This is a genomic window from Veronia nyctiphanis (assembly GCF_004116385.1).
Classification (GTDB): domain Bacteria; phylum Pseudomonadota; class Gammaproteobacteria; order Enterobacterales; family Vibrionaceae; genus Veronia; species Veronia nyctiphanis.
In genome coordinates, this window is the sequence record NZ_PEIB01000005.1 from 115,343 (window position 1) to 173,013 (window position 57,671).

Below are 57,671 nucleotides of genomic sequence, written 5' to 3' on the forward strand. Positions count from 1 at the left end.
CTGCTCTGCTTATTCAACCTGAAGCCTCACCGCATGACTACTCACTCAGGCCCTCTGAGGCCCGTGCATTGGCAAATGCTGATGTGGTGTTTTGGATGAGCGAAGGGTTGACCCCGTGGCTTGAAAAATCGCTTGATACGCTGGCCGAGAAAGCTGAAAAAGTTGAAATGCTTGAGGTTAAAGGCACGACCACTTATGCCTTCCGTGAGGGGGCAACATTTGAAGCGCATGATCATCATGGAGATGAAGAGCATCACGGAGAAGAAGCGCATCATGGGAAGGGACATCATGATGACCATGGCGATGATCACCATAGCGAAAAGAATCATCATGACGATCATGACAAACATGCTTATCATGATGAACACAAAGACGGTCATCATGATAAGCATGACGATGATCACCATGACAAGCACGCTAAACACCACGACGACCATCATGATGAACACAATCACGAGGGCGAAGACCCACATGCGTGGTTGGACCCAGTGAATGCCAAAGTGTGGGTGGAGAAAATCAGAGATGTACTGAGTGCTAACGACCCGCAAAACGCTGCAACCTACAAACAAAATGCAGACAATGCTCTGAAGCGTCTGGACAACCTCATTGCAAAAATTGATAAGGAAACAGACGCACTTAACAAACTGAACTTCATCGTATTCCACGACGCGTATCAATACTTTGAGCGCAGATTTGACGTTGTTGCGTCTGGGGCTATCTCTCTTGGCGATGCGCAAGACCCAAGTGCAGCCCGTGTTGCTAAAATCCGTGACCTCGTGAAAGACCTCAGTATCACCTGTGTATTCTCTGAGCCACAATACAACCCAGGGCTGGTCAACAGTGTCTTTGAAGGAACCACGGTAAAAAATGTTGGCGTGATGGATCCTCTTGGCGCAAACATTGAAGCAGGCTCAGAGCAATACGAGCAGCTTCTCGGCAATATGCTGCGCAGCCTGACCGAATGTCAGTCGTAACCACTCGTTTTGTTGGTAGAAGAGTTGAGGTATCTAGGTGCCTCAACTCCCTTCTGATGCTGAATGTTCCGGGAAAAGTCGAAACGCACTTTATCGATATTCCAACGCAACACTTTTTCTTTCCAACAACGAGCTTTCACCTTTAAATTGGAGGCCAGTTCATGAGTAATGCATTAGTTCTTGAAAATAACGCTATCGATAATACTTCTCTCGTAAATAGTGAACTCGCAAACCCAGACCTTAAAAGCGTAAACCACGCTACACCTCCGCATAATGGTGTAATTGGCGATGATCCGGTTGTGCTCGCTAATATTTATGAGCAGGCGTTAAATATTGCTGTTTGGCAACGGCAACTGACCCCTGAAACACAACAAGCTGTCGCAGACTTGGTTGCTGGCCACCCTATTTTTCGTTCATCGATGACATTACGCGTCGATGATGCGCTCACTGGGCTTATTGATGAACTGCAATACAAAGAACCGACAAATCATCTTGCTAGAGATATTGCGCAGCTTGTAGATATGTTCGGTTGTTTATTTGAGCTCACGCGCGTCGGTATTAGAATTACAGTCCTGAGCAAGGCAATGTGTCCGAAATTTCATGTTGATAATGTACCGTGTCGGTTAGTGACAACCTATGTTGGCGACGCAACAGAGTGGTTGCCTAATAAGGGGATCGACCGAACAAAACTTGGTCATGGCAGTGAGGGACGGGCCGACCATGAATCTGGACTCTACAACCATCAGCGTGATATTCAACAGCTTAATGCAGGTGATATTGCGCTATTGAAAGGCGAGCGATGGGAAGGTAATGAGGATACAGGTTTAATTCATCGTTCCCCCGTTTTAAAAGAAGGTGACGCTAGGCTTTTGGTGACGCTTGATTTTAGTGGCTAGGCTCTCACCCCTTTAGGTAAAGCTGATTTATTATGATGGGAAAATGATGTTTGATGGATAAATTCATGAACGTTAAATCGTTAGCTCACAGTATATTCGCCCTATTTTTATTGGCATTCAGCAGTACCAGCGTTCAGGCGCATCCCCATAACTGGATAGACCTGAAATCCAGATTCATCTTGGATGATGAAGGACGCCTGACGCAGGTTAAACAGCGTTGGGAGTTTGATGATTATTTCTCGATGATGACCTTAGCCGACATTGTCACTGAGCATGGCAGCGAGGAAGAGGGGCTACCTAAAATGGCAGATCAGATGATCGAAAACCTCTCCAAGTATGGCTACTTTTCGGTGTTGGCTTTTGAAGGTCAGAAGTTAACTCTGAACAAGCCGCAAGAATATCAGCTTATCGCTCACAAGAAAGATGGGCAGCCCATTCTTGAATTACAAATGCTGTTCGACGTCGAGGACTCGTTTCCCATCCGTAACAAGACGATTTCCTGGCAGGTTTATGACCCTACCTACTTCATTGCGATGAATCATACCAAAGACGACAGTATTGAGTTTATTGGCGGTAAGGCGACTAAGTGTGCATCTGACATAAAACAGCCTGAACCTTCTGATGATCTCACTGCCTACGCGCTTAGTCTTGACCGAACCCAGAAAGAGACTGACGGGTTAGGCGAGAAATTTGCTGAAACTGTCTTTATACATTGTTCTTAATCCAGTGGTTATTATCTTACGTTCTGACGAGTGGTCATTATGAAATCCTCAAGTGCTTCGGTTCAACACCTCAATGCTGGCATGGTCTCAAAGCTCATTTTCGCCGTTCTTGTACTTTGTGGTGCCGTGTTCACATATAGTCAGTGGGGAGCCGTTATCACCACGATTATTGAGTGGCAAAAAACACTCCACATCATGCTGGCGAACCACATCAGTGCGGTGTCTGAAAACCCTTGGAAGTTCGGTGGTGCACTCATTGGACTCAGCTTCGCCTATGGGGTGTTTCACGCTGTCGGTCCTGGGCACGGTAAGGCCGTAATTGTAACGTATTTGGGGACCAATAAAGAGAGCCTTTGGAAGGGCATAAGCATTTCTCTTGCAGCAGCTATTATGCAGTCTTTCGTCGCTATTGCGCTGGTGAGCGGGTTGGCGAGAGTCCTCAAATTTAGAATGGCAGAAGTGCACAATTACGGTAACGATGTTGCTCTTGCCAGCTACATATTGGTGATTTTACTGGGCGTGATGTTGGTCATCACTGCAATATCACGACTGGTCAAACTTTGGCGTGGAGAGCGTCAACAGCATTCTGTTCGTGCAGGAGAACATTCTCATGACCACTCCCATGGTCACGATTCTACTCACCACCATCAACACCACCATGATCATAAACATGATGACCATGCCCACAACCATGCTCATGATGCGGGCTGCGGTTGTTCTCATACGCATGTGCCGGAGGAAAACCAATCGATTTGGCAAACCTTGGTGGTTATTTTTTCTATGGGATTTCGACCATGTTCAGGCGCGATTGTCGTATTAATTTACGCTCACCTCGTTGGTGTTTACTTTTACGGCGTCGGGGCGACTTTAATGATGGGTCTGGGAACAGGCCTGTCGGTCAGTTTGCTTGCAGTCGCGACCTTATATGCCCGTTCATGGATAGAACGATTTGTAACGCGTTCCGGTGAGATGAGTGAGCATAAACATCTATCGCTCAGTAACTATGTTCGCTTTGCGGGCGGTATTGTTCTGATGTTGCTGGGCTGGAGTTTGTATCGCGCTGCTTCAGCTGTTGCGTCTGGCCACCCTCTATTTTGAGTAAAAAGGGTACGAGCGTACCCTTTTGTTTTTCCGATTTCGCGCGCTATTTTTCTTGAATCAATTCACCCTGAAAATGGATTGATGACTCTCCTTCCAGCACGGTCAGAAACTCATTAAAAGAGACAATATCTTCTGCGGCTACCCATTGAGCAGCGATATCTAATGTTGTTGTCACCTTGAGCTTTCCCTCACCTTTTTGTTCTGTTTCTCTGATGAGTGAACCAAAATGATGATTCAGTGAGAGTGTTGGAGGCAGTATTTTTAAACGCCAAAGGTCATTCAGGTCATATTCGTATTCAGACTCTAGCTTTATTCCACTGAAATACTCATCAAAGTCTTTATTTTGCAAACGCATATCTTTCAGCTCTTTCTTTATCCATGCGTCGTTCTCTGTGTAGACAAGAGGCTGATCAATATCTAAAAACGCTGGCAACGTATTTTCTGAAATAATTTTCAGCTTAAAGTCCATGTCGTCAACACCCGACCACAGAAACTCTGGCTCAGACAAGCTTGTCACTGCGTCTGTATATTCATCGACAAGGTACTCGTGCTTCTCCTTATCGTTTCTTGTCATCAAGTAGCTGCGATAATAGGCAGCGTATTCCCCAGAATACTCTCTGGTTTGTCGTTCATATTGCCCTCCCTTTTCATCAAACAAGCTTGCCGCTTTGTTTTTCATTTGCCATCTGTGAGCACTGATTGGCATTCGGTGAGGAATGTATTCTGGATCAACGGGCAAACTCACTTTCCCCTGAATCCAGTTTGGCGTCACTTGCCAGTTCGTCGTGTTATCTGTCGGGTCGAGACAGTATTCTTGTCTGCCGAGCGTGAAGCAGGCAACGATATGGTCAAAGGCGGTCATGGAAGGTAGCAGCAGAGTGGATGGGTAAGCCCGTTTTGTGGCGACCAAGCGTAGCTTCCCTTCAATGCCTATTTTGTTCAGCATTGCCAGAAGTAGGGTGGACTTGTCCTTACAATCCCCATAACGATTTTTGATTGTGTGGCCTATGGTGTGAGGGGTGACGGCATGCCCGGTTTCAGACATTGAGATATAGCGAATATCCCGGGCGACAAAATCCAATATCGCATTAATTTTGTCGCTCTGATCGCTGAGCTCTGCGGTGAGGTCTGAGACCAAACCATCCAACCCTTCGATATTATCTTTGGCTTTTTGCATGTATACCGCAGTGCGCTCGGAGACTTCCTGCCAGTTATCGAGGCCACCCAGTGCTACTTTACCGATATGATCACGCCACATGATGTTGTCATCACCCTCGAAAGCCGGAATTGATTGTCCCTTACACGTCAACGAGCGTGCGTCTTCGCTACATTCAACTTGTGTGCCTTGTTGTTTCCAGCGTTTCTGGGTGTCACCGAGCCAATTAACCTGTAACGAGAAATCGTTTATAACGTAGTTGTTCTCCGTCCAGATACTGGTCGCCCAGTCCATCTCTTGGGCATTACGGTCCGTAATAACATTGAACTTAACAATAGAGAGCCCGCCTTGCTCCAAAGCTGGGAGAGGCATAACAAGCTCTTGCCCGTCAGTAAAGGTGTTGTATGAATCTGTGTCTCGTAACCGGGCACTATCAGGCTAAACGTTGTCAACGTGCCTCTAGGGCTGACTGAAGAGGCAGAGAGGACAGTCACACGTTCCGTGTTTCGATTAAAGTAAATGCTTTGGCTGCCATAGTCTTCGATATCGGTGAACTTTGGATAGTAGTTAATTATTGTGATTGTCTTTGAGACTTCTTCATCCTTGATATCAAACTCATAGCGCCGCAAAACTTGATGCATTACATCGGGCTTTTTGGCTTCCGCCAAGTATTTCTCTGCGATTGCTTTGTCGTCGATACCGACATTAAGTTGCCAGTCAATGAGATCGGTTTGTTGAGCGGATAACGCTGTACTGACCAGAAGCAGCCCAAACAGGGAGACAGTGATATTTTTCATTTTGCTTGAAACTCCCAGATCATGTTCGACATCATCTGCTCGATGTCTCTTCTCGTGTGTTTTTCGAAGTCTGCATTTATCACTAACTCGGCAATACCTTGCTGACTTTCTGCGATAGCGTGGTAAGACAGATTCTTTTCTAAAAAGGCTTCAGAGTGGCAAATAATTACGGCTTTGATTAGAAACGTGCGAGTAATGAAGCGTCTTTTCTCGTGACACTTCGCATCTGAGAATTCATCCAGAAACGTGTTTTGACGGAAGCGAGTTTGCTCGTTGAGTGATGTGCCTTTCTCGTGCCAAAAGGTAATTGCATGCGCGCCGTATGACGAATGAACAAATTCTACATCACTGCTGCCGTCTGACACCGTACCTTTCTTAACACGATGCCAGTCATCACTGTCCAACTGGAGGGTATAGTGCCCTTGCGCTTGTCGATATATGTCACCACTTTGATACGACTCCAATGAACCCCATATATGTGACTGTTGATATATCGCTACTGTCCAGCCAACGGCTAACAGCCCACCGACAACAACAAGCCATATCCATTTTATCGTTGTGATGATCCCGTTATTGGCCTTGAACTCGACGTTGGGTAAACATCGTTTTACCCGGTCCAGTTGGTTCACGATAAGTGAAAAGGAGAATATCCAGATAGGGTAGACAGCCAAGTTTAACCAATCATAACCGATTGAAACTGCGCTAAGTATGCTGGCGAGGCTTGCGACAAAACCAACGAATGATGCTAGGTAACAGACTCCGTAACTTATCGATTTCAACTGATGCTTTTGTTCTGCTGAACGAAAGCCACGAAACAGAAAATACTGAGCAATAGGTTGGAAGATATAAAGCAAAGGCATAAAGAGCCAAAGTGCCGGAGTGAATCGTTTTTTATCTATCGTATTAAGCTCTTTGGTAACTTTGTAAAACCGATACGCGGAATAGAGACCGAGGCCGGAAAACTGCAGCAAGAACTCCCAAAACAGATTTCTTGGTCGTGAGAGCTTGATGGGGTCTGGTTTTATTTCTGTTTGAGTTTCAATATTTTCTTTTTTTAATTCGGGTGGCTTTTCTATTGTATCGAGCATTCAGTTACCTTCATTCTGTCATCACAGCAGTAATCTCTTTTCGAGTGTGCGCTGTGAAACTCGATGTTATCAAAGCACGTTTGGTCGCTATGCGGTTTCGTCTGTGCCTTTAGAGACTTATCACATGAGGAGTAATGAAATGATTAGGCCTTTGAACTTCTGCACATTGATAACTTTATAATAATTGCTCTTAGTTCTATCAATTGGAATGGAAGCTTATGATGCAGGAACTTCAGAATGTAGCGTGTCGGGTCTTCGAAAAGTCAGAGCGCCCAACTGAGCTGCCATTTTCCATTTATACATCTGAAAGCCTGCAAGATATTAAAAATGTTCCGGTACTCAAGCCATTATTGATTTTGGTTTTGAGTGGAATAAAAGAGTTGGGGACACAAAGAGAAATAGTATGCTCGGCAGGCGAGTTTATTTTCCTCTCAAACAGCTTGGATATTGATATGAAAAATATTCCAGCAGGCCAAGGTTACCGGGCCATTTTAATTGAGTTTGAGACGAGTGATTTTACGCAGTTTACAGTCCAGCCAGAGCGTCCTGTTAACGGGCTACATTATTCAAAAGGGAAACTGAACCAAGTTCTTTTCCAATCTATTTATCAGTTTGTCGAAATAGCAAGTTCACTTCCGCCTGAAGTGCAACATTTTCGCCGTCAAGAATTACTTCAACTCATGGTCCTGAGTGGCTTCGATTGGGTACCCCAAATGGCTGCCCAGTTTATCTTGAGTCATAAAGTCAGTGAGATTATCCAAAGAGATATAGCCGCCGAAATCAATGCAGAACAAATGGCTGATGAACTTATGATGAGTGAGTCGACCTTGCGGCGAAAACTCAAAGAGGAGGGGACGTCGGTTTCTACTCTTCGCAGCCGGATAAGGTTGGGTAAGGGGCTGCATTTACTGCAAACCACATCGATACAAATTGGTCGAATTGCTGAGTGCTGTGGGTACCAGTCGCAATCCAGATTTACGGACCAGTTCAAACGCCTTTTCGGTATGACACCAAGAGAGTTGCTTAAAACAAGAATGCCCGATTAGGGCGAAAAGTTGACTGTTTTTTGACTATTTAGTGCGTCTTGTCTCCTCTAACCTGTTCCACAGTATTAGAGAAAGTGAAGGAGCTTAAAGATGAAAAAAGTTGCTGTTATTTTGTCAGGCTGTGGGTATCTAGATGGCGCGGAAATTCGCGAAGCCGTGCTGGCTTTGTTGGCATTGGATAATAACACTGCGGAGGTACGCATATTTGCACCAAATAAGGTGCAGCATCATGTGCTCAATCATCTCTCTGGCGAAGAGACAGCCGAACGCCGGAATATTTTGGTAGAGGCTGCGCGTATCGCACGCGGGAAAATTGAAGACATTAATGAATTGAATGCTGAGGAATTCGATGGTCTAGTCATACCCGGTGGGTTCGGCGTGGCAAAAAATTTCAGTAGTTTTGCTTTTGAGGGAAGTGCGGGTGAGGTTGATCAACAAGTCGCACAAAAAGTTATCGCGTTTAAAGACGCGAACAAGCCCATAGGTGCCACATGTATAAGCCCAGCATTTCTCGCAATGACGCTAGGTCACACAGCTCCCACTCTGACACTGGGTAACGACTCTGAATTTGCAAAGGAAATAGAGAAATTAGGTGCAAAACATCAGCTCTGCGACACTCACGATTGTGTTATTGATGCCGAAAATAAAATTGTCAGTACACCTGCGTATATGGATGACAATGCCAGCCTGAAAGATGTTTTTTCCGGCATTGATAAATTGGTCAAAGCGACGTTGGATTTGATGCAATAACCAAGAAGCCCACATGATTTTTCATGTGGGCTTTTCTTTATCAATAATTTGCTTTTTCAGCTTATCTCATGATCTGACAATGAATCGTTTTGGTGTAGTGAGCACTCCAGCCTTTTTTCTGGAAGGCCCAGAATGCGAAAAGATATCGTTTTGAGGTGTCTAATAAATTGGAACAAGTTAACTGCATCCAATAAACCATATTTTGTAAGAAACTACGTATTTTTTCTTCTCACCTTCATGAAACTTTAACGATCTAAATCCACACTCGCTCCCCGAAGAGACATCTATCACTAATAATAAATCTCTATTGAGGAAGCAATCGTGAGTAAACATGAAGATCAGCGTCTTCTGGACGCGGAACCAGAGTTCAATCGTTTTATCGATGCGGCGATGAATCGTCGTAATTTCTTACGTGGTGCAGGTGCTGCGGGTACTGTTGCTTTTTTTGCCGCTAGCCCTTTAGCAAAAGCAGTCGCAGGTTCAATGGATAACAGTAAGTTGATGGGCTTTAAAGCTATCCCAGCATCTGTTGCTGACACTGTTGTCGTGCCAGAAGGCTATGTCGCTGAGCCGCTGATTTCTTGGGGTGATGCCCTGTTTGCCAACTCACCGAAGTTCAGCCAGTCGAACGACTCAAAAGCGCAAGAAATGCAATACGGTGATAACACCGACGGCATGACGTTCTTCCCGCTGTCAAACGACAGAGCTGTGCTGGTTGCTAACAATGAGTACACCAACAACGAATACCTTTACCCGCATCAGGGTAAGAACATTTCAGCGGATGATGTTCGCAAAGGACAAGCGGCGCACGGTGTTTCTATCGTTGAGCTGATGAAAAAAGACGGCAGCTGGGTAGTTAACGTCAACGGTCGCCTTAACCGTAAAATCACTGCATACACACCAATGGAAATGACCGGCCCAGCTCGCGGCCACGATCTGTTAAAAACCAAAGCTGATCCAACTGGTACTGAGATTCTGGGTACCTACAATAACTGTGCGAATGGTCAAACCCCATGGGGCACGTATTTAGCGTGTGAAGAAAACTTCAACGGCTATTTTGCGGCGTCTAAAGACGTTGATCTTGGCGGTACGTATAAGCGTTACGGTGTAAGAGCAAAAGACTGGAGCTACGACTGGTGGAAACACGATGAGCGTTTCGACGTAGCGAAAACACCGAACGAACCTCACCGCTTCGGTTGGGTTGTTGAAATTGATCCAATGAACCCTAACTCAAAGCCTAAAAAGCGTTCTGCGCTGGGTCGTTTCAAGCATGAAAATGCAGCGTTGACCATTAACACTGACGGACATGTTGTTGTTTACCTCGGCGACGATGAGCGTGGCGAGCACCTGTATAAGTTTGTTTCTAAGAACAAATATAAGCCTGGTACACATGCCTCAAACCTTGATCTGCTCGAAGAGGGTACCCTGTTCGTTGCTAAGTTTGATGGTAAAGAAGGTGAGATGGGTGGCAAAGGCCAGTGGGTTGAACTGACCTTTGGTAAGAACGGACTGACACCTGAAAACGGCTTCAAGAGTCAGGCTGAAATAATGATTTTTGCCCGTGAAGCAGCGACCCAAGTCGGTGCGACTACGATGGACCGTCCTGAGTGGGTAGCCGTTCATCCGAACAATAAGCATATTTTCTGTACCCTGACAAACAACAAATATCGCGGTGTGCGTGAGAACCAACCGTTAAACGTTGCTAACCCACGCGAAAAGAACCCGTATGGCCACATTGTTCGCTGGGCGCCGAAGGGTGGCGATCACTCATCAAGCGAATTTGAGTGGGACATCTTTGTGATGGCAGGTAACCCAGAAGTGCACGAGGGTTTGATGGCTGGTTCTGCAAACATCAATAAAGACAACATGTTCAACAGCCCTGACGGCATCGGCTTTGATGCGGCTGGCCGCCTGTGGATTCAGACTGACGGTAAATACTCCAACAAAGATAACTTCGCAGGCATGGGTAATAACCAAATGCTGTGTGCCGACCCTAAAACCGGCGAAATTCGTCGTTTCATGACAGGGCCGATCGCCTGTGAAATCACTGGATTGACTTTCTCTCCTGACCACAAAACGATGTTCGTGGGTATTCAGCATCCGGGTGAAGACCTTGCGCCTTCTCATTTCCCTGATGGCGGCAATGCAATTCCGCGCTCAACTGTTATGCGAGTTACCCGCAAAGATGGCGGCGTAATCGGCGCGTAGTGACAGGCTAAACCACTTAAATAATGAAGCGGCTCTCTCTTAGGGGCCGCTTTTTATTCATTTCCTGCCCATCTTTCGCTCTATTGCGCGACCATATCTTATTCAGACCCTCAGTTTTTTTCGCTCTAATTTACCTTCACAATTAGTAATGTTATAACATAACAATATTAAATTTGGGGTGTGACAATCTCCGCGCTGTTTAGATGCATGTGGATGCAATATGCGGAAGATTATTTGTTTTGGTGGATAAGATGTCTGAAATTCAGAATGCGATAGAGCAGGCTGAAAAATACTGCAAGATGCGCGGTGTTCGTCTGACGGAGAAAAGAAAACAAGTGCTGACAGGGCTGCTGCAATCTAAGCGGCCCCTTTCTACTTACGAGCTGATTGATTATTGCAAAGAGCATTTAGGCGAAGAGATTTCTGCAATGTCGACATACCGTATTCTTGATTTTCTCGATGAAGAAAACCTTGTGCATAAAATTAGCCGGCTAAATAAGTACGTGGCCTGTTCACACATTAACTGCGATCACAATCATGGAGTGTCCGAATTTCTGATTTGCCGTGTGTGCAGCAAAGTGAAGGAAGTCACCGTGAATCCTTCGACGATGAGCATGTTACAAGTGAGTGCTGAAAAAGCCGGTTTTACACTGACCAGTCGTCAATTGGAGATGGACTGCGTCTGCAATGAGTGTATTGAAAGCGAAGTCATTGAGAAAGTGACCTAATTTTTCACCGCCACTTAAGGTCTTACCTCCCGTAACTGAGTCACCCCCGACCTGAGAGGAGAAAGGAAAACAACTCATGAGCGCTCAAAAAAATCAGATAATTGCTGTTCCCACCAATATCATTACCGGCTTCCTCGGAGTAGGGAAAACATCTGCGATTTTACATTTAATGAAGCATAAACCCGATAGTGAGCGTTGGGCCGTTTTGGTCAATGAGTTCGGGGAAATCGGTGTTGATGGAAGTCTTTTCGAAGGTCAACACGGCAAAGAAAAGGGTGTCTTTATCAGAGAAGTGCCCGGTGGATGCATGTGCTGTGCTGCGGGCCTGCCTATGCAAATTGCGCTTAATCAGTTATTGAGTGAAGCAAGGCCAGATAGGCTGTTGGTTGAGCCGACAGGTCTGGGCCACCCTAAAGAAGTATTACAGGTACTGTCATCAGAAAATTATCGCAAAGCATTGACGTTAAACAAAACGGTGACACTGGTTGATGCCCGTAAGTTGTCAGACTCTCGGTATACGGAGCATGAAACCTTCAATCAGCAAATAGCCATCGCTGACGTTGTCGTGGGTAACAAGCTGGACCTCTATCAGGAAGAGGACAAATCTAAGCTGCTCGATTACGTGGGTAAACATGGGAAGATAGGAACAGAAGTCCACTTTACCCAACATGGTGAAATGTCGCTGTCGCACCTTTTCGGAGAAATGACCGCGGAGGTGTATGCGTCACACCATCACCATCATCACGGCGAGCAAAAGCCGCTGGCTTCTGAGCAGGCGCTTCCTGAATGTGGCTTTTTGGCTGCGACGAATGAAGGTGAAGGGTTTGAAAGTGTCGGGTGGCGTTTTGCACCAGACATGATTTTCGACAGGCAGAAACTTTGTCGCCTACTGACCAATATCAGTGCAGAGCGGATAAAAGCGGTCTTCATTACCAGTGATGGTGTCTTTGGCTACAACCAGACTGAAGACGGTTTGATGGAGATGGAGCTCAATGACACAGCTGAAAGTCGAATTGAAATGATTGCGACGAGTGTCGACACGGGCTTGGAATCCGAGATACTGGCTTGTCTTGACGCATAAACACTGACAGTCAAAGGTGCGCTCACCCTTTGACTTATTCCAACAATATTCTCTCTTCAATCACTTTCTTCGGGGGCGCGAACCCAGTATTTGAACGCCGGGTCATGGGCTGAGTGGTATCCAGTTCAGTGATGGTGACGAGGTGCATGCCCGGCTCATAACGGTATCTCAGTGTATATGCGGCGAGATCTGCTTCGTATTCACCGTGCGTTGAATTGGGAATGTTAATGTCCAGTACTCCTCTCATCACGGTAGGATCAGGGATTTTGTCCCAGACGATTGAGTTGCCGTCAATGTCCGTGATGTTAATGATGATGTACTTTCCCTGGTCCAGTCCGTGCTCAAAGGGCGGAAAATTCTGCTCAATCACCCACATCCGTTCCACAGTGTGGATCCTATCCTTCACTTCGACGCTAATCATTAAGGTAGCGGCAAACAAGTTAGCCGATGTCAGGCTGAACATTAGTGTCAACGTGGTCAATGCCTTTTCCATAACTCGCATTATTTTGCCTCCAAATGCCAGCTTCGGCTGTCTTGGCTATAGCCTTTGGGATCATTCAGGATCAGTCCGGAACTGTCTTTGACTTTGACTTCTACATGGTAAGCCCCAGTGCTATTTATCACAGGTGTAAATGACAGCTGTTCGTCGTTATCAGCTTTCGTCCCGTTGATGAACCACTCAACTTGTAGATTGTTAATGTCATAGACACTCTCTATGGACAGAGTGACGGGCTCTGATAGCATGTGTTCAATGGGGGCGTTTACTAATGATTCTGCTGGGGTCTGCGAAAGAATAGGAGCACCGTGTTGATAGACTTTCAATGCCCACGCTTCAGCGTTCACTGCATGAAATGGCTTACCCAAGCTGCGCATAATCGAGTTACCCGTCGGACGCCAGACACCTTCTTTTACGTACCGGCCTCCCTCAAAGTGCCCGACACGGTGGGACTCTGCGGGGATTACATTGTTATTTTGGTAATCAATCCAGTGTTTCCACTTCAGTGACTGCGCGTTACTGTTGATGGTGATGTTAGGCTGGTTAGGTTCTTTCCAAGGCGGGCTGGTTTTGCCATAGCTGTATTCATCAGCAAGACCCGCAAAAGAATGACCGAGCTCGTGGATGGCGATTTGTATTGCCGATCCAGCAAGGCTGAAGGTGCCGAGTTTGGAGTAGCCAGCGCCACCGTATTGTTTGCTGTTGCCTGCCAAAAGAAGGATATCCCATTGCGGGAAGTGTTTGTTGGTTTCGCTTTTTACGCGAGAGACATTAACGCAGTAAAGTCGGGCGATGTTGTGGCAACCAAAATAACTGTCGAAGAAGGTATCGACGTGATCAGCAGTCGGTGACGATTTGATTCCGGACTCATTGGACTCCGTGCCAACCACATGAATATTCCAGCCGCGAATATGTTGTTTGATTGACGCTTCGTTGTAGAGCTGCTGAATGACGCCATTAACGGTGTTCTTGAAAGCCTGTTTATCATCAGCGGTGAACCCGTCACCCAAAATCACCAGGTCGACGCCGATGCCATCACTTCGCCCCTGCAAGGTGGCAGGCCCTAAACCGTCCCATTCTATTTCTAGCCCTGAACTGTCCTGACAAGGCTTAAAGCATTGCGAATTCCAACGCTCAGGGAGACCATCTCCGTTTTGATCAATGCTGGCGGCGGCATTGTCTGGGAATGCATCTGTATTGTCGCCAACATAGTCACCATCGGAATCTGCCCATTCATTGGGATCGGTAGGAAATACGTCGGTATTATCGCCAACGCCATCGTTATCTGAATCTTTGGTTTCAAATGTATCGAGTGGAAAGGCATCGTCAGAGTCGGTTACGCCATCATTATCGTCATCGCTGTCGCGGTTGTTCCCGATACCGTCGCTATCGGTGTCGGTTGTCTCAGACGCATCAAATGGGAATGCGTCATCACTATCAGAGACGCTGTCATTATCGTCATCGGTGTCTCGGTTGTTTCCGATACCGTCCCCGTCGGTATCCACTGACTCTGCATCATCGAGTGGGAAGGCGTCATTGATGTCAGCAACGTTGTCATTGTCGTCATCGATATCTGTGTTGTTGCCAATGCCGTCATTATCTGTGTCGACGGATTCAGCGGCGTTAAGGGGGAAGGCATCATTAACGTCGGCGACGTTGTCGTTATCATCGTCGGTATCACGATTGTTGCCGATACCGTCGCCGTCTGAGTCAATCGTTTCAGAGGCATCAAGCGGGAACAAGTCATTGCTATCTTCTACACCGTCATTGTCATCATCGGTGTCAGTTATATTACCGATACCATCACTGTCGGTGTCGAGCCAGTCGGTGGGATCGAGAGGAAGCTGATCGTTATCGTCATTGACGCCATCGTTGTCATCGTCGGGGTCAGCATTATTACCAATACCATCATTATCGGTATCTACACTTTCTGTTTTATCAAGGGGGAATGCATCATCAGCATCTTTCACCCCATCGCCGTCATCATCCTCATCTTTAATATTGCCAATCTGATCGCCATCGGTATCAATGACGCAAGACACGGCTTCTGAGGTAAAACCCGTCGGGCAATTTCCGTTTTGATCTTTGACAGTAAAGAGGGGCGCAATGTCCGACATGTCATTGATAGTGATGGGGTCAAGGTTTTCAATTTGGCTGGTGACTTCCTGCCCTAAGACTTTTGCGACAGTGAGCATATCGTTGATCGTGCTGTCATCCGCAACAGTTTGTTGCCAGGCATCAGAATCCAAAGGGAGAATACCAGACAGCACGAGTGTCGATGCCGCATAGTGAGAGATAGGATCTCCCTCTTCTATAAAGTCACTCAACACACTCTCTGTTTTCACGCCCAGAGATTCTGCCACCCATTCAACCGCTAATTGGCTGTGACCTTCTGAGTTCTTTGGGAAAGCGATATTTGGGAGGTTCTGTTTCATACGAACCGCGACAAGGGTTGTCAGCGGAGAAATAACACGTTGGCCTGGCGGTGTACTGAGAACGAAGGCGTGAGGGACGGGGTTACCTGTGTCAGCATCAATAGTGTTTTCGGGTGTGGCCAGTGCCATCACCGAGTAGTTTTCTATGGTAATTTGTTTCGGTACGCTGAGGCGAGCAACCCCCTGAGCCCCAGATCGGCCCTGTGGTTCGTCGCTGTCTGCTGTTCCATTCCCATTGGTGTCCAGCCAGACCAACGCCCCCTGTAAGTAACCGTCAATAACCGTGACGGAGAGCGTCGTTGTATTGTCGGATTCTTTGCTCGTTGAGGAATTATCACAGCCTGACAGGCCAAATGCTGACACAAGCAAAAAGCCAGCGATTCTCGTTTTTTTCACCATCCAGTCCCTCCAAGCGTGCCTCTAAAAGATAGTTAATAAACTTGTCAGGTGACTATGCGGTAAATTTGGCCTGTCAGTGAGTTCATTGAAGTGCATCTTTGCACTGAAAAAACGTGTCAAACCGATGAACAAATATCTCCTCAGGCCAGCGAACACGACCTAAAGGTAATAAATTTTCATGCCATCACATCAAGGAGTGAAATATATGCAACTCTATTTGCGATAAGAAACAAATACCTAATACAAAGCCGTGTAGACCGATATACATCGGCGTACGATGATCACTGCCTTCAAGGTGCTAAGGCAATGTTTTGAAGGGGAAAATACAGATTCGTCAGTGGCATAAATAAATGGTAAATACAAAGAATGATATCAATTAAAGATTTATGTTTTTCTTATTCAGGTGCAGAGTCCGATACACTGAAATCGCTCAATTTTGATGTCGAGGAAGGTGAGGTCTTTGGTTTTTTAGGCCCATCAGGTTCAGGTAAAAGTACCACGCAAAAAATACTGTGTGGTCTGTTAAAAGGATACAGAGGCGAGGCAAAAATATTAGACCGGGAGGTCTCAGCATGGGGCAGGGATTTATACCAACATATCGGTGTTGGTTTTGAATTGCCGAACCACTATGAAGCCTTATCCGCGCTTGAAAACCTCAAACTGTTCGCGGCCATGTACCGCAATCCTCACTCACCGGAATATCTGCTTGAGCGAGTCGGGTTGCTCGAACACAAAGACAAGCGAGTAACTAGCTTCTCAAAAGGCATGAAGATGCGTCTTAATTTTGCCCGGGCGCTGCTCGGCAACCCGCGTCTTGTTTTCCTTGATGAGCCGACATCAGGCTTGGACCCGACGAACAGCGTCAAAGTTCGTGAGTACATCAAAGAGCTTCAGCAGCAGGGAGTGACGATATTTTTAACGACGCATAACATGCATGATGCTGAGGAGTTGTGTGATCGGGTCGGGTTTATTGCATCGGGGAATATCATCAACATTGATGCGCCAGAAAGTATGAAACTTCAATACGGTAAAAGCCAACTTGAAGTCACGTTTAGCGCTGACAACCAGCTACAAAAACAAACCTTTAGCCTCGAAGATATTGGTAATAACGGGGTGTTTTTGGACCTGTTGAAGGAAAAAGAGATAAAGAATATCCACAGTCAGGAGGCCAGCTTAGAACAGGTCTTTATCAAGCTGACAGGAGTAAGCCTTACATGAATCAGCTGATTGCGTTATCAAAGACAGAGACATTGTTTCAGGCGCGATCAGGGTTTTTGGTGGTGGGCGCTATCGTTACCGTACTTTGGCTCAGTGTGCTGGTTTTCGTGCCTGAGGGCCAGCAGCCGCTGATTTTAGGGCTGGTATTATCGTTAGATGTTGCATCTGTAGCCATGCTGTTCTGCATGGGACTTCATCTCATCGAAAATAGACAACAGGTGCTTTTGGCTCTGGGCGTGACGCCGTTAAACCCTGATGTCAAAGTATGGAGTCGGGTGTTATTGATCAGCGTGACAACGCTTCTAATCAGTAGCCTGATCATCATTGTGCACGTCCCAGCAGAGAGGGTGTTACCGCTGTTGGCAATCTGTGCAATGAATGCCGTCTTCTTTTCGGTGGCGGGATACCTCTTGGTTATTCATACGCCCAACGTCAGTCAGCTGATCGTCAGGCTTGGCGCTGTGTCTCCCATATGGTTAATCCCCTATTTAGCCTACTTCGGGTTCTTCAATCATCCGTTACTGGCAGTGATGCCGACCTATGGCCTGATCATGATGTTTGCCGATAACCCGGAATACGGTGGGGTGACACTGATTAATTTCGCAAATTTTCTGTGTTGGTTTGTGGTGTTGTCTGTATGGCTGCATCGTGCGTACCCCAAAGTACTTTCAAGGAGCTGAAGATGGCATTGACACAGATATTCAAAACGGATTCTAAGCGTATCCTGAGTGATTCCTTTATGGTGTTTATGTACATTGCACCATGGGCAACGGCAGTGATCACTAAAGCGGGCTGGGTGTATCTTGGCATGCATTATCCTGACGTATCGCTGGACCCTGTTATCACAACGCTGGCTGTGGCACTGCTTACACCGCTCAATATGGGGATCGTTCTCGGTTTTCAGCTGCTGGAGGAAAAAGAGCAGGGTGTCTTTCGGGCTATTGCTGTTACGCCGCTGAATAATGACCTGTATTTGTTGTACCGGTTTGCCATAACCGCCGTTGTGGCCACCGTGATGACGATTTTCGTTCATGAGCTATTGGGCTTGGTTGATATCAACCTTTGGTATTTGGTGTTGATCGTGGTAGTGGCCGCTTGTCAGATTCCACTTCAGGCGCTGACGATCGCAGGGTTTGCCAAGAATACACTGGAAGGGTTTGCAGTGATGAAAGGAACAGGCTTTTTGCTTCTGGTTCCTTTGCTGGTTGCGCATTTCTTTGCCGGCGAGTCACTCAGCTGGCTGGCGGGGATCTTTCCGTTTTTCTGGCTGATCCGGGCTTATCAGTTCGCTGTTGAAAACCAGCTGACCCAATTTATTATCTGTATTGGCGTAGGCATTACCTACACCATGATGATTTGTGGTTTGTTGATGAAATATTATCGAATCAGTGCATTGAAATAGAAGAAACATTGCAGTCGCAAAGCGCGGCAATAGAAAAGGGAGTCAATGTGACTCCCTTTTTTCTGACTGTTGCCTTGAATGCTTGAGTGATAGTTACTTGGTAATCAACTCCACATCAGCCAGTTTCATAGTGCCTTCACCGTGGAAGATAAGACCAAGCCAAGTCAGGTCAGAGAAATCAGCAAGTGGCGCTTCGACAGATAGCCAGCCATTCTCAAGGGCTGTGCCCGTTGAAAGCGCAATTTTAGGCTTCTGTTCCGGCTGAGTGGCACTTTGCATCGACACCTCTACGTCGGTAAACGCGTTGGTTAAGACTTTAAAGCGCAGGTGCGAGTAAGACGATACATCAATCGCTGTTTCTGCGGTAAAGCCGCCCCAAGCCATAACGCCAAAGTTCGCGCCCCAGTTTCCGCCACTGGTGATCTCGAAGGTCTTGGCATACTGATCATCCGTTAACTCAGTCCAGCTTGAGCCGCTGTCCCATGTTGCACCTCGCTCAGGAAAGTTGAACGAATCCTCCTTACCACTGTAAGCGATGTAAGCTGCAGACGATGTTGAGCCGCCACTTTCCACAGTGCGGGTGATGAACTCAATATCCGCAATTTTCGCCTGACCATAGCCTTCAAAAACCAATCCAAACCACACCATATCGGTAAAGTCAGGGAGCGGTACTTCCATTTGCACCCAACCGTTCTCCAGTGAACTGCCGGTTGTCAAATCATAGAAGACCTCACTGGCTGGCTGGGTGGCACTTTGCGTTGAGACACGTACCTGTTTGTACTCCGCAGACTTCACTTTGAAGCGGGCATGGGTATGGGCACTGATGTCGAGAGCGTCATCAGCTGAATTGCCCCATGCAATTGCAGAGGCTGAAATGCCCCAGCCAGCGCCATTGGTTAACAACCAAGTTTTTGCATACTGGTCATCAGTCAATGCGTCGACAGTGGTATCGCTGCCCCATACATCACCCCAGAACGCCATCGAGAAGGTATCATCCTGACCGCTGTATGCGATGTAGGCCTGATCCGTGACAGTGCCTTGTGCCGCTGCACCACTTTCGCCGCCCGTTGGTCCGCCAATGGTATTGCAACACTCGCCAGCGTCATCGGTGTCTTTGGTGGTGAAATACACATCCGCCAGTTTGGCCGTGCCTGCACCGCCTTCAAAGACCAAGCCAAAGGCTTTCATATCCGGGAAGTTAGGAAGAGGCACTTCCATTTCTACCCATCCGTTACCCAGTGACGTGCCTGTAGACAACGGATACGTTACGTTATTCGCAGGCCATCTTGCACTGACGATCGATACCCGAACACTTTCATAATCCGAAGAACTGACTTTAAAGCGAGCATGGGTATAGGGCGCGATGTCAACAGCATCGGCTTTATCGTTGCCCCATGCCATCGCCGCTGCGTCAACGGTCCATGCATTGCCACTCGTCAGCAGGAAGGCTTTGGCATAGGCTTCATCCTCTAAGTCACTGATCGTCGTACCGCTACCCCAGGTATCGCCCCAGTATTTGATCGAGAAGGTATCCTCTTTTCCACTGAAAGCAATGTAGGCATCGCCTGATGTGTTGGTAGTTCCGGCGCTGCGCGTAATGAACTCGATATCAGCAATATTCACAGTGCCTGCACCGTCAAACACAAGTCCAAACCACGTCATATCGGTAAAGGCAGGCAATGGCACTTCCATTTCTATCCAGCCGTTATCGAGTGAGGTACCGTCAGACAATGAATAAACGATTTCGCTGTTATCTTGTGAGTGACTCTGAACTGACACTTTCACTTTTGTGTAATCAGATGTCATGACTTTGAAGCGAGCATGGGTATAGCTGGAAATATCGATGGCATTTTCCGGCTCATTACCCCATGCGGCTGCAGACGCATCAACACCCCAGTTGTTGCCACTCGTGAGTTTGAAGGTTTTCGCGTAGTCTCCGCCAGTCACTGCTTCAAAGGTGGTGCCGCTTCCCCAGGTGTCACCCCAGTATTGCATCGAGAAACTGTCATCCTGACCACTATAGCAATGTAGGCCTGAGCGACGACTTCTCCATTAGAACCGCCAGAACCGGTTCCACCAGAGCCACTGCCTGTGTTTCCACCACCAGTATTTCCGCCACCAGAGCCTGTACCGCCATTACCGCCTGTATTGTTGTTCGGCGGCACGGTTTCATCACCGGTTTTGCTGTAGCGAACATTTCTGAAGCGAATTTCGCCTGAGCTTGCGGCTGGTGAACCCTGCACGTAGAACACAGATGTTACGTCATCAAAACTCGGGGCAGGTGCCTGAGAAGAGGCAATCAGGTCGGTGACTGCCAGTTTGTAGAATGTCCAGTCATCAGTGATAGCGCGGCTGCTTGAGCCTGCAAACTCGAGACCATTGACGGTTTGTGGACGCAGTGAGTTACCATAGAGACCTGTTTGGAATCCGATAGTGACGGCACCGCTGATGTCACCTTTAACCTCAAACATCAGGAAACCGTTCTCAAACCCGGTCAGGTTCTGCCCGCCATTTTCAGGGACTGCGACGCTCGTACCCCAGCCCCAGTCTTTCGGCTCTGCAGGCGCAACGACCAGCGCTTTGTCATCGGTGTTCACACCGATAAAACCTGTGCCGTTATCCCAGCCGTAAGAGGTAAGCCCTGATTGTAACTCATCGATAAATAACGAGAATTTATCGCCTGTGACCTGACCACCCGAGTTAAACGCATACGGAATGGCGAGAATGGCACTTTCTACTGTCGCCTGATCGCCGTTATTTGATTTGGTGATCGTGTTACCGCCACGGGTAAGGGAAGAAAACGCGCCAGCATCGACTTTATCCCAGATCAGGTATTTCGCTTTACCATTGATATCGATAAGGCCGAAATGTTTCTCAGAATGGCCGGTATCTGCGCTGCCTTTCCAGGGTTCATCGAAGGCTTCAAAGAAGAACAGAGATGCACCAAACGTGTTCGCCCATGTGTTCATGGCGTCATAGTAGGCTTTCTGTTTGTATTCGTCAGCAGCACCCGTGCCACCGTTGCCGAAGTCTTCAGTTGATAATGTTGACCAACCTGTTTCACCAATATGGATCTGCTTAGTGTCGTCGATACTGTTGACCATCGTCTGTGCGCCTTTGATTTGGCGAATCGCCTCTTCATAAGCGCGGACCATGGCTTTATCTGCCTGCTCTTTGCGGCTCAGGCTTTGCTCCTCTGCCGGAACAACCCAAAACCCGGAGTTGTGCTTGGTATCGTGGAACGGGTAGGTGTGTATAGACACATAATCGACGGCACGGATAAGTGCTTCGATATCTGCCTTGTGGCTTTCGTAGTAGCCGTTATTGATGGCCCAAACAGCATGGTTATCTGAACTGGTTATCCAGATATCGTTGTTGATCTCGCCAGAATTTTTAAGTGCCTGCAGTTCGTTAACACGCTTGAGGATAATCGCGGGGTCAACGCGGTAACTGGTTGCCCATTCCACCATCGCTTCATTACCAACGGCAATGACTTTGATGAACTCCGGATACTTTTTGGCAAACTCGATGGCTTTTGCCATTTCATTGTCATTATCAGGGTTTTCCTGACTGTGATTGACGGGCTGATCTGTGAATGAATTCAGTGCGTCAATCCAGACACCCATCATCACGTACATCTCAAAGTTATCGTCTTCCTGAGACATTTCGACCAGCGCATCAAGCAGGTTCTGGGTGTCAGAGAACTTTTGAGTGTGGTAAGTGCGCAGAACGCGTATGCCCGCTGCGTGTAGTATACGCAGGTCTTCTTTTAACTCGTTGACAGAAGGGACTGTCTCTTCACTGCGGCTGGTGGCACGGAATGTACCGTAAGACATTGCTTGCAACGCACTGTTACCGAGAATCGGCGCACCTGAAGGTGTTTTGGGATAGTTTTCGCTTGCTGCAGGTTGCCCGGCCAGACCTGAGCCTCCGGGTTCGCTTTGCTGATTAGTCTTTGTCTTACTGAAGTGAATATTTTTCAACTGCAATACGCCGCCGTCATCACTGTCTCCCTGAAACGAAATCAGCGAGGTCACATCAGTAAAGTTAACAGGTTTGCCGTTGAGCAGCTCTTTGACTGAAATGTTGAAAGACTGCCATTCGCTGGTGACAACGTAGCCGCCAGCGCGGGTTGTTCCCGGATTGAAAGTGACGGTGCTGGTGGTTTGTGGCCTGCTGGTATTATTGAACTCGCCAGTTTGAAAGCCAATTTTCACAGGCTTCGTCGTGGTACCTTTAAGCTCAAAGTTTAGGTAACCATTTTCGAATCCGCTGAGATTCCAAGGGTCACCGGTTGAGACAACGCCTGCTCCCCAGCCCCATGATTTTTTAGTGCCAGCCGTTGGCGGTGTAGTCAGAACTAAAGCTTCGCTTTCTGCTGCCAGCCATGATGAATTTTCCCAGGCGACAGCTGCATGCCTGAGCCTAATGCACCATTTTGGTAAATGGACACCGTGGCGTTGGGGTTTTCAGCCCCGCTGATTGAAGGGCCGGTGACGGGGTCTTCTCCGCCTCCACCACATCCGCTTAATGCGACAGACGCCAAAAGTAGTACTTTTGCTGCTAAGTTTTTCATCGAACCGTCCGTACTTCTTACCGTTAGCTTGTTTCGCAGTGCTAGCCCTGCAGCTTGTCATCCTGCGAAACGGAGCACTCCAACGTGGGAGATACTCATGCTGTGATTGGGGTGTCATCACAAAAGAAAGCGCTTTCTGTTTTGGTGCAAAAAAATGGCCGATAAAGAGCCATCGCACCAAGAGGTGGCAAATCCACCTTTCTGTTACGATATTGTTAACAAATATTCGAATACAACAAGAAATTCATTTGTCGTTCATGGAAAATGATTTCAATCACTCACTATCATGCAATAGAGCTAAATATTCTCGTTTTTGTATCATTTGAGCGGTTTTTCATTTTATTGAGATTTACGTTCATAAAATGGAGCGGTTAAACAGGTTGTAAAGGTCAAATGTAAATAAAATGTGATCAATTTAATGTTTTTGAAGGTCTGAGTTTGCGGATGATGATTGGCGGGAATACTTTTCAACAAACCAGTTTTTTCTTTGCTGGACGAAGATCGTGTTTGCTGTCTAACGGTTTTCTCAATGAGCGGTAGAGCGAGAATTCTGGAACCATCGGTATTTCGTTGTGTTTTCTCAATGGGTGTCGGGAAAACAAAATACGGGATGACCGATTTTTTTGAAGTTAATAAGAAAGCGCTTTCTTTTGGAGAAATTAACCTCTGATGGAGTGAGAATGAAAAATTCCAGAATATCAATGGCGGCACTGGCCGTGTCTGCTGCGCTGACGGGAATACCGACCGCAAGTGCTGCCATCATTGATGATGTTGAATTCCACGGTTACTTCCGTGCAGGCTTTTTTGCCAGCAAGGAGAATGACTTCAAGAAAGCAGATATCGGTGGCCAGAAAGAATTACTCGGCAGACTGGGGTTGGAATCGGATAACGATGGCAACCTCAACTTCACCACAATTACTGACATTAGCGAGGAAAAGCAGTTACGCATTAATGTCGGCTTGGGCGATACGTCGTTTGATGATCTTATTGGCTTTGTCGAAATGGACGGTGTCACCCCTTCAGGCACCCTGTGGGGAGGCAAGCGCAAACTGGGTGAAGAAAACTACATTTTCATGACCGATTTCTTTTATACCGACCTCGAGGGTATTGGCTTCGGTATACAGGATTATGAAATCGAGGACGGTTTCCTTGATGTGGCTTATCTGAGCAGTGATAGAGGTATCAGCCTCGATCAAGATTACGATGACTTTGTCACCTCTGCGTTCAATAACACAGATATTCGCAACGAACTGAACCGACGCTTTATTGGTATTGGCCCCGGCGCGGAAGAAAGAATTGCGAAGATCAGAGACAACCAAAATAACCCGATGCACACCTTGCACCTGTCCTACACCTTGGGAGCATTGACTCTGCAAGGTAATTACAAATATATGCCGGATAACTGGGACTTTACGGGTAAGGAATGGGCAGAGCAGGGTGTCGATGCGACAGCTATTTATCACATGCTCGACTTCTTTGGGATGAAGGGCAACGCCTTCTCTTACGCTATCTTGCAGGCCGGTCAGGGGCTGGGTTCCGGTAACCTTCTTGGCAGCACCATTACTGACTACTCCTCTCTGCGACCCGGTGCGCTGTCTCAGGGCTACCACACCGGAGAATGGGGAACCTTCTCGGGCGACCCTTACTACTTGTCGACACACCGAGAAGATGATGCAACTTCAGTCCGAACCTTGGTCTGGGGCGGGTACACCATGCCCAATGGCATTGGTTTCTTCCCTGCAATAGAAGCGCAATATAACGATGAAGCAGTAACGATGATCTCTTCATCAATGACGGCGACGATGCGGGCTACAACTACTGGGTGGCCACCATGATGCGCAACATCTTCCCGGTTGAAGGCAACCTGATTGTACAGACTGAAGTGGGCTTTTATGAAAATGTGCAGAATGGCGGGCATTGGCATCAGTCTAAAGTGACTGTCGCGCCAACCTATGTACTTTCAAATGGCGAGACCACAGCAGAAATCCGCTTCACCGCGACATACCTGCCGACATCGTGGACAACGGGTGATGCCACCAACCCGAATGTGAAGCTAAAAGACGACATCGTGATTGGCATTCAGGCGGATGCTTACTGGTAAACCGAATTCACTGGTAACCCACAGATTATCTGGGGTGCTCAAGGAAGCATCCACAAGGTTTGAATGTAGTGTGCAATTGACATCAATTGCCGATGTGTAAGGACACAATAATGACTAATTTCCCTTATCGACGCGCATTCCTTGCATCAGCGGTTATTGCTGGTGCGGCGGGCTGTGAGTCGAAAGTCTACCAGCCTGTCAGCGCAGGCCCTGATACAAGTGCTCCTATCGTACGTCCAACTGATGATTGGACCTTGGTATGGAATGACGAATTCAGTGGCGAGGCCATTGATAAGTCAAAATGGAGCCATGAAGAGAACTGTTACGGCGGCGGTAACAATGAGCGCCAGTGTTATACCGACCGCGCAGTAAACTCGTTTGTGAAAGATGGAAAACTCCATATTGTTGCCCGTGATTATCAGTTCACGGGGCCTTCCGATCCGGAAGGAAAAAGCCGACGCAAAGCGACGCTGCCTTTCACCTCTGCGCGTTTAAGAACGCTGAACAAAGGTGACTGGAAGTATGGTCGTTTTGAAGTCAGAGCCAAGCTACCGTTTGGTCAGGGTACCTGGCCTGCAATCTGGATGTTGCCGACAGATTATGTCTACGGCGGTTGGGCGGCATCGGGTGAGATTGATATTGTTGAAGCAGTTAACCTCAAAACACCGACTGACCAGCTCGGTGCCGCGCCGGGCACGAAAGAAGCACGTATTCACGGAACCCTGCACTATGGCCGCGAATGGCCGGACAATGTCAGTACCGCTGCAGAGTATCACCTGCCAAACCACACCAATCCGGCAGACGGGTTTCACACCTATACACTGGAATGGGAGCAAAATGAAATGCGCTGGTATGTGGACGACATCCACTACGCCACGCAGCGTTCAGATGGTTGGTATAGCCAGTATAAAGAAGGTGGACGCTGGGTTACCGGAAAAGACGATGCGCCCTTTAATCAGCGCTTTCATATGATCTTAAACCTCGCGTTGGGTGGCTCTTGGTCATCGAATGCCAACGAGGGTGGGATTGATCCTTCTATCTTCCCCCAGACCATGGAAGTGGATTTTGTCAGGGTGTACCAATGCTCGAAAGACCCCGAAACGGGCAAAGGGTGTGCAACTGTGCAGGACAGTGCGCAGTTTGTAGCGGGTACGCCTGCACCTGAAATCATCATTCCGGGACCTGACTACGCGACAGGGCCGGTATTTGTGTTGTTCGGTGACAAGCCTGATAAGCACCTTCGTTCGAAGGAATATGATCCTCAATTCAAGGTATACACGGAGATCAAGCCGGTTGCTGGCCGGGGTAATGTACTCGCGATCAAGAAAACGGGCAACATCGGAAACTTTTACTTTGAATCCCCTGACGTGAACATGGGTGAGTGGATGCAAGGTGGTGAGCTGGTGTTTGACCTGCTGGTTGAAGAGACATCACCGGACGCGAAAATCATGATTAAGGTGGACAGTGGATGGCCTGCCGCAAGCGATATTGATGTTGCAGTGCCGCCACTGGGTCAATGGAAAGAAGTGCGGATCGACTTTGCCGAGTTGATTAACAATGGCAACCGTTTTGCGCCCGGCGCGAAAGCGAATGTTGAAGCACTTCGGAATATCTTTGTTATTGAACCGACAGGCCCAATGGTGCTCAAGGTCGATAATCTCCGTTACGAGAAGAAATAACGGTAGCGTGCAGGCGAAAAGGAGGCTCTGCCTCCTTTTCCTTTATTTGTGTTGGTTTGCTTTAAACACTTCCTGACATCAAGGCAGTGAGGCTGGAGCGCCAAAGTGTGACTTTTCCCGACTTATCCTCGGGATAATTTTTGAATAATTTAGAAAGCGCTTTCTTTCAGGAGCCGGGAAATATGGAACATAGTTGTAAGTCGTCAGGCAGTGCCGTTCAGGGGAAATATGTCACTGAAAATGGCCAACGGCTTTATCTCATCGAGAACATTGATCAATTACCGCCATTTTTTATCAGTGTCGTTTCAGCGAATGATCATTGGCTTTTCGTTTCGACAACCGGGTGTTTGAGTGCGGGAAGAGGAAAGCCGGAGAATGCGCTCTTCCCATATCGTTCGGTGGATTTGATTCATGAGAATGCAGAAAACACAGGCCCTAAAACCGTCATACGGCTGGAGGGACGGGTGGATGCCTGGGAACCTTTCAACCCTCAGCATGACGGCAAGTATCAGACAGTGAGGAACCTGTACAAAAGCGTCACGGGTGACACCTTATTGTTTGAAGAAATCAACCATACACTGGCTCTCAGGTTCCGGTATCAGTGGCAAAGTGGTAATAACTATGGCTTCGTGAGACGCGCAGAGCTCAGTGATTTATCCGGTCAAACCCGCCGTCTGGAGCTTCTTGACGGTTTGCAGAATGTTCTGCCAAGCGGTGTGCCGATGAAAGCCATGCAAACGTGCAGCGCCTTGGTAGATGCCTATAAGTGGAATGAGCAGGACAAAGATACGTCGCTGGCATTGTTTACCATGTACGCTAAACTGAGTGATCGCGCTGACCCTGCTGAGTCACTCACCGCCAACACCGTCTTTTCGCTCGATGCTGATTCTCCCAGTATCCTACTCAGTAGCCAGCAATTATCGGCGTTCAGACGAGGTTTGCGCATCGAGGAAGAAAGGCTGACCCGCGGTGTACGTGGCGCCTATTTTATCCATAAGTCGATCACACTCGATGGCGGAAAATCCAATACTTGGTCGTTGGTGATTGATGCAAACAAAGATCATGCTGATATTGCTCAACTGCGTCGTGATCTGGCTGATACCGACGCGCTTGCCGCCAAGGTGTCAGAAGACATTGAAAGTAACCAGCGCGAACTTGTTTCCTTGATGGGGGCGGTAGATGGCTGGCAATTCTCCCAAGATGAATCAACGAGTCATCACCACTACGCCAATGTGCTTTTCAATAGCATGCGCGGTGGAGTGTTTGAGCAAGGGTACACCCTGAGAAAAGATGATCTTGTTCGAGCCGCGCAGCAGACGAACGAGGCTGTCGTCATACGAAACCAGCACTTTTACGACGCGCTGCCGGATACCATCCGCCTCACCGATCTCCTTGAGCGAGCCGGAAAGGAAGGAGATAGCCAACTTCTGCGCCTTTGTCATGAGTATTTGCCACTGACATTTGGCCGACGCCATGGCGATCCGAGTCGCCCTTGGAACCATTTTGATATCAAGGTCAAAGACAAAGAAGGGAATCCACTGCTGGGCTATCAGGCAACTGGCGGGATATATTCCAGAACTGGGAAGCACTGGCGCTGAGTTATCCCGATTATCTGCCTTCGTTTGTCGCGAAGTTTATCAATGCGTCGACGATTGATGGCTACAACCCTTACCGGATCACCAAAGATGGCATCGACTGGGAAGTGCTTGAGCCAGAAGACCCGTGGAGCAATATCGGTTACTGGGGTGATCACCAGATTATCTACTTATTGAAGTTGCTCGAATGGTCGGAGCGTTTTCATCCTGAGCACTCAGTCAGCAACTGACGGCGGAAATCTACAGCTATGCCAATGTGCCGTACCGCATTGGCGATACCAAGACCTTGTTCAGCAGCCCGAAAGATACAGTGACGTTTGATGAAAGCTTGCAGCAACGAACGGACGCTATGAATAACAAAATCGGCAGTGACGGTCGTTTGCTGCTGGACGCTGATAACGAGGTGTATCTGGTCAACTTATCAGAGAAGCTTCTGGTGCCTTTGTTGTCGAAACTCAGTAACTGGGTTATTGATGGCGGGATATGGCTCAATACCCAACGTCCTGAGTGGAACGATGCGAACAATGCCATTGTCGGCAATGGTCTTTCCATGGTGACCCTGTTTTACATGCGTCGTTATATTGCCTTTTTGGAAGAACTGTTTGTACAAGGGCCTGATGAGATATGCCTGTCATCAGAAGTGGCTGACTGGCTCACGGCAACATGTAAGATTTTGGTGCAAGTGCTGCGTGATGTGAAAGAAGGGGATGTGAACGCGAATAAACGCCTTGAGCACCTCACTGCTTTAGTGTCTGTGGCGAGTGATTACAGGCAAAAAGTCTATCAGCAGGGTGGTTTCAGCAACAAGGTAACGATCAGGAAACAAGACGTCGACACTTTACTGAGTATCTCGCTGGTACTGCTAGACAGAAGCACCTTAAAAAATCGCCGTGAAGACGGATTGTTCAATGCTTACAACGTATTGCAATACAGTGACAGTGCTTTGTCTTGTCAGCCTCTGTACCCGATGTTGGAAGGACAGGTTGCGGTGCTGAGCTCTGGTGTATTAACGAGCGGTGAGGCGGTATCTTTGCTTGATACCCTGTTTAACAGTGCGATGTACCGGGCTGATCAACAGTCATTCATGCTTTATCCGGACAGAGCGTTGGCAAAGTTTGTCGAGAGAAACAGCGTTGACCCGGAAGCTATCCTGCGTAACAGATTGCTTCGAGATATGGTCAATACGGGCGATAAACGGATTGTGGCGATAGATTGCGAAGGGCGTTTTCATTTCAATGCGGAATTCGAAAATGTCGACAATCTTAAGGCTGTGATGTCTGACATTCGGAAAGATTACCCGGGTGTGTCTGAAGCGCAGTATCAGGGCGTGTTTTCGGTGTATGAGTCAACCTTTAACCACCGCGAGTTTACGGGCCGTTCCGGTACCATGTTTGGTTATGAAGGGCTGGGATGCATCTATTGGCACATGGTGTCAAAACTGCTTTTAGCCGTTCAGGAAGCCTATGTGTCAAGTTGGAAACAGAACCCCGACAGTGCGGATACCCGAAAGCTTGCTGACTATTACTACCGTGTCCGACAGGGAATCGGGTTCAATAAATCGCCGACAGAATACGGTGCTTTCCCCGCTGACCCATATTCACACACGCCTAAACATGCAGGTGCACAACAGCCGGGCATGACGGGACAGGTCAAAGAAGAGGTTATTACCCGCTTTGGTGAGCTTGGGGTGCAGATTGACGCCGGTACTATTCACATTGAACCATCGCTGCTGTGCGAATCAGAGTTTTCTACTCATGTTTCGGCGTTCTCGTATGTCGATCAGCAGGGAAGGGAAAAGACTTTATCGCTTGATAAAGGAGAGTTGGCGTTCACTTACTGTCAGACACCATTCATCTACAGGGTGGTTGATAGTAGCCCGATAACAATGGCAGTGAGCTTTAATAACGGTGATGAAGTGACGATAAACGGTTCGCACATTCCCGTGCATTGGTCCCGCAAAATATTCTCCCGGGATGGAGAAATCACGCAGGTGGTGGTGGATATCCCACGAGACAGATTGCGATCACTCTGAATAAATGCTTATGCTACTCAGTTTTCGATGCTGAAGTTACCGCCGTGTTTATTTGAGTGGTGTACTTCAGTATTTTTTGAGTAGAAAAACAGAAAAGGCCGCTAGAGAAGCGGCCTTTTTTCAAGCTGGACAATGACTACTTGGGAGAGTTGACCGAGCCTCTTTCCATCAACGTTGGAAAGAGACGCGTGGTGACGCCTTCCAGTGATTTCCCGTCTATTAAATTCAGTACGCCTTTGGCTGCTTCGGTCGCCATTTCATCGACAGGAAAATGAATTGTCGTCAGGCTGGGTATCATGTACTGGCCATAGGTGTGGTTGTCGAAGCCGCAGATAGACATATCTTCGCCGACTTTCAGGCCGCGGGCATGGCATGCGCCGTATGCCGCAAGCGCAATGCTGTCGTTGAGGCAGAACATCGCGGTGATCTCGCTGTCTCTGTCCAACAGTCGGTTAACGGCTGCCTCATTACCATCGTGGTCGAATCGCCCTTCCACAACCAGATTCTGGTCGTATTCGATACCATGGGTATCAAGCGCCTTCCTGTATCCCTGCAGTCGCTCCCGGCTGTCTATTTTGCTTAATTGACCTGTGACACAACCAATTCGGTGATGGCCTTTTTTGATCAGGTATTCCGTCGCGATGTAGCCACCATGCTCGTTGTCCATACAGACGCATTGCCCCGCGAGTTCCGGGATATAGCGGTTCATTAACATGGTGGCAGGGGTTTGTTTGACGATATTCAGGATATCAGCGTCACTCAGCATGTCTGATGTCAGCACCAGTCCGTCAATTTTTTTCGCATTCAGAAAGCGGATTGATTCTTGTTCCTCGTCATATTTCTCGTGACCGCTGGTGATAATCAAATGGTAGTTTTTCTGCCGAACCACTTTTTCCACGTTGTGCATCAGTGGGCCAAAGTAGGGGCCGTCAAACGTGCCAACCAACATACCAATGCTGTGCGAACGGTTTGAAGCCAGCGCCTGAGCAAACGCATTGGGCTGATAGCCAAGCTCTTCAATAGCGGCAAACACCTTCTTGCGATTCTTTTCTTTTACTGACTTATGGCCGTTCAACGCTCGTGAGACCGTTGATTGCGAAACGTCAGCCAGCTCAGCGACTTCTTTTATGGTGATCAACGAAAAAGTCCTTTCATTATCCGTTTGGTCTTTATGCAAGCTATATAATAATGCACTAATGAAAGCGCTTTTATCGTTTAGCGTTACTTTTTGGGATTCTCTGGTGTTTTCTGTTGGCAGAGTTTGCGTATTGATGCCGTGATCACTGCCAAGTCGTGTTGTCTACGTGAATCTCTATTTGTGCCACGGAATACACGGTATTTCCATCTCATTGATGCCAGATGCGCAGCTTTATGCTGTTCATTTTGCAGCATTAAGACGACATGCTTCATTATTGAAGCACAGAGAGAAAGCGATTTCACAACTTTGGTGCGAATTACGTATCACGTAGTGATCATCACCACAACGAAATAGTGTATGAGTCGCTAAGTCACTGCAGCAAAATAGCTTTCTGTTCGAACTTATTATTGACTCGAATGAGAGAATATTTTCAGTTAATTGCAATAAATAACGCTTTCACGTAGCAATAACCAGAAATAGTGCCATTTCTTCCAGATTTAGTGGAAAATGGTGTAATTAAGGGCTTTCCACTGCTTTGACCAACAATATTTTGCATACATAGCATTAACCACAAAAGAAAGCGCTTTCAAAATGGTTTTTTGGAGGTATATATCGTTCTAAAGCAGTTTGATGAGATTTCTCTTTGCTGGCTACTATCCTTATACCTCGTTTACATATGGTTAACATTTGGCTATGTCTCAAGTAGAAGTAACTGCAACAAATGAACAGCACGATGCGCGTGCGCGTGTGCCAGTTGTTCAAAAAGGCGCTTACGGCGCAGGGACGTTAACTCTGAACCTGTTACCGGGCGCGCTGGGCGTTTTTTCCTTTTTCCTGATCACAGCGTTTGGTATGGACCCTTTTCTAGCCGGCTTACTCGGCGGGTTGCCAAGGCTGTTTGATGCTATTACTGACCCTATCATGGGTTTTATAACTGACAACACCAAATCACGATGGGGAAGACGTCGCCCTTACATTGTTGTTGGTGCCATTTTAAGTGGTGTGTTCTTTGCCCTGCTATGGCAACTCGACCCCGAAGCGTCACAAGAGTACAACTTCTGGTATTTCCTCATTTTCTCTTTGATCTTCACCGTCGGTAACACTATGTTTGCGACACCGTTTGTCGGGCTGGGTTATGAAATGACCTCTGACTACAACGAGCGCACACGACTGATGGCGTTTGCCAACACTATGGGACAGGTGGCATGGATGATCGTGCCATGGTTCTGGGTGCTGATTGCCGATCCGGATTTGTTCAGCAGTCAGGCTGAAGGTGTTCAGAAGCTGTCGCTATTTGTCGCTGGGGCCTGCATTACTCTGGGAATACTGCCGGGGCTGTTTTGCAAAGGCATTGATGCGACAGATATGGGCAACCGTGCAGAGATCTCGATGTCGACGATTTGGTTAAACCTGATTGAAGTCTTCAAAGGGATCCGTCAGGTATTCAAGAACAAGCCTTTTGTCAGATTGTGTGGTGCCACTTTCCTTGTTTTTAACGGCTTCCAGCTTGTTGCGTCGTTCAGCTTCTTCATCATTGTTTTTCACATGTTTGAGGGAGATTATGGCGCGACAGGTACCTGGCCTGCATGGTTCTCGACAGTCAGTGCCATCGTGACTGCTGTTGTCGTTATTCCTGTGATCACATGGATGGCGAACCGATGGGGCAAGCGTAATGCCTTCGTGATTTCTACGGCGATTTCGATTGTGGCTATGCCCTTAAATGGTGGGGATTTGACCCAAGCAATCCGTGGATGATCTTTATGCCAATCCCATTGATGTCGTTTGGTATTGGTGGTTTGTTCACCCTGATGATGAGCATGACGGCTGACGTGTGCGACATGGATGAACTGGAGAACGGTATGCCGAGAAAGGAGGGAACCTTCGGCGCAATATACTGGTTGATGGTTAAGATTGGGCAGGCACTGGCGTTGATTCTGGGTGGCTTGGTACTGAAGGTAGTTGGCTTTGATCCGGGCGTCGCTAGTCAGTCGGTTGAAACCATCACCAATCTCCGTCTTGCTGACATTATCATCCCAGCCAGCACAGCGTTTCTGGCAATACTGGTGATGTGGAAGTATGACCTGAGCGAAGAAAAAGCTCGGGCTATCAAGAAAAAACTCGTCGAACTTCGGGGCGAGCTGTAAAAGTTATGACGAAACTGAACGGAGCCTTGGTGCTCCGTTTTTTTCTCAGCAAGAAAATATATTCCTCTCCACACATCTCCATTGTTTGCTCATTCACGCATTGGCTTTTCACGTTTCTTTTCACATCTGTTTCACAACCACTGACTTAACGTAGCCCTACTCTTCAGAAAGTGGTGAACCCTATGTCAGGTCAAATTGAATTAACGAATCTCGGTCAGTCGTTTTGTATGAATGGTGCAAACGTGAACCTGTTTGAAGGTCTGAACTTAACCATTCATCAGGGGCAGTCCTACGCCATTACCGGGCCGTCAGGTGCCGGAAAGTCCAGTCTTCTGATGCTGGTCTCCGGGTTGGAAAGTCCGTCGTCGGGGCAGGTAAATTACGTCTCGGGCGGACAAACCCGTTCGCTTGATAGTATTCGTGAGAGTGTTGGTTTTATCTTTCAGCAATTTCATTTGTTACCCGAGTTAACAGCCCTTAATAACGTTGCTTTGCCCTTGAAACTGAGAGGGGACAAGCAAGCGATTGAGAAGGCTAAAACCTGGCTTAACAAAGTGGGTTTGGGCCACCGCCTGAATCACAAACCACAGCAAATGAGTGGCGGTGAACAGCAACGTGTGGCGATCGCCAGAGCGTTAGTATTTGAGCCAAAGTTTATTTTTGCAGATGAGCCTACGGGCAATTTAGACCAGAAAAGTGCAACCGATATTGCCGACCTTCTGTTTGCCTGTTGCCGCGAACATGGTGCGGGATTGGTTGTGGTGACGCACAGTAATACCCTGGCTCGCAGGGCGTCACATCAGTTTATGCTCAGTGATGGTCGATGTGATGCGGTCTCTCACACAAACGTTGAGGAGGTGAGCGCATGAAAGGCATGACGTTGGCGTGGCTTCTGTTCAATGAAGAAAGAAAAGAAAAACATCATCGATATTTTAGCTGGGTGCAAGGCTTGTTGATGGTATTCATTGTGACACTGAGTCTGGCCAGTGAAAATATTCAGTACTACTTGCAAGATAACCTTAGAAACCTTCTTGGTGCAGATGCTGTGATCTCCCAGCCGAATGCGTTAACCCCTGAACATCAGGCGTATCTGACTGAACTCAGTGAAAAGATGGTGGTGACGCGTCAGGTCGACACCACGCTGCTCCATGATGGAAGCTGGCAACGGACAAAGCTGAAAGCCGTGGGTGAGGGCTATCCGTTACAAGGCCAACTTAAGATAGCAACGGCGCTGAATGGTGAAGGGGTGGCGGCTTCGGCAGGTCCAGAATCAGGAAATATATGGCTTGATGAGCGCTTGTTTAACAGTTTATCGCTAAACATTGGCGATGAGGTGGTGTTATCAGAACAGCGCTTCGTTGTTTCACAGATCCTGCTGCACGAACCTGACCGGATAAGGGAAGGGTACAGCTCCACTATGCGGGCGATGATCAATGCAAAGGATCTGGAACGCCTAAACTTTCCTCCAGAGCTGGTGCATTACCGTTATCTATTGGCAGGTGACAAGACGCAGGTCAGCGATATTCTTTCTTGGCAAAAAGAGGTGTTGCCTGCTGCAGTGATCAGTCACCAACAAGGCGCGCACCCTTTAGCGTTATTCTGGAAACGAACTGAAAACTTCTTTGGTCTGATGTCTATCATCTTGTTCTTTATGGCTGCAATCGCCATTGAGCAATTGATGCAGCTGAGTATGAAGAGGGAAAAGTACTTCACCGCAGTATGCATGAGCCTTGGTTCCAAACGCAGTGTTGGTCTGAAAATATCGCTGCTGAAGTGGCTTTTCAGCCTGATCATGATTATTCCCTTTGTGTTGGTCATTTCTGCCGCCTGCCACTGGCTGATTATCGACTGGATGCAGTCAACATTCAGCGATTTACAATGGCATTGGGATACAAGTGTGGCCTTGTCCTCTCTCGCCGCCGTAACCTTTATATTGATGGTTTTCCAACTGCCTGTGTGGATTGCAATCACCCAAAGCTCAGTCGCCAGACTGCTCAACGATGTGAAAAAAGACAAAGGCTTTTGGATGACCAAGCTCAGTGCTGTCGCAGTATTTTGTCTTGTTGCCTGGGTGTATTCAGACAACGGTTTGTTGACGGCGATGATGTTGGGGGCACTTGCGTTAAGTGTTGTGTTGATGGTGACCAGCAGTTGGGCGGTACTGACAGTCGGTGAAAAAGTCTCGCAGCCATTTTCCGGATTAGTGCCTTTCACTCTCTTTATGATGAAGCAACGTTTGCTGACGAAAAGCACCCAAATTCTGGGTGTCGGCCTTTGTGCTTTCTTGCTGCTTTTCACCCTGATGGTGCTTCGCGATTTGGGTGATACCATTACATCCAATCAAAGAGTAAACGACGGTAATGTGTTGATCTCTAAGGCAACCGAGTCACAGATGGCCGATATTACGCGTTGGGCCGATGAGCAGAATGTTGAAATCAGGCAGTCTAAACCGTTTGTTTTCGCCAAACTCCTCAAAGTGAATGGCGAAACACTGGATGAATACGCAGAGCAACCCAGCCAGAGTCTGGATACCATGAAGACGTCAATCAGACTTCATTGGTCTCAGGCTGTGCCGAGTAACAACCGGATCATCAAAGGGAGCTGGTGGAGTGAAAACAGTGCTTGGGATCAGGTGTCGATAGAGCCAGAGGTCATGACCGATTTGGGCTTACAAATCGGAGACAGGCTGACGTTCTTTGTTGGACAACAAGAGTTAGCGTTCACTATTACCGCAAGTCATGTCTATGCCGGGGCAGGCTCTATCACCTTCTGGGTGCAAATGCCGCCATCCGCGTTGGCATATATTGATGCACCTAAATACAGCATGGCCAGTATGGAGCTGCCGAAAGATAAATGGTCGCAACTTGGCGAACTTTGGAAGAAACACCCAACGCTTCAGATGGTGACGATGAAGGAAATGACCGAGCGATTTGACGCCAATCTTGCCATGTTGACTGATGTCGTCAGCAGTTTTGCCCTGTTAATCAGCCTACTGGCCGGGATCGTTATCTTATCGTCTATTCATGCCTTGGAATCAAAAGAAAAGCGCAAGAACAGCATCATCATGAGTTTTGGCTTCAGCCGAAAAACCTGTCTGATGCTCAATGTCTTCGAATGGGTGATCACTGCGCTTACAGCGGCGTTTGGCTCGGTGGCAGGTGCGTATTTTGCGGGCTTAATGGTCTATCAGTCGCAGTTCTCATTGACGTACACACCTGACTTCATCTGGATGTTTGCAACGGTCGCCGTGATTTTAGTGTTGGTGGTCGGTACCGGTGTGTTGGCGAGCAGGCGAAACCTTGATACGTCAATCAGACATTTGATGGCAGAGGGTTAGTCACAGTGATGTCGGAATAAGGTTGCCAGTCTGGGTAACCTTATTCAAACCAATGATTGGGTGAGTGAAAGAGTCAGTACAATCGCGTTAACGGCCGCAATATCTTCAGTAAAGTTAGATTTATCAGTCAAATACCGTACAGTGAATTAGGCATTTTCAGCGCTTCCCGCATAAACCACAGAGAGAAGGACATCATGACATCATCAATGCCAGCATTGCATGTGTTGCTGGTTGAAGACCAACAAGACATTGCCAGTAATGTTGCCGATTATATGGAAGAAAAAGGGCATGTCTTCGATTTTGCCGTCGAAGGGAAGCATGGGCTTGAGCTGGCACTCAGCGAGTACTACGACCTGGTCATTCTCGATCTTAATCTTCCCCTGATGGACGGACTGGAAGTTTGTAAGCAGCTTCGCGAGAAATCAGCGCGCCATATACCGATATTAATGCTGACAGCACGAGACAGCATTGATGACAAGGTCACAGGCTTCTCTGTGGGCGCAGATGATTACCTGACAAAACCTTTCTCACTGCAAGAACTGGAAGTCAGATGTCTGGCGCTTTCCCGCAGGCACCTGCTTCAGACGCAGGATGTGATGACACTTGGCCCTTTGAGTGTAGACAGAAAACGGAAGCAGATAACGCGCGACGGCAAACCGCTCGCCCTGCATTCCATGGGGTATAATATTGTCACCATCCTTGCCGAGGCATTTCCACAGGTTGTCACTCGGTCTGAGCTTTCCCGCAAAATCTGGGGTGATCAGCCCACGGAGTCAGATGCAATACGCTCTCATATATACCAGTTGCGCGCTGTGCTGGATAAGCCCTTTGATTACCCGCTCTTGAAGACGGTTCATGGTGTTGGCTTTACGCTCGATATTGATTCCGGGAATGCGACACACTGATGAAACAAACCAAACCAAAATTTACCAGCCTGCGCCGACGCATCATGACGCAGTTTTGTTTGTTCGCCCTCGTCTTGTCAGCAGTATATGGGGCGATCGCGTTTGTCTTGATGTGGATTCTCGAAGACAGTTTTATTCAGCGGGAAATTACTCATGAAGCTGAGTATTTGCAGCAAGGCTTTAAGCAGCAGGGACAATGGCCAGTGCCCCGTAAGGATTACATGACGCTGTATTTTTCTGTCTCGCAGCTTCCTGAAGATATCCGTGATACGGTCATCCGCGTCCCCAATCAACGTGAATTTTTCGGTGCCGATAAACGTCACTATCACTTGCATCGCTTTCCTGATGCCCCTAATACATTTTTGGTTTCTGAAGTCAGTCAAATGCTGATAGTACGGTATATGACTAACGATGTGCTGTGGTTTATGGGGTTCAGCGGTGTTGTTGTGTCATTGATCGCCTGCCTGATTGCATGGTTTATCAGCCGGAAAACCATTCGTCCACTAAGGCAGTTGGTTCAAGTCGTTGGTGGAGCGGATCCGAATGCCTTACCCCGAAGGTTTGCCGATCAATTTCCGAATGACGAGGTAGGGATTCTTGCTGATTCATTGGAGCAATCGATGCAGAGAATTGCCACGACCTTGGAGCGCGAGCGTTGCTTCACCCGAGACGTGAGCCACGAATTGAGAACACCGCTGGCTATCATCAAGAATGCAGTGGAAGTGCACCGTATTCGAAAAGGAAGTGACCAGAATGTCGTGATTGAGCGCATTGCTGATGCCGCTATCGCAATGGAAAAAACTGTCGAGACGTTGCTTGTGCTAGCTCGAGAGGAACATACCCAAGCAAAGAAGGAAACATTCAATGTAATGCCGTTGGTTGAAAAATCTGTTGTCGGTAATGCCCACCTTCTCGAGGGAAAAGCGGTGGAGGTAGAGATTGACGATAGCTGCAACCGCGAAATTTTCGCGCAATCCGGCATGCTGATGGTGTTGCTGAATAACTTGCTTGGCAATGCGTTCCAATACACTCAATCTGGACGTGTTGAGGTGTTTTTCAGCGGGAATCAGCTCGTTGTGCAAGACACAGGGTGTGGCATAGAGCCTGCCATTTCAGACAATATTATGGAGCCCGCTGTGAAAGGAAGCCAAAGCACAGGCTTTGGTTTTGGGTTATCGATTGTAAAGCGTTTGTGCGAGCATCAGGGCTGGATACTTAATGTTGAAAGTCAGCAGGGCACGAGAGTCTCAGTGTCTGTTTGTGATTAATTATCGCTTTGTCTTTAATGCGGCATGTGAATGCCGCATTAATCCGTTTATTTTTTCAACGTATCACCCTGATAAGTAAAATTGGAAAAAGTGTCGTGGGAAACCTCATCAAGTTTTGAAAAAAGAGCGTAGGTACCTTTCATTCTAAACGCCCACTTTTTGGGTAAAATAGTGTGGTTAATGGCTTGAAATTCAAGCGTCATTAAAAAGTCAGAAACACTGGCACCAAACATGGGGGAGAACTTATCAATATTTTTTATGTCGATGGCTTCAATAAATTTAAGGTTCTTGTTGTAAACCAGTGAGCCTTTTAATTTACTGCTGGCATCGTCACCGAGTTGTTCAAGGTGAACATCAAAGGTCGCGTTCAATCTCTCATCGCTTTCACTTTTATACGTTAATGTTTCGAGAGAAATGAGGTTACTGAGTGAAATTTTGAGATTGTTATCTTCACTTTGTTCGCTCGCCACTCTCTTTGCTGCAAAATCTTCGCGTTGTTCCTCCGTTGGCACCGCTCCGTTAATCTCAATCAGCTTCCACCTTTCACTTATGCTGTTGTTCGGGTTAAAGCGCTCTACAGTTTTTGACTCGTTACCTTCTTCATTTTCGTAACGTGAAACCTGATACGCCCATTCATCAAGAGATGTCTGCTGATGTCGCTTTAATGCCTGACTGATTGTTGTTTGTATTGCTACCTTGTTTGTCGCCCAATGAGACAGATCAGTCTGTTCATTGGCACTAGCAGACAACGTCCATCCTGTTGCTACGAAGAGTAACCAAAGTTTATGTTTCATCCTTCACCTCATTATGTTGATCAGAGCAAAAATAAAGGGTGAGGTGTGAAATGAATGTGAATTGTTTGGGAGGGTTTTTTCGTTAAATTAATAGTCTGGTTCTCATTACGTTACGCTGTATATTGCTATCATTTTTATCATGTATATATAAAAGTAATACCAGAAAGATAGATTTGTTGATTTTCGGTAAATAACTGTCATAAAAATTAAATAAAAAGAAATCTATCTTCATAAATAATCGAAATTTAAACTATTCCCCCGAGTAGTGGTGAGTTTTATGCGACCTGTACTTCAGACATTTATGCTCATTGATGATTACTGATTGTTTTATTTGTTAAATGACTCTAATAAGCTCATTGATTGGTTTCTTTGTTATGTGGAAATAAATGATAACGCTTGTGTATCATTTTATTAACACGCAAGGAAATCGTGCATGCAAGTTCGGAAAAAATCTCATTTCAGCGGTGTAAAGTTGTCTCTACTTTCTCTTTCACTTTTGGCTTCTTACTCTGTTGCCGCTGATGACCTAACAGGCTTATCTGAAGCCGATGCGCCAGTTAAATATTTAGTTAAGTTCAAAGATGACACGTCATCTATCTCTTCCAGAATATCAGACTTCAGCCAATTCTCCGGTAGCCGAATAGCACAAGCTTCATTGCTGCAAAGAGCCGATGCGACAGATATCGAGCAACTGGGAAAAAGCTCAATCTACAGCGTTGAACTTGACGGCGATAACGTAGCGTCGCTTGAGGACAGTATCGATGTTGAATATGTTGAAGTCGATCACCCCCGTTTTCTGATGAGTGATTTTAGTCCCTGGGGACAAACGACAGTGGCCGCTAACTTGCTCTCTGATGTCAATGCTGGCAATCAGACAATTTGTATTATCGATTCCGGTTATGACATCGCACACAACGATTTGTCGGGTAATGTTGTTAACGGTACTGATGACGCCCGTTCAGGCCAGTGGGATATTCCAGGCGCAAATAACTCACACGGTACCCACGTTGCAGGCACTATTGCAGCTGTTGCCAACGACTCTGGTCTAGTTGGTGTGCTGCCAAACGGTAATGTGAATTTGCATATCGTCAAAGTCTTTAAAGATGGTAAGTGGGCGTATTCTTCTGATTTGGTCAGAGCGGTACAAACCTGTGTCGACAATGGCGCCAAGGTGATCAATATGAGCCTCGGCGGTAAGAGTCCGAGTCGAACAGAGGAGTCATCGTTTGCCCGTCATCATAACAATGGCGTTCTTTTGATCGCTGCTGCGGGTAACAAAGGGACGTCCGAGAAAAGCTATCCTGCATCTTACGACTCGGTGATGTCAGTAGCGGCTACGGATAGCACGAACCGTCACGCTAACTTCTCTCAATTCAACCCTCAGGTGGAAATTTCTGCACCGGGTGAAGCCGTCCTTTCGACAGTGAGTGTCGGCGAAGGGGTACTTGCAGATATTTCAGTATCTGGCAAAAGCTTGTTTGATCGTGGCGTTGTTCCTCATCACCGCCTCGTCCGTGTCGATGAAAAGTACCAATCTAGTCGTATTGCAGGCGCAGTGACCGCCGAACTTGCAGTCTGTGACACTGCCTCAGGTCAGTTTGACTGCGGAGACATGAGAGGTAAGGTGTGTTTGGTTGAGCGTATTGGCAACCAGAAAGGCAAGGTTAGGCCTGAAGTTGATGCCGTTGAGGCGTGCTTTAATGCGGATGCTGAGGCCGCGATTGTTTACAGTAACCAACAGCGACCGGGGTTACAGAATCCGTTTGTGACAGATGATAACGACCAGTTCCCTCTGATTTCTGTCTCGGTTGACCGCGACTTGGGTAAAGCGCTTGCGCTGAATGTGGGTGACCAAGTAACCGTCAGGGTCACCAAGGGTGGTGACTACGCTTACTACAATGGTACCTCAATGGCGACGCCTCATGTTGTAGGTGTTGCGGGGCTGGTATGGAGCTACAACGATACCTGTACAGCGAAAGATGTGCGTAAAGCTTTGGCGCAAACGGCCAAAGACATTGGTGCGAAGGGTCGAGATAATCGCACAGGATTTGGTTTGGTTGATGCGGTTGCTGCGAAAAACTACCTCGTTGATGGCTGTAATGGTGGCGACGACTCGGGAGATACGGGCAATCCACAGTGCGATGCGACTGGCATCAACGTTTATCCTGATTGGACGCGTAATGATTGGAGAGGAAATCCAAACCATGCTCAAACAGGTGACAAAATGGTCTACAACGGTGCTATTTATCAGGCCAAATGGTGGACTAGAGCGGCACCAGGCAGCAACAGCAGTTGGACACATATCTGTAATCTATAACTGACACACAAGCGCCTGTTATCAGGCGCTTTTTTGGAGTCTAATGATGCGTCAAGCTTATATCGTGTTCTTGTCTGTTTTGATTGTTACTCCGGCCAGTTCCAGTGAAAAAGTGGATGAAAATCACTTAGCGGATAAACAGAATTTATTCTATGTCAAATTTGATGATGGCTGTTTGTCCGATGTCGTTAAAGAACTCAAAGAGAGACGGATTGACCTGACTGATATTCATCACAATGATAATGTGATCGTGGCTAAGGCGACCGCTAAAAAGATGGCTATGATGTCCGATAACCCTTGCATAGAATACGTCGAAAAAGTGCCAAATAGAGAGCTGTTTTAACTTATATTGGCAGCCTCTCAATAACGATTGAGAGGCTTCTTTGAATACCAATTAGCTTGGAAATAGTGGTTGGTAAGAATCAAAACTTCTCACATCTTCAAACTGCTTGCTCAAATAGTCAGCGCTGTTATCGAACATGAAGTTACCCGCGCTTAAACGTTGAACACCCAGCTGTGCTAACGCTTGAAAGTCGGGGAGGTTTGGCATTGCCATAATATTAACCGGTAATGTTATTGCTGATGAGATGGCGCGAATATCTTCAACATCAGTCAGACAAGGGACAAAGAATCCATCTGCGCCAGCCGCTTGATAGCGCCTTGCACGCAATTCGGTCTCGGCTCTGGCATTGCCGATACCCAGTATGTAGGTATCGCAACGCACATTGATAAACATATTAATGTTCCCACGCTGCAAACTCTCTTTGATTTGTTCAAGTAAGCGGCAAAATACATCAACATCCTGTAGGCGCCTGTCATCTGTCACCACGCTGTCTTCAATGTTAACACCGACGACGCCCGATTCTGCGAGGGTTTGTAGGTGACTGGCGATGACGTCGGGGTTGCGGCTGTACCCTCCCTCGATATCAACGCTGAGGGGCAAGTGGGTGGAAGCGACAATGCGCCTGACGATGTACGCCAGTTCTTCAAAAGGTATCTTCTCACCATCCTCGTACCCGAGCATCTTGCTATCGCGGCGCTGGATGTGCCTAATGCTTCAAACCCCGCCAATGCTGCGCGTCTGGCGCTTTCAGCGTCCCAAACATTGGCTATTACAATTGGTGTCTTTTGGTTGTGTAGTTCTTTAAACGTTTCCATCGCTCTTTTCTCCCTGTTTGCTTTTCGATGACAGCGAACTCTATGAATGCATCCGTCGGGATGAGATATGTGCTTATGTTGTTGTTTTAACGCTCGATACACCAACGATAGATTTTGACTTTTAAAATAAGCAATGCTTATAGTTGGTGCTCATCCATTCTGATATTCGTAGTTCGACAATGTTAAAAAATCTCAATTTGCTGGTAACGTTTGAATGCGCCGCGAGGCACAGAAGCTATAGCCTCGCTGCTGATGAGCTTTTCATTTCTCAGGCGGCGGTTAGCCAACAAATGCGTCAACTTGAAAAATCACTGGGAAGAACATTGTTTGTGCGCCGAAATCGACAAATGATGCTTACACAGGAAGGGGAGACGCTTCTAGAGAGCGCCGAAGCTGGGCTTAAAATTCTTAATGAGGGGATTCAGAAAGTATATAAACAGGATATTTCTGGTGAGTTGATCATATCTTCAACCCAAGCCTTCAACGCTTTATGGCTAATGCCGCGCCTCCGCCGCTTTAACGCTATTTATCCTCATATTTCGATAAAGGCGGTATCTTCACCAGTTTTTGATGACTTACAACAATCTCATATCGACCTAGCCATTCGTTTTGGTATGAATGTGGAGGAACAAACGCCCGCTAGCCTCAATTGTGATTACTTTGGTACGGACCATGCCTTTCCAATTTGCTCACCGTATTTGGTCGAACAACTTTCACTTTCTGTACCCGAGGATCTTAATTCTGCCCACTTAATCACGCTGGATTCGCCTGGTCGTTATAGTTGGGCTGAGTGGTTCGAAGGCATTGGGGTTGTTGGATCGACTGATGGCAACAACATGACAACAGTGAGTAGCACAGATATGGCGCTTAGTGCCGTTCTCAGTGGGATGGGGGTCATGTTGTCTGTTGCCTACCTCTGTCAAAAACAGCTTGAAAGCGGTGAGTTGGTGGTTCCTTTTGACGTGCCTCATCCCAACGTGGTCAATAGGTATTTTGTCTATCATCCTTTATCGCCAAAACTATCTCGTCTGAAAATATTTATGACATGGCTTAAAGCAGAAATGACGGAATAAACGTCACAGGCTCCTCTCATTTAATAGAGGCAAAACTAATTTTATTAGTTACCTACTTCTCTTAAAAATATCGAAATTTGAACGGTTAATTAACTAAATATATAAAAAAAAGTCTTATCTAAACAAATATTAGCTTTTATTAAATTAGATATAAATCAGTAAGATACAGGCAGATAAGAAATGATGTTTATATGGAACTGTTTTTATAACCATGGCACACAAATAAGTATATTTTCGAGAAGGGATTAGCTTTTTGTCGTGCGGTTAAGTCTGTTGTACCCCTTCATGATTCTTGCTCTCTTTCATCAACAATGATGACTGAGGGACCATTTTTATGGGGATAAAACAATGGTTTCACCTGTAAACCCATTTACATTCTCTGGTATCAGAGGCTTTCTGGGCGCGACTGGCGGTAGTCCTTATGGTACTGGTGCACCTGCACAGACATCTAGCATGGCTGCGGCTCATTCGTCGCGAGGCTCTTTTTTCGGAGCGAAGTACTGTGGAACGCAACACTATATGCAGTGCCATATCATTCGCCGTTGCTACTATGTGCCGAATTATTGCCATTGTGGTCCGTTTTTCCCATCTCCGAAACCTATATGCCCAGTGCCGTTTTGGCCGCCGAACATGCCTTATTTTGGGCGAGGTTGATCATGAATATTGGCGTTTGGGCGTAACGATTTTTAATAGCTAATTAAGGAGAGTTGTATGGTTGCATCAGTAGCTCCGTACATATTTGTCAGGCCTGTTGGCAATCCAACGGCCTTAGGCGCGCAGCCATATAATGCTGCTGCGATGCAAGCACCAGCAATGGCTGCACCCCACACAGGTGGTGGTTCATTTTTTGGCGCTAAATTCATGAGCTCGCTGCACTTTTCTCAATTCCAAGCATTTGGAATGGGCGCAGCAAGTTTTGGAACGTCGCCTATCTACTGTCGTTGCGGGCCATTCTTTCCGTCGCCTTATCCATTCTCGCCAGCGCCATTTCTTCCTGGATTTGGTATCGGTTTCCAGCAAGGCTACGGCTATGGATACCAAAACGGTTATGGCAATGGCTATCAGAATGGCTACGGTAATGGTTTCCAAGTTGGATATAATCAGGGTATTAGTGTGGGTCATAGACCACCATTTTGCGGAACGCCCCCCTATCCACCTAGACCACCAATTTGTGGAACTCCACCACATCCACCGCATCGTCCTTGCCCCAAGCCATCTACGTCAAAGCTGGTTGATGGAGGTGGACATAAACCGGATAAGGCTCACTGGGAAAACAAAAACTACAAGATATCGATAGATGAGACCGGTTATAAAATGGTTATCGAAAATAAGTGTACGGATGAAAAGTACACTATGTACGGTGATCCAGTGCTTCAGGTTGGTGATAAGAAAGGCAACCACACGATTGGCTTATTTAATAATGGTGGTGTTGTTAAGCTTGAGGATGGTACCCAGATACATTTGAGTACGACCAAAGGCACGTCACCGGGTGTCCCCTACCTCAAAGATGTCACCATTTTTGAACCTAAATTTAATAAGGCCACGCAGTTCAAAAACATAGGTAACTATGTCAATGGTAAACAGGTTCAGGGTGATATGACTCGTGAGGTGGGCACCGTGCACCAATTCCAGAATCAGACGGGTATCGATTACAACAGTGCACTGCTGTGGCGCGAGAATCCGAATGGTGGTGGCTTATATATCCGCGATGACGATGGTGTCTCTGAGCACTTGATGGACAAGAATTTTAAGAACGGTACTAAGTTCTTTAAAGAACTTGAGAAAGAGCTTGAAAATGGTTACGACCAGCATGTCGACTTCTCTGTTCCTGTCTACTGGCATAAACCTTGGTACGGTCAGAATCCGTATTTAAGACAAGGTGAGGGAATGCCACATAACGGCGGTAACCCTTACCTCTAGCTAGGGCAGGTAACGATTATGAAAGAGGCATGCTATTGGCCTGCCTCTTCTTTATCAATTTCGACTTCTCCGACTCACTGATGCTGACGTTATCTAATGATGGCCGTCGTTTATCTGAGGTTTAGTTAGCGCCTCAATCTTGGCCATGAACTTGTCTTTAAGGTGCTCGTGGTCATACGTTAGGTTGTAGGTATTGTGGAAACCAATGTGCAATTCAACCCCATTTCCTCTCAAATACACGTTATAACCATCGTAGTCTGTTGATGCTTCGATGCCTTCCAGCCGTCGGCCAGTTTCAGTTTTCTCACCATCTTTCATGATGGCCTCAAATGCTGCCAGCATTTGAGATGTGTTAAGGTCATTTTTCATGGTCACCAGTCGCAGTTAAAGCTGATTTGTCTCCATTATAACTACAGCAGAGTACATAAAACCGATCATAGTCTAGGCTTCGAAATATAAGTAAGTACTTGTACGACTTGCTTCCCGGTAGACCACACTCTAACGTGTTCAAAACAGTGGCTTATTGAGGCAGGGCAATGACTTATAAACATGTATTAATTACAGGCGGAGCCAGCGGGATTGGATTCGGTATGGCCGAGGGCTTCGCGAATGCTGGCTATCGCGTGACGGTTTCAGATATCAATGAACAGGCATTGAGTGAGGCAGTTAACCGACTTTCTTCAGACTACGATGTGCCCGTTTCAAGTCTGACGCTCGATGTGACAGATTCCGCGCAAATGGCCTCTGCGCCTGATAGGGTAGGGGCTCCGGTTGATGTGCTTGTCAATAATGCCGGCATTCAGTTTGTCTCGGCGCTTGAAGCATTTCCTGAAGATCGCTGGCGATTGATCGTTGATATTCTACTTACTGGCCCTGCGATGCTCACCAAGGCTTTTTTGCCTTCAATGTATGAAGGTAATTTTGGTCGTATCATCAATGTTGGCTCAATTCATAGCCTTATTGCTTCACCTTATAAATCTGCTTATGTCGCAGCAAAACATGGCCTGCTTGGTTTTTCAAAAACGATAGCGTTAGAGACGGCCGAACACGACATAACCATCAATACTTTGTGTCCTTCATATGTAAAGACGCCGTTAGTGGAGAATCAAATTGCAGCACAGGCAGAAAATCACGGCATTTCTCACGATGAAGTGATAAACAACATTATGTTGAAGCCTATGCCTAAAAAAGCCTTCGTTGAGCTGGATGAACTGGCTGAAACGGCGTTATTTTTATCATCACCTTCTGCAAAAAATATCACCGCGCAGGCAATTGCGATTGATGGTGGTTGGACAGCCCACTAAGGCAGTCATTTCGTTGTGAGGCTAGAAGTAAAAGCCAGCATACGCTGGCTTTTGGTTTATGAGTACGCCACAGAAGGTAACCAAAGCACAAGGTTTGGCCAGCTCAGCATTAAAATAAGCGCAATCAGTTGTAACATGACAAAGGGAATGACGCCTTTATAAATGTCGGACAACTTAACACCCGGCGGGCAAACGCCTTTCAGGTAGAATAAAGCGAAGCCGACCGGAGGTGTTAAAAAGCTGGTTTGGAGCGCCATAGCAATCAACATAACAAACCAGACCAATTGTGGGTTATCGAGTCCCGGAAACTCTCCGATGTTCAAATCGAGGCCAAGCACTACAGGAGCCAGCAAAGGTAACACAATCAGGGTGATTTCAATCCAATCGAGGAAGAACCCGAGAATAAATACCAGAAGCAAAACTGCTGCAACAATACCATAAGGCCCAAACGGCAGAGAGTGGAAAGCCTGCTCAATAAATTCATCACCGCCTAACTCTCTCAACACCAATGCAAAACACGTCGCGCCAACGAAAATGGCAAAGATATACGCCGTTGTCTTATAGCTGTCTAGCAACACGTCTTTCATGACGTCAAAAGAGAGCTTTTTGTAATAGGCAGCAAGAACGATTGCGCCAAATGCGCCAAGCCCCGACGCCTCTGTCGGTGTCGCTATACCCATAAAGATTGAACCGAGCACAGAGAAAATCAGCAAAAATGCTGGCACCACCGCCTTGAATACTTGCTGTATGACGCCCCAGTCGACACGCTTTGCATCCTCTGGGATTGGAATTGCGTTGGGTTTGATAACACCGATAGCAAGGAGGAAAAGAATGTAGATTAAGCCAAGCATCAATCCCGGGATCATTGCGCCCATGAAAAGATCACCTACCGATAAACCAGCTGATCGGCCATGATGACGAGCATGATAGACGGGGGAAGGAGTATTCCTAGTGTGCCAGCTGATGCGATCGTTCCCAAAGACAGCGGCAGGTTATACCCTTGCTTGAGCATTGCGGGCAGCGACATGGTGGCGAGCAAGACGACAGAGGCACCAATAATACCAGTCGAAGCGGCAAGGATGATCCCTATTGCCATCACTGTGATAGCAAGGCCACCATGGACGCGCCCAAACATCGCTTGCATAGAGTGCATCAGGCGATCAGCCACGCCGGATTTATCCAGCATGTTACCCATAAAGATAAACATGGGGAGGGCAACGAGGATCCAGTTATCCATGATCTTGTAGATCCGGTTTACCACGAGCCCAAGTGTGGTGAAATCAAGGCCCGTCCATGTGTCCAAATATAAGTCGCTGTAATAACCTATGGCAGCAAAAGCGACACCAATTCCTCCCAATACCCATGCGACAGGAATGCCAACGAATAGGAGAAGAATAAAGCTTCCCAGCATAGCGAGAATGAGAATTTCATTGGTTTCCATTGTTCTTTCCGTCAGTTAGTAAGGCAAAAGCACGGAGAAGTCTTGCCAGCCCTGCGACTGATAGTAAGGCTGCACTATAAGGGATAATTGACTTTATCAACCACCTACCAGGTAGCCCCGAAGGTGAGTTTGAACGTTCCGAAACGCGCCATGATTCATAAACAAAATCGAGTGAGTGAGTGAAAATCACATACATGAAAGGCCAAAGAAAAAGCGTCACTGCAAGAATATCAACCCACGCTTTGGTTTTACGATTAAATCGTTGATAGAAAATATCAACGCGCACATGGCTGCCTTTGATTTCTGCATATGAAAGACCAAATAAAACGCCAATGGCATAGAGGTGCCACTGTAACTCTTCGAGTGCTATCTGACCGTTATTAAAGACTTTCCGCAAGATAACCTGAGTCAGGATGACAGCAATGAGAAGCAGGTAACTCCAGGTAAAAAGACGAGCGGTAAAATGGACGACATTTTCAATACTTTCAGCAAGTGCTGAAACTGGCCGAGTAAGGACTAGTTCAGACATGATACATCCCGGTTTAATTTATTCGTCAAAAAGCCAGAGCACCTTTCGTTGCTCTGGCCATTTCGATAAATTATTATTTATTTCTCGGTAGGAAGCCTTTACTGCCCCACGTCTGATAGTTGGAGCGAAACTCAGACAGGTCATCCCAGACTTTTGCGAAGTAGCTGTCTCTTTTTTGCTCTTCCACCACGTCCAGCCATGTGGTCGCAAATAAGCCCAGCATGTCGTCATTCCAGTAGCGGATTTCTACCCCATGCTCTTTGGCTTGTTGCATTGCCTGATACTGCATTGCTTCGCCTTCCGCCATGGAGTTTGTCATTGAAGCTAAACAGACTGTTTCCATTGCTGACTGCTGGCTTTCATCCATTTTGTTCCAAGTATCTTTATTGATGAGGAGCTCGAAAACAGTGGCTTGTTGGTGCCATCCCGGAAAGTAGTTGTATTTGGCAATTTTATGGAATCCAAGACGCTGATCGATTGCTGGCTGCGAAAACTCACTCGCGTCGATTGCGCCTTTTTCCAATGCGCCAAAAATTTCACCGCCGGGTATCTGAACGGTACCAACACCCAGTTTTTCCATCACCTGTCCGCCAAGTCCAAAGAACCGCATGGTCAGCCCCTTGAGATCCTCCGGTGTTTCAATTGGCTTTTTAAACCATCCTGATGTTTCTGGCGAAATGATCGCACACGGCAATACCTTCACATTATACCCAGCCTGATCGTACATGCCTTGGTATAGCGACATGCCATTACCGTAGAGTAGCCATGCAAGATATTCAGGGGCTTCTGGTCCGAACGGAACGGCAGAAAACAATGCCGAAGCAGGCATTTTTCCCTGCCAGTACCCTGCTGTTGTATAGCCCGAATTAATTTTACCGCTGGAGACTGCATCGAGAATCTCCATGGGTGCAACCAACTTGCCCGGCTCATACAGTTTCATTTTGATCGTATTGCCTGATATTGGCTGGACCCTTTCTGACACCCATTTAATCGGTGTGCCCAGTGCGGTAGATGCGTACCGAATGCGACAGGCGTTTTTAGGAGTATTTTTTCTGCAAAAGCAGCGCCTGACAGACTGAGACTAAATGCAGTAATAAGAGTTAAAGCAGCTGACGTTGTTTTCATTTTCATTATTGCCTCCCGAGAGTGCGCGGTATCACTTTTTTATGTTTTGTAGTGTCCACGCACTCGACGTTTGGGGTTAAAGCACACTGACGTTGTTATTTATTTGTTAGTGTCTAGATTAGTCTTATTTTTCTTAGATAAATATCAGTGGGATAGCGCAGTGATAATTGTATTTTTTACGTAGGTAATGTCAGTAAAAGTACTTATCTCTATTTTTTAGTCACTAATATTTAGCGAATTTTAGGAAAACTCAGGTGTCTGGTATTTCATTTCGATTAAAGCTACTTGCACTGGTCATGGCGCCGATATTGTCCATGTTTGTAGTCATTGCAACGGTGGTGGTTATTCAGTCTGATCAACTTTCAAGTAGCCAGGAAGAGGTTATTCGCAATGAGACAATGGCCTCAAAGAAACAAGAGCTTTTGCAGTATATGGATCTGGCGCTTCGTGCTATCAACCCAATATATGAAGCAGCAGAACCAGATGATGAAAGCGCTAAGCAGGAGATCATCGCGTTACTGAACAACTTCACATTCGGGAGGATGGTTATTTCTTCGTTTATACCTATGACGGTTTCTGTTTGGTTTTGCCTTATCAAGATGAATGCGAAGGTGTCAATCGTTGGGAAGTGACGGACAGCCAAGGCTTTAAGCTGCTACAGGCATTGATCAAAGCCGGCCAGCAGGGCGGTGGTTTTGTGGAGTATCGCTGGCACAAGCCCTCGTTAAAAGAGCCAGTGAAAAAGCTCAGTTATGCAGTCGGTTTAGAGAAATGGGGCTGGATGATTGGAACCGGCATATACATCGATGACATCGATGCACAAATTGTTTCTGTACACAGCAAAATGGAACGGACAATCAGCAAGACCTTCATTGGTCTGACTATCGCCTTGATTATTACGGTCGGTATTGTTGTCAGTATCTCAACCACATTTCATGTTAATGCTCGCGAGTTGGCAGATAAAAAACTGCAGGCGCTCAACCGGCAAATTATCGACTCTCAGGAAGAAGAGAGAACACGCGTTTCAAGGGAATTACATGATGGCATTAACCAGATTCTTGTTTCGGTCAAGTATCGATTAGATAACATTGCCGACGCCAAGACTGATGAGGAGCGTAACGAACATATCCTTTTGGGGCAAACAACCTTGAATGAGGCCGTCACTGAGGTCAGAAGGATCTCAAAGAACCTGCGACCGGCGCTGTTAGATGATTTGGGGTTGCTCTCAGCTTTGGATGATTTATCTCGAGAGGTGTCACTACGCTCAGGTGTTACCGTGTTGTTTGAGCATCATCTTGAGGTAAAACATTTATCGAAAGCTTCTGAGATCACGTTGTTCCGCGTGGCTCAGGAAGCGCTGCACAATGTTGAGAAGCACGCCAGTGCCAACGCCGTTGATATGATTCTTCAGCAAGAGGAAGACGAGATTATTCTGACCATTGCTGATGACGGGATTGGTTTTAATGAGCCCAGAGAGTCGCGTTTTCAAAATTCGATGGGACTAAAAAATATGAGAGAACGCATCGAGAACCTAGATGGGCAATTTCTGGTGAGTAGTTTGCCAGAGAAAGGAACGGAAATACGTGCAGTTTTACCCAAATCTTGCTGAGCGGGGCGTTGATCTCGTGCAGTGTTTATTCAGCAAAAAAAGTTCATTTTGGACAAGGAAACGTCATGACTACACTTTTGCTCGCAGATGACCATGTTTTGTTACAAGACGGTCTTATTGGACGTTTGTCCGGACATGCGCAATTTTCCATTGTTGGGACCGCAAACGATGGCGAAGAAGCTTTGAGTAAAACTCTCAAACTGCGACCGGATATTTTACTTACCGATATATCGATGCCGAAGATGAGTGGACTTGAGGTTCTCTCTGCACTTAAAAGTCAGGCGCCAAATGTAAAAATTGTCATCCTCAGCATGCACAGCAATAAAGAATATGTTCTTGCTGCAATGCGAGGTGGTGCGAAAGGTTATGTACTGAAAGATGTTTCATCACAAGAGCTTGTTCAGGCGTTAGACATTATTGCTGGCGGTGGCTCGTATTTCAGTGCGGGCATTTCAGATGCATTAGCAGAGAGCATGAACGACCTTGCCGGAGATAATAACGCTGATACCCAGCCTACACCGCGTGAGAAAGATGTACTGGTATTAATTGCCAACGGTGCGTGTAATAAAACCATTGCCCGAAAGCTGAATATCAGTGTCAGGACGGTAGAGACGCACAGGTTGCGTGTCAAGAAAAACTGGGTGTGACATCGACAGCAGGTTTGGTCAAATACGCGATTGATCAGGGCTGGGTAGCGGCTTAAGTCCGACCTCGTTATTTTCTCCAGATATTTTGCAGGTTGTTTCGTTCAGCGATAGCCTGCGTTCCTTAGCAAGCCAGCTATATCTCAGACATGACAATAATTTGTTGTCGAAATGCCATTTGGTACAATGTTGTGTCCCGAGTGCGGTCATAATGAGACCCGCTTTTCCCCTTCAGCATTCAGAGAAATTCAATGCCTTTAGATACATTCATTTGCCTGACACTCACTCTGTCTACGTTTACGTTTCTCATTAAGAGAGTCTATAAGGTTAAATTTTCGGTGCCAGACAAGCTCAATGTAGGTGACTTTACAGTCATTGCAGCTTTATCACTGTTGGCTACCTTTACTCCAGCATGGCTCAACCTGCCTATATTACTGACTATTTTCACCATTCTGTGGGTCGACTCATTACTGATGTTTTGTTTTGGTATGAAGGTTTCACTGGATAATGCCAGGACATTTAGCCAAGGCGTCGAAACGTTCAAAGGTGAGTTTAAAGATGTATTGTTCCTCTTGGCCCGCTTTCATTGGATGCTGGCTTCGTATTTATTCTTTTTGAGCTCGACGTTTTACATACTCTCTGGTGTGAGGGTTTTACTCCCCGTTTCTATCGGCCTTCTGCTTCTTTGTATCACCAAATCTAAACTCAAAAATGCTTCTTCAGTTCTGGCATGGTCGGCAGTTTTCGCTTTGCTCATCCTTGGAGACAGCTATTTTGCACCAGAAATACCAACAGTCGTCCCCTTCCTTTTTGTCCTTTCTTTTTTGTTGTACTGCGCGGTGAAAGAGAAAAAGTTTTTGTCATTCAAATCTATTTTCCACGGTTTGCTGCTTGGCACCTCATTGAAAAAAGGCCGAATGAGTGAAGGTAACCAGCAAATTCTCAATGAGATTGAGCGCAGCTATGAAGGGAAAACTGAGACTAATCGGACGCAGCATTTTGGTTCTTGCGAAGGCTTTAATGTACTTTTATTCACCATTGAGTCAATGTCAGACGAAGCGTTTCAGGACTCACCGATTAAAGACAAAATTTTCGGTTTGCTTGAAAACAAAGCAACGTAGATCGCTTTTATTCTGTCAGCCCGAATACAAATCAATCCATCTATCAGCTTTACACCAGCAACTATGGCGAGGTTGGTACTTTTGAAAGTTTGCATGTGCTCAAAGAACATGGATATCGGTCTACCTTTATCTCAACGCAAGACACCAAGCATTTTGAAATGAAGCAGCGCTTGAAAGAGGCTGGCTTCGACGACATTGTAGATGGTGAAGATTTATCATATGTACAGTATCCAAATGACTATAAATTAAAGGGGTATACTGACGCGATTTCTGAAGTACTTCAGAGAGGGCGTTCATTTATTCATATCCTGAATAGTCAGACACATAGCCGTTACTCGGTTGAGAAAAAAGAGAAATACAATCGTTACAAGAATAACGAAGATAAGGGGCGTTACCTAAACGCTGTCGATGAGTCTCTCGACATCGTATATGACATGCTGGTGGCTTTGCAGGCAGACGGTGTATTGGATAATACAATGGTCATACTTACCGGTGACCATGGTCAGTCTTTCGGTGAAGAAGGGTACTTTACCCACTCATGTGCGACGGTTAACCCTCAGGTCAAAATCCCCCTGTGCATTTTTAACCGCCATCTTCCTATGTTAGAGGCGGAGGAGGCCAGCCTTATGGATTTGTTGCCGACGATTTCGGATCTACTGGGTGTCGAACAACCTTTAGCACATAAAGATGGACTCAACTTCGCGACACAACAGAGAAATTATCTGTTTATGTACAGTGAAACCAGAGGCTATAACTCGCCATCAAACTTATGTGTTTTGCGGAAAAACAAAAAGTACTACGTTGACCTACTCAAATCGGAAGCCCGAATACTCGATATTGACGACAAAGAATATACTGGTGAGAAACTCAAGGGCGATGAGATCAGGCAAATCGTTTTTGCTGCGGCTTCTAAACACAAGGTTTTGGACTAGAGTGGGAACATAATTCACCACTGAGAAAATTGTTTCTCAGGCAGGTAATAGTAAATCGATAAAGGAATACGCAACATGGCAGCCCCTGCAGCATCTAAGGAAACACAGGAAGAGGCAATGAAGATTGCTTCATCAACGAAGAAACCCGGTCAAACTAAAGAGCAAACCCGCTTGATTGCACAAGGCATAGAGAAGGGGATTGCTCTGTATAAGAAACAGCAAAAGGCAAAGGCGAGAGAGCGGGATAAAGAGAAAAAGAAGCAGGCAAGGCTGAAAATATCTGAAAATGAGGCGGTAAAGCATGAAGAGCCAATGACTGATGATATTAACACTGGTAAAGCCTCCTCCCATATCATCCCATGGATATTGCTTGGACTGAGCTGGGTTGGCTTTGGTCTCTATTTCTTTCTCGCCAAATAATAGTGTTTAGCTGATGCTTTGGGTCATAACACGGGATTAATAGCGAGAAAAAAGCGGAAGAGACAGAGTGTGTGAGTCTCACAACAGTTGTCAGGCTCTCTTCCGCAAAGTCGTTAATTTATGTCGACATTTAGTTGCCGTTTGGGAGCCTCACTTTCCCAGTTTCGGACATCCCAAAGCTCTGTCGCTACCGCTATTCCGCCTGGGCTAATGCAGATAATTTGCGATGTGAGACCGTCATATCCTGCTATCTCTCCGCTCACCATGAAATGTTCAGCCGAGAAGCGTTGCAGGTTTCCCTTTCCAGGCAAAAGGTCTGGTGGTGATGTTCCACCCCAGCTGGTGTGATAACAGCCGCCGTCTGGCGAGTGGTTATCGATAAAAATAGATCCTTGATAGCCAAATACCTCCGCATTCCAGTCGTCTTTAACCACATTGCTCGTATCAAGCTTAGATTCCCAGCGTATAACCGGAGCTGCAGGATATTTGTGGTAAACAACAAAAGATTCACCTTGGTTGTCGCAGTTAAGACGAAGCATTTTCGGTTGTGTTGATAACCCGTCTGGCAGTGTCACTTGAAGGTGGATGTCTTCATCATTGAAGATTCTCTCCTCCTGAAAAGTAGCATCAGGAATTGGGTTCCAGGTATTTTGGTTCAACATTTCAGGAGAATGGCACTTTGTGTCTGGGGCACTTTCTTTGAAGAAAATGGCAGCCCCTAGAATCTGGCTGTCACGGGTTGAAGTCACCACTTTTTCAATTGGACCCTGCAAATAGGTGGTTTCAAGTCCTGCGTCGCCTGTATCCCAAAGTGATGTCGCCGCTAAAACATTCCCTGCTGCGAACATCAGTGTTGCAGCGCTTAATTTATACATAGAGTTCTCTCCTTGACTCTGTCATTTTCTGGTTTCCACGTTGCTTTGCTTTCTCGAAATCGGCATTCATGATTTCAATTAGGTTTTCTCTTAACCATCTGTGGCCGTTGTCTCCATCCGTGAGCGTGGACCACATCAGGTAATAACTGATGGGGGAGATGTTGTTCGGCAGTTCTGAAATGCTGAAGGGGTAGTTTTTGCTCATCTCCCCGGCAATATGTAGTGGAACTACTAAGAGGTAATGGCTCTGTTTGATTAGCTCGAAGGCCGCCGTGTAGTAAGGAACAGATATCTTGTGAGTGTGTGTATTTTTGTTATCAGTGAAAAACTCTTCAAGAATGCTGGGGTTATTTTTTCGGTTTGAAATAATGACTTTGGGGTAGCTGTTGTAGAGCTCGGCGGTGAGTTCTTTGCCTTTGAGAGGGTGCCTGTCTGACATGACACAGACGGGGTAATCTTCACCAAACTTTTTGTAGACGGTTTGATTGTCAGACGTAGGCTTTGATATGAAAGCTGCTGCTGCGACATCGAGTGTTGCATTCTGTAGGATGTTCTTGTCTTTTTCTGACCAATCTAAAATGGTGTAACGGATATTCGGCGCGGTCTTTTCCAGTTGAAAGAATACCTTAGGTAGAACGTAGTTGCTGAAATAGTCTGAGGAGGCGATGACAAAAGTTCGGTTGCTTGTTTCAGCGTCAAAGAAGTCATGATCGAAGAGGTTCTCTAATTGCTCCATCGCAACGGAAAGCTTTTTCTTGGTTGAAGCCGCGAACGGTGTCAATCTCAACGAGTTTCCATCACGAAGCAATAAGGGGTCGCCCGTCATTTCTCTAAGATTGTGTAACGCTTTACTCATCGCAGGCTGAGAAACGAATGCTCGCTTGGCCGCCCTGCTGACGCTTTTTTCCTCCAGTAGCAATCGGAGGTAAACCAGATGGTTGACGTTTATTTTCCGTTTCATGCTATTCCTCTCCCTTTCATCGGTATGAGCGTCCTTGTGCGAAGGGCTATTAACTTTTAGGTATATAAATCGCTACTGATACTCCCATCAATTGCCGTTTTAATTAGTAGGAATACACGTCTCAAATCAGTCAGTAAGTCCCACTATTTCTTTCATCTTTTGACTGCTAACTTGTG

The 57,671-nt window shown here is 46.8% G+C and carries 44 protein-coding genes and 6 pseudogenes (1 of these 50 cut by a window edge); 33 read left to right on the forward strand and 17 right to left on the reverse strand.

The window, feature by feature from the left end:
* The 4 genes from CS022_RS06520 to CS022_RS06535 form a co-directional block, all read left to right on the forward strand.
* Positions 1 to 974: the 3' portion of a zinc ABC transporter substrate-binding protein gene (locus CS022_RS06520; protein ID WP_129121613.1), read on the forward strand. It extends 139 nt beyond the left edge of the window; the window shows 974 of its 1,113 coding nt (coding positions 140–1,113); its start codon lies beyond the left edge, outside the window; the stop codon is at positions 972 to 974.
* Positions 975 to 1,135: 161 nt separating this feature from the next.
* Positions 1,136 to 1,870: a DUF1826 domain-containing protein gene (locus tag CS022_RS06525; protein ID WP_129121614.1), complete on the forward strand. Its 735-nt coding sequence runs from the start codon at positions 1,136 to 1,138 to the stop codon at positions 1,868 to 1,870.
* A 65-nt stretch (positions 1,871 to 1,935) separates the two neighbouring features.
* Positions 1,936 to 2,592 carry a DUF1007 family protein gene (locus CS022_RS06530; protein ID WP_161569588.1) on the forward strand — a complete coding sequence of 219 codons (657 nt, stop codon included), beginning with the start codon at positions 1,936 to 1,938 and terminating at the stop codon, positions 2,590 to 2,592.
* A gap of 39 nt (positions 2,593 to 2,631) precedes the next feature.
* Positions 2,632 to 3,690, forward strand: coding sequence for a nickel/cobalt transporter (locus CS022_RS06535; RefSeq protein WP_268967870.1), 1,059 nt, complete (start codon positions 2,632 to 2,634; stop codon positions 3,688 to 3,690).
* 46 nt (positions 3,691 to 3,736) lie between these two features.
* On the opposite strand, the gene CS022_RS06540 is transcribed toward CS022_RS06535, so the two are convergent.
* Genes CS022_RS06540 through CS022_RS06545 form a run of 3 tightly spaced genes read right to left on the reverse strand, consistent with a single transcriptional unit; the run spans position 3,737 to position 6,734 of the window.
* On the reverse strand, positions 3,737 to 5,143 hold the full coding sequence (locus tag CS022_RS06540) for a transglutaminase-like domain-containing protein (RefSeq protein WP_328590323.1): 1,407 nt from the start codon (positions 5,141 to 5,143) through the stop codon (positions 3,737 to 3,739).
* On the reverse strand, positions 5,098 to 5,646 hold the full coding sequence (locus tag CS022_RS26050; RefSeq protein ID WP_235869300.1) for a hypothetical protein: 549 nt from the start codon (positions 5,644 to 5,646) through the stop codon (positions 5,098 to 5,100). The genes CS022_RS06540 and CS022_RS26050 overlap by 46 nt, the downstream gene beginning before the upstream one ends.
* Complete coding sequence (locus CS022_RS06545) at positions 5,643 to 6,734, reverse strand: hypothetical protein (RefSeq protein WP_129121617.1); 1,092 nt, start codon at positions 6,732 to 6,734, stop codon at positions 5,643 to 5,645. The genes CS022_RS26050 and CS022_RS06545 overlap by 4 nt, the downstream gene beginning before the upstream one ends.
* Before the next feature lie 218 nt (positions 6,735 to 6,952).
* Here CS022_RS06545 and CS022_RS06550 point away from each other — a divergent pair, with 218 nt between their 5' ends.
* From CS022_RS06550 to CS022_RS06570, 5 genes are all read left to right on the forward strand, one after another.
* Positions 6,953 to 7,780 (forward strand): helix-turn-helix transcriptional regulator, encoded by an 828-nt coding sequence (locus CS022_RS06550; protein WP_201746230.1) that lies wholly within the window; start codon positions 6,953 to 6,955, stop codon positions 7,778 to 7,780.
* A 90-nt stretch (positions 7,781 to 7,870) separates the two neighbouring features.
* Entirely contained in the window at positions 7,871 to 8,530 is a 660-nt protein-coding gene (gene elbB, locus CS022_RS06555) for an isoprenoid biosynthesis glyoxalase ElbB (protein WP_129121618.1), read from the forward strand.
* 390 nt (positions 8,531 to 8,920) lie between these two features.
* Entirely contained in the window at positions 8,921 to 10,738 is a 1,818-nt protein-coding gene (locus CS022_RS06560; RefSeq protein ID WP_201746234.1) for a PhoX family protein, read from the forward strand.
* A gap of 251 nt (positions 10,739 to 10,989) precedes the next feature.
* The gene (locus CS022_RS06565) at positions 10,990 to 11,466 is read left to right on the forward strand and encodes a Fur family transcriptional regulator (RefSeq protein WP_129121620.1); all 477 of its coding nucleotides are present in this window, start codon (positions 10,990 to 10,992) and stop codon (positions 11,464 to 11,466) included.
* Positions 11,467 to 11,542: 76 nt separating this feature from the next.
* Positions 11,543 to 12,547, forward strand: a complete 1,005-nt coding sequence (locus CS022_RS06570; protein ID WP_129121621.1) for a CobW family GTP-binding protein — start codon at positions 11,543 to 11,545, stop codon at positions 12,545 to 12,547.
* Between the two features lie 34 nt (positions 12,548 to 12,581).
* On the opposite strand, the gene CS022_RS06575 is transcribed toward CS022_RS06570, so the two are convergent.
* Positions 12,582 to 13,049, reverse strand: coding sequence for a hypothetical protein (locus CS022_RS06575; protein WP_129121622.1), 468 nt, complete (start codon positions 13,047 to 13,049; stop codon positions 12,582 to 12,584).
* Positions 13,049 to 15,877 carry a M64 family metallopeptidase gene (locus CS022_RS06580; protein WP_129121623.1) on the reverse strand — a complete coding sequence of 943 codons (2,829 nt, stop codon included), beginning with the start codon at positions 15,875 to 15,877 and terminating at the stop codon, positions 13,049 to 13,051. The genes CS022_RS06575 and CS022_RS06580 overlap by 1 nt, the downstream gene beginning before the upstream one ends.
* Before the next feature lie 366 nt (positions 15,878 to 16,243).
* On the opposite strand from CS022_RS06580, the gene CS022_RS06585 reads away from it, so the two are divergent.
* The 3 genes from CS022_RS06585 to CS022_RS06595 are packed head-to-tail and all read left to right on the forward strand — an operon-like array spanning position 16,244 to position 18,497.
* Entirely contained in the window at positions 16,244 to 17,095 is an 852-nt protein-coding gene (locus CS022_RS06585; RefSeq protein ID WP_129121624.1) for an ABC transporter ATP-binding protein, read from the forward strand.
* Positions 17,092 to 17,775: a hypothetical protein gene (locus CS022_RS06590; protein ID WP_129121625.1), complete on the forward strand. Its 684-nt coding sequence runs from the start codon at positions 17,092 to 17,094 to the stop codon at positions 17,773 to 17,775. The genes CS022_RS06585 and CS022_RS06590 overlap by 4 nt, the downstream gene beginning before the upstream one ends.
* Before the next feature lie 2 nt (positions 17,776 to 17,777).
* Complete coding sequence (locus tag CS022_RS06595) at positions 17,778 to 18,497, forward strand: hypothetical protein (RefSeq protein WP_129121626.1); 720 nt, start codon at positions 17,778 to 17,780, stop codon at positions 18,495 to 18,497.
* Between the two features lie 93 nt (positions 18,498 to 18,590).
* Here the strand turns inward: CS022_RS06595 and CS022_RS06600 are convergent, their stop codons facing one another.
* The 3 genes from CS022_RS06600 to CS022_RS06610 form a co-directional block, all read right to left on the reverse strand.
* Positions 18,591 to 20,492, reverse strand: a complete 1,902-nt coding sequence (locus tag CS022_RS06600; RefSeq protein WP_129121627.1) for a hypothetical protein — start codon at positions 20,490 to 20,492, stop codon at positions 18,591 to 18,593.
* On the reverse strand, positions 20,441 to 22,714 hold the full coding sequence (locus CS022_RS25270; protein WP_201746231.1) for a glycoside hydrolase family 17 protein: 2,274 nt from the start codon (positions 22,712 to 22,714) through the stop codon (positions 20,441 to 20,443). The genes CS022_RS06600 and CS022_RS25270 overlap by 52 nt, the downstream gene beginning before the upstream one ends.
* Before the next feature lie 143 nt (positions 22,715 to 22,857).
* Positions 22,858 to 23,073 carry a hypothetical protein gene (locus CS022_RS06610; RefSeq protein WP_129121628.1) on the reverse strand — a complete coding sequence of 72 codons (216 nt, stop codon included), beginning with the start codon at positions 23,071 to 23,073 and terminating at the stop codon, positions 22,858 to 22,860.
* Positions 23,074 to 23,753: 680 nt separating this feature from the next.
* Here CS022_RS06610 and CS022_RS06615 point away from each other — a divergent pair.
* From CS022_RS06615 to CS022_RS06625, 4 genes and pseudogenes are all read left to right on the forward strand, one after another.
* On the forward strand, positions 23,754 to 24,908 hold the full coding sequence (locus CS022_RS06615) for a carbohydrate porin (protein ID WP_268967871.1): 1,155 nt from the start codon (positions 23,754 to 23,756) through the stop codon (positions 24,906 to 24,908).
* The gene (locus CS022_RS27200) at positions 24,905 to 25,174 is read left to right on the forward strand and encodes a carbohydrate porin (RefSeq protein ID WP_268967872.1); all 270 of its coding nucleotides are present in this window, start codon (positions 24,905 to 24,907) and stop codon (positions 25,172 to 25,174) included. Before CS022_RS06615 ends, CS022_RS27200 begins: the two co-directional genes overlap by 4 nt.
* A 110-nt stretch (positions 25,175 to 25,284) precedes the next feature.
* Complete coding sequence (locus tag CS022_RS06620; protein ID WP_129121629.1) at positions 25,285 to 26,853, forward strand: glycoside hydrolase family 16 protein; 1,569 nt, start codon at positions 25,285 to 25,287, stop codon at positions 26,851 to 26,853.
* A gap of 182 nt (positions 26,854 to 27,035) precedes the next feature.
* Positions 27,036 to 30,480: pseudogene (locus CS022_RS06625) on the forward strand (hypothetical protein).
* 136 nt (positions 30,481 to 30,616) lie between these two features.
* Here the strand turns inward: CS022_RS06625 and CS022_RS06630 are convergent.
* Positions 30,617 to 31,618 carry a LacI family DNA-binding transcriptional regulator gene (locus CS022_RS06630; RefSeq protein ID WP_129121630.1) on the reverse strand — a complete coding sequence of 334 codons (1,002 nt, stop codon included), beginning with the start codon at positions 31,616 to 31,618 and terminating at the stop codon, positions 30,617 to 30,619.
* 693 nt (positions 31,619 to 32,311) lie between these two features.
* Between CS022_RS06630 and CS022_RS06635 the strand changes: the two genes are divergently transcribed.
* The 6 genes from CS022_RS06635 to CS022_RS06655 all read left to right on the forward strand — a co-directional run bounded on the left by CS022_RS06635 (position 32,312) and on the right by CS022_RS06655 (position 39,272).
* Positions 32,312 to 33,373: an MFS transporter gene (locus CS022_RS06635; protein ID WP_268967873.1), complete on the forward strand. Its 1,062-nt coding sequence runs from the start codon at positions 32,312 to 32,314 to the stop codon at positions 33,371 to 33,373.
* Positions 33,374 to 33,378: 5 nt separating this feature from the next.
* A complete protein-coding gene (locus CS022_RS27205) occupies positions 33,379 to 33,762 on the forward strand; it encodes an MFS transporter (protein ID WP_268967874.1) in 384 nt (127 codons plus the stop codon).
* Between the two features lie 182 nt (positions 33,763 to 33,944).
* Positions 33,945 to 34,631 (forward strand): ABC transporter ATP-binding protein, encoded by a 687-nt coding sequence (locus CS022_RS06640; protein ID WP_129121631.1) that lies wholly within the window; start codon positions 33,945 to 33,947, stop codon positions 34,629 to 34,631.
* On the forward strand, positions 34,628 to 37,099 hold the full coding sequence (locus CS022_RS06645; RefSeq protein WP_129121632.1) for an ABC transporter permease: 2,472 nt from the start codon (positions 34,628 to 34,630) through the stop codon (positions 37,097 to 37,099). Before CS022_RS06640 ends, CS022_RS06645 begins: the two co-directional genes overlap by 4 nt.
* Positions 37,100 to 37,293: 194 nt before the next feature.
* Positions 37,294 to 38,004, forward strand: coding sequence for a response regulator transcription factor (locus tag CS022_RS06650; protein WP_129121633.1), 711 nt, complete (start codon positions 37,294 to 37,296; stop codon positions 38,002 to 38,004).
* Positions 38,004 to 39,272: a sensor histidine kinase gene (locus CS022_RS06655; RefSeq protein ID WP_129121634.1), complete on the forward strand. Its 1,269-nt coding sequence runs from the start codon at positions 38,004 to 38,006 to the stop codon at positions 39,270 to 39,272. The genes CS022_RS06650 and CS022_RS06655 overlap by 1 nt, the downstream gene beginning before the upstream one ends.
* Positions 39,273 to 39,319: 47 nt before the next feature.
* Here the strand turns inward: CS022_RS06655 and CS022_RS06660 are convergent, their stop codons facing one another.
* Positions 39,320 to 40,066 (reverse strand): hypothetical protein, encoded by a 747-nt coding sequence (locus CS022_RS06660; protein WP_129121635.1) that lies wholly within the window; start codon positions 40,064 to 40,066, stop codon positions 39,320 to 39,322.
* Positions 40,067 to 40,499: 433 nt separating this feature from the next.
* Here CS022_RS06660 and CS022_RS06665 point away from each other — a divergent pair, with 433 nt between their 5' ends.
* Together CS022_RS06665 and CS022_RS06670 are read left to right on the forward strand one after the other, a co-directional pair.
* The gene (locus tag CS022_RS06665; RefSeq protein WP_129121636.1) at positions 40,500 to 42,383 is read left to right on the forward strand and encodes a S8 family serine peptidase; all 1,884 of its coding nucleotides are present in this window, start codon (positions 40,500 to 40,502) and stop codon (positions 42,381 to 42,383) included.
* Positions 42,384 to 42,426: 43 nt separating this feature from the next.
* On the forward strand, positions 42,427 to 42,726 hold the full coding sequence (locus CS022_RS06670; RefSeq protein ID WP_129121637.1) for a hypothetical protein: 300 nt from the start codon (positions 42,427 to 42,429) through the stop codon (positions 42,724 to 42,726).
* Positions 42,727 to 42,777: 51 nt separating this feature from the next.
* Here CS022_RS06670 and CS022_RS06675 read toward each other — a convergent pair.
* Positions 42,778 to 43,541 (reverse strand): annotated as a pseudogene (locus CS022_RS06675) (isocitrate lyase/PEP mutase family protein).
* Between the two features lie 179 nt (positions 43,542 to 43,720).
* Between CS022_RS06675 and CS022_RS06680 the strand changes: the two are divergent.
* Positions 43,721 to 44,614 (forward strand): LysR substrate-binding domain-containing protein, encoded by an 894-nt coding sequence (locus tag CS022_RS06680; RefSeq protein ID WP_129121638.1) that lies wholly within the window; start codon positions 43,721 to 43,723, stop codon positions 44,612 to 44,614.
* Between the two features lie 711 nt (positions 44,615 to 45,325).
* The gene (locus CS022_RS06685; protein WP_129121639.1) at positions 45,326 to 46,534 is read left to right on the forward strand and encodes a hypothetical protein; all 1,209 of its coding nucleotides are present in this window, start codon (positions 45,326 to 45,328) and stop codon (positions 46,532 to 46,534) included.
* A 93-nt stretch (positions 46,535 to 46,627) separates the two neighbouring features.
* Here CS022_RS06685 and CS022_RS06690 read toward each other — a convergent pair whose 3' ends face one another.
* Complete coding sequence (locus CS022_RS06690; protein WP_129121640.1) at positions 46,628 to 46,903, reverse strand: DUF3081 family protein; 276 nt, start codon at positions 46,901 to 46,903, stop codon at positions 46,628 to 46,630.
* A gap of 167 nt (positions 46,904 to 47,070) precedes the next feature.
* Between CS022_RS06690 and CS022_RS06695 the strand changes: the two genes are divergently transcribed.
* Positions 47,071 to 47,838 carry a 3-hydroxybutyrate dehydrogenase gene (locus tag CS022_RS06695; protein ID WP_129121641.1) on the forward strand — a complete coding sequence of 256 codons (768 nt, stop codon included), beginning with the start codon at positions 47,071 to 47,073 and terminating at the stop codon, positions 47,836 to 47,838.
* A gap of 56 nt (positions 47,839 to 47,894) precedes the next feature.
* On the opposite strand, the pseudogene CS022_RS06700 reads toward CS022_RS06695, so the two are convergent.
* The 3 genes and pseudogenes from CS022_RS06700 to CS022_RS06710 all read right to left on the reverse strand — a co-directional run bounded on the left by CS022_RS06700 (position 47,895) and on the right by CS022_RS06710 (position 50,933).
* Positions 47,895 to 49,279: pseudogene (locus tag CS022_RS06700) on the reverse strand (TRAP transporter large permease).
* Positions 49,266 to 49,808, reverse strand: coding sequence for a TRAP transporter small permease subunit (locus CS022_RS06705; RefSeq protein WP_129121642.1), 543 nt, complete (start codon positions 49,806 to 49,808; stop codon positions 49,266 to 49,268). Before CS022_RS06705 ends, CS022_RS06700 begins: the two are co-directional and overlap by 14 nt.
* Positions 49,809 to 49,881: 73 nt before the next feature.
* Positions 49,882 to 50,933 (reverse strand): annotated as a pseudogene (locus tag CS022_RS06710) (TRAP transporter substrate-binding protein).
* Between the two features lie 254 nt (positions 50,934 to 51,187).
* On the opposite strand from CS022_RS06710, the gene CS022_RS26055 reads away from it, so the two are divergent.
* From CS022_RS26055 to CS022_RS06735, 6 genes and pseudogenes are all read left to right on the forward strand, one after another.
* Positions 51,188 to 51,565 carry a hypothetical protein gene (locus CS022_RS26055; protein ID WP_235869301.1) on the forward strand — a complete coding sequence of 126 codons (378 nt, stop codon included), beginning with the start codon at positions 51,188 to 51,190 and terminating at the stop codon, positions 51,563 to 51,565.
* On the forward strand, positions 51,514 to 52,542 hold the full coding sequence (locus CS022_RS06715; protein WP_235869302.1) for a cache domain-containing protein: 1,029 nt from the start codon (positions 51,514 to 51,516) through the stop codon (positions 52,540 to 52,542). Before CS022_RS26055 ends, CS022_RS06715 begins: the two co-directional genes overlap by 52 nt.
* A gap of 65 nt (positions 52,543 to 52,607) precedes the next feature.
* Positions 52,608 to 53,245, forward strand: a pseudogene (locus tag CS022_RS06720) (response regulator).
* A gap of 192 nt (positions 53,246 to 53,437) precedes the next feature.
* A complete protein-coding gene (locus tag CS022_RS06725) occupies positions 53,438 to 54,307 on the forward strand; it encodes a hypothetical protein (RefSeq protein ID WP_129121643.1) in 870 nt (289 codons plus the stop codon).
* Positions 54,308 to 54,318: 11 nt separating this feature from the next.
* A pseudogene (locus CS022_RS06730) lies at positions 54,319 to 55,239 on the forward strand (sulfatase-like hydrolase/transferase); the annotation flags it as partial.
* 75 nt (positions 55,240 to 55,314) lie between these two features.
* The gene (locus CS022_RS06735) at positions 55,315 to 55,659 is read left to right on the forward strand and encodes a DUF2956 domain-containing protein (protein ID WP_129121645.1); all 345 of its coding nucleotides are present in this window, start codon (positions 55,315 to 55,317) and stop codon (positions 55,657 to 55,659) included.
* 113 nt (positions 55,660 to 55,772) lie between these two features.
* Here CS022_RS06735 and CS022_RS06740 read toward each other — a convergent pair whose 3' ends face one another.
* Together CS022_RS06740 and CS022_RS06745 are read right to left on the reverse strand one after the other, a co-directional pair.
* Positions 55,773 to 56,534: a hypothetical protein gene (locus CS022_RS06740; protein WP_129121646.1), complete on the reverse strand. Its 762-nt coding sequence runs from the start codon at positions 56,532 to 56,534 to the stop codon at positions 55,773 to 55,775.
* On the reverse strand, positions 56,527 to 57,495 hold the full coding sequence (locus tag CS022_RS06745; RefSeq protein ID WP_129121647.1) for a LysR family transcriptional regulator: 969 nt from the start codon (positions 57,493 to 57,495) through the stop codon (positions 56,527 to 56,529). Before CS022_RS06745 ends, CS022_RS06740 begins: the two co-directional genes overlap by 8 nt.
* Positions 57,496 to 57,671 lie beyond the last annotated feature (176 nt).

What these genes read in the sequence shown, in the direction of transcription:
- CS022_RS06585 (WP_129121624.1), top strand. Translation starts at nt 16,244, where the DNA reads ATGATATCAATTAAAGATTTATGTTTTTCTTATTCAGGTGCAGAGTCC.
- CS022_RS06670 (WP_129121637.1), top strand. Translation starts at nt 42,427, where the DNA reads ATGATGCGTCAAGCTTATATCGTGTTCTTGTCTGTTTTGATTGTTACT.
- CS022_RS06695 (WP_129121641.1), top strand. Translation starts at nt 47,071, where the DNA reads ATGACTTATAAACATGTATTAATTACAGGCGGAGCCAGCGGGATTGGA.
- CS022_RS26050 (WP_235869300.1), bottom strand. Translation starts at nt 5,646, where the DNA reads ATGAAAAATATCACTGTCTCCCTGTTTGGGCTGCTTCTGGTCAGTACA.
- CS022_RS06590 (WP_129121625.1), top strand. Translation starts at nt 17,092, where the DNA reads ATGAATCAGCTGATTGCGTTATCAAAGACAGAGACATTGTTTCAGGCG.
- CS022_RS06545 (WP_129121617.1), bottom strand. Translation starts at nt 6,734, where the DNA reads ATGCTCGATACAATAGAAAAGCCACCCGAATTAAAAAAAGAAAATATT.
- CS022_RS06655 (WP_129121634.1), top strand. Translation starts at nt 38,004, where the DNA reads ATGAAACAAACCAAACCAAAATTTACCAGCCTGCGCCGACGCATCATG.
- CS022_RS06575 (WP_129121622.1), bottom strand. Translation starts at nt 13,049, where the DNA reads ATGCGAGTTATGGAAAAGGCATTGACCACGTTGACACTAATGTTCAGC.
- CS022_RS06570 (WP_129121621.1), top strand. Translation starts at nt 11,543, where the DNA reads ATGAGCGCTCAAAAAAATCAGATAATTGCTGTTCCCACCAATATCATT.
- CS022_RS06540 (WP_328590323.1), bottom strand. Translation starts at nt 5,143, where the DNA reads ATGGACTGGGCGACCAGTATCTGGACGGAGAACAACTACGTTATAAAC.
- CS022_RS06645 (WP_129121632.1), top strand. Translation starts at nt 34,628, where the DNA reads ATGAAAGGCATGACGTTGGCGTGGCTTCTGTTCAATGAAGAAAGAAAA.
- CS022_RS06690 (WP_129121640.1), bottom strand. Translation starts at nt 46,903, where the DNA reads ATGAAAAATGACCTTAACACATCTCAAATGCTGGCAGCATTTGAGGCC.
- CS022_RS06650 (WP_129121633.1), top strand. Translation starts at nt 37,294, where the DNA reads ATGACATCATCAATGCCAGCATTGCATGTGTTGCTGGTTGAAGACCAA.
- CS022_RS06640 (WP_129121631.1), top strand. Translation starts at nt 33,945, where the DNA reads ATGTCAGGTCAAATTGAATTAACGAATCTCGGTCAGTCGTTTTGTATG.
- CS022_RS06525 (WP_129121614.1), top strand. Translation starts at nt 1,136, where the DNA reads ATGAGTAATGCATTAGTTCTTGAAAATAACGCTATCGATAATACTTCT.
- CS022_RS06565 (WP_129121620.1), top strand. Translation starts at nt 10,990, where the DNA reads ATGTCTGAAATTCAGAATGCGATAGAGCAGGCTGAAAAATACTGCAAG.
- CS022_RS06680 (WP_129121638.1), top strand. Translation starts at nt 43,721, where the DNA reads ATGTTAAAAAATCTCAATTTGCTGGTAACGTTTGAATGCGCCGCGAGG.
- CS022_RS06615 (WP_268967871.1), top strand. Translation starts at nt 23,754, where the DNA reads ATGAAAAATTCCAGAATATCAATGGCGGCACTGGCCGTGTCTGCTGCG.
- CS022_RS06595 (WP_129121626.1), top strand. Translation starts at nt 17,778, where the DNA reads ATGGCATTGACACAGATATTCAAAACGGATTCTAAGCGTATCCTGAGT.
- CS022_RS06740 (WP_129121646.1), bottom strand. Translation starts at nt 56,534, where the DNA reads ATGTATAAATTAAGCGCTGCAACACTGATGTTCGCAGCAGGGAATGTT.
- CS022_RS06610 (WP_129121628.1), bottom strand. Translation starts at nt 23,073, where the DNA reads ATGAAAAACTTAGCAGCAAAAGTACTACTTTTGGCGTCTGTCGCATTA.
- CS022_RS06530 (WP_161569588.1), top strand. Translation starts at nt 1,936, where the DNA reads ATGAACGTTAAATCGTTAGCTCACAGTATATTCGCCCTATTTTTATTG.
- CS022_RS06725 (WP_129121643.1), top strand. Translation starts at nt 53,438, where the DNA reads ATGCCTTTAGATACATTCATTTGCCTGACACTCACTCTGTCTACGTTT.
- CS022_RS06580 (WP_129121623.1), bottom strand. Translation starts at nt 15,877, where the DNA reads ATGGTGAAAAAAACGAGAATCGCTGGCTTTTTGCTTGTGTCAGCATTT.
- CS022_RS06600 (WP_129121627.1), bottom strand. Translation starts at nt 20,492, where the DNA reads ATGCAATACTGGGGTGACACCTGGGGAAGCGGCACCACCTTTGAAGCA.
- CS022_RS27200 (WP_268967872.1), top strand. Translation starts at nt 24,905, where the DNA reads ATGATGCGCAACATCTTCCCGGTTGAAGGCAACCTGATTGTACAGACT.
- CS022_RS06535 (WP_268967870.1), top strand. Translation starts at nt 2,632, where the DNA reads ATGAAATCCTCAAGTGCTTCGGTTCAACACCTCAATGCTGGCATGGTC.
- elbB (WP_129121618.1), top strand. Translation starts at nt 7,871, where the DNA reads ATGAAAAAAGTTGCTGTTATTTTGTCAGGCTGTGGGTATCTAGATGGC.
- CS022_RS06550 (WP_201746230.1), top strand. Translation starts at nt 6,953, where the DNA reads ATGATGCAGGAACTTCAGAATGTAGCGTGTCGGGTCTTCGAAAAGTCA.
- CS022_RS06735 (WP_129121645.1), top strand. Translation starts at nt 55,315, where the DNA reads ATGGCAGCCCCTGCAGCATCTAAGGAAACACAGGAAGAGGCAATGAAG.
- CS022_RS06705 (WP_129121642.1), bottom strand. Translation starts at nt 49,808, where the DNA reads ATGTCTGAACTAGTCCTTACTCGGCCAGTTTCAGCACTTGCTGAAAGT.
- CS022_RS06635 (WP_268967873.1), top strand. Translation starts at nt 32,312, where the DNA reads ATGTCTCAAGTAGAAGTAACTGCAACAAATGAACAGCACGATGCGCGT.
- CS022_RS06660 (WP_129121635.1), bottom strand. Translation starts at nt 40,066, where the DNA reads ATGAAACATAAACTTTGGTTACTCTTCGTAGCAACAGGATGGACGTTG.
- CS022_RS06560 (WP_201746234.1), top strand. Translation starts at nt 8,921, where the DNA reads ATGAATCGTCGTAATTTCTTACGTGGTGCAGGTGCTGCGGGTACTGTT.
- CS022_RS06685 (WP_129121639.1), top strand. Translation starts at nt 45,326, where the DNA reads ATGGTTGCATCAGTAGCTCCGTACATATTTGTCAGGCCTGTTGGCAAT.
- CS022_RS06665 (WP_129121636.1), top strand. Translation starts at nt 40,500, where the DNA reads ATGCAAGTTCGGAAAAAATCTCATTTCAGCGGTGTAAAGTTGTCTCTA.
- CS022_RS27205 (WP_268967874.1), top strand. Translation starts at nt 33,379, where the DNA reads ATGCCAATCCCATTGATGTCGTTTGGTATTGGTGGTTTGTTCACCCTG.
- CS022_RS06745 (WP_129121647.1), bottom strand. Translation starts at nt 57,495, where the DNA reads ATGAAACGGAAAATAAACGTCAACCATCTGGTTTACCTCCGATTGCTA.
- CS022_RS06620 (WP_129121629.1), top strand. Translation starts at nt 25,285, where the DNA reads ATGACTAATTTCCCTTATCGACGCGCATTCCTTGCATCAGCGGTTATT.